General features: G+C 63.2%; 52 protein-coding genes, 2 tRNA genes, 1 pseudogene and 1 riboswitch (1 of these 56 only partly in view). Of the genes and pseudogenes, 35 read left to right on the forward strand and 20 right to left on the reverse strand.

Annotation, left to right across the window (positions count from 1 at the left end):
* The first annotated feature begins 30 nt into the window (after positions 1-30).
* From M2396_RS23235 to M2396_RS23255, 5 genes are all read left to right on the forward strand, one after another.
* Complete coding sequence (locus M2396_RS23235) at positions 31-1,086, forward strand: DUF2066 domain-containing protein (RefSeq protein WP_259078912.1); 1,056 nt, start codon at positions 31-33, stop codon at positions 1,084-1,086.
* Positions 1,087-1,103: 17 nt separating this feature from the next.
* Positions 1,104-2,177: an AI-2E family transporter gene (locus M2396_RS23240; protein WP_259078962.1), complete on the forward strand. Its 1,074-nt coding sequence runs from the start codon at positions 1,104-1,106 to the stop codon at positions 2,175-2,177.
* Between the two features lie 156 nt (positions 2,178-2,333).
* Complete coding sequence (gene hda, locus M2396_RS23245) at positions 2,334-3,038, forward strand: DnaA regulatory inactivator Hda (protein WP_101321740.1); 705 nt, start codon at positions 2,334-2,336, stop codon at positions 3,036-3,038.
* Positions 3,039-3,165: 127 nt separating this feature from the next.
* The gene (locus tag M2396_RS23250; protein ID WP_101321739.1) at positions 3,166-3,801 is read left to right on the forward strand and encodes a C40 family peptidase; all 636 of its coding nucleotides are present in this window, start codon (positions 3,166-3,168) and stop codon (positions 3,799-3,801) included.
* Between the two features lie 133 nt (positions 3,802-3,934).
* A complete protein-coding gene (locus tag M2396_RS23255) occupies positions 3,935-4,471 on the forward strand; it encodes a C40 family peptidase (protein ID WP_101321738.1) in 537 nt (178 codons plus the stop codon).
* Between the two features lie 265 nt (positions 4,472-4,736).
* Here the strand turns inward: M2396_RS23255 and M2396_RS23260 are convergent, their stop codons facing one another.
* Together M2396_RS23260 and M2396_RS23265 are read right to left on the reverse strand one after the other, a co-directional pair.
* The gene (locus M2396_RS23260; protein ID WP_150572519.1) at positions 4,737-6,056 is read right to left on the reverse strand and encodes a sorbosone dehydrogenase family protein; all 1,320 of its coding nucleotides are present in this window, start codon (positions 6,054-6,056) and stop codon (positions 4,737-4,739) included.
* 81 nt (positions 6,057-6,137) lie between these two features.
* A complete protein-coding gene (locus M2396_RS23265; RefSeq protein WP_150572520.1) occupies positions 6,138-6,716 on the reverse strand; it encodes a hypothetical protein in 579 nt (192 codons plus the stop codon).
* Positions 6,717-6,866: 150 nt separating this feature from the next.
* Positions 6,867-7,020, forward strand: a riboswitch (cobalamin riboswitch).
* A gap of 118 nt (positions 7,021-7,138) precedes the next feature.
* Here M2396_RS23265 and cobO point away from each other — a divergent pair.
* The 15 genes from cobO to M2396_RS23340 all read left to right on the forward strand — a co-directional run bounded on the left by cobO (position 7,139) and on the right by M2396_RS23340 (position 19,678).
* Positions 7,139-7,750, forward strand: a complete 612-nt coding sequence (gene cobO, locus M2396_RS23270) for a cob(I)yrinic acid a,c-diamide adenosyltransferase (RefSeq protein ID WP_150572521.1) — start codon at positions 7,139-7,141, stop codon at positions 7,748-7,750.
* Positions 7,747-9,042 carry a cobyrinate a,c-diamide synthase gene (locus M2396_RS23275; RefSeq protein WP_188035399.1) on the forward strand — a complete coding sequence of 432 codons (1,296 nt, stop codon included), beginning with the start codon at positions 7,747-7,749 and terminating at the stop codon, positions 9,040-9,042. The genes cobO and M2396_RS23275 overlap by 4 nt, the downstream gene beginning before the upstream one ends.
* The gene (bluB, locus tag M2396_RS23280; RefSeq protein ID WP_259078914.1) at positions 9,039-9,689 is read left to right on the forward strand and encodes a 5,6-dimethylbenzimidazole synthase; all 651 of its coding nucleotides are present in this window, start codon (positions 9,039-9,041) and stop codon (positions 9,687-9,689) included. The genes M2396_RS23275 and bluB overlap by 4 nt, the downstream gene beginning before the upstream one ends.
* Positions 9,686-10,594, forward strand: a complete 909-nt coding sequence (gene cbiB / locus M2396_RS23285) for an adenosylcobinamide-phosphate synthase CbiB (protein ID WP_101321732.1) — start codon at positions 9,686-9,688, stop codon at positions 10,592-10,594. Before bluB ends, cbiB begins: the two co-directional genes overlap by 4 nt.
* Positions 10,587-11,579, forward strand: a complete 993-nt coding sequence (gene cobD / locus M2396_RS23290; protein WP_259078915.1) for a threonine-phosphate decarboxylase CobD — start codon at positions 10,587-10,589, stop codon at positions 11,577-11,579. Before cbiB ends, cobD begins: the two co-directional genes overlap by 8 nt.
* Positions 11,576-13,039: a cobyric acid synthase gene (locus tag M2396_RS23295; RefSeq protein ID WP_259078916.1), complete on the forward strand. Its 1,464-nt coding sequence runs from the start codon at positions 11,576-11,578 to the stop codon at positions 13,037-13,039. The genes cobD and M2396_RS23295 overlap by 4 nt, the downstream gene beginning before the upstream one ends.
* Positions 13,032-13,553, forward strand: a complete 522-nt coding sequence (gene cobU, locus M2396_RS23300) for a bifunctional adenosylcobinamide kinase/adenosylcobinamide-phosphate guanylyltransferase (RefSeq protein WP_150572524.1) — start codon at positions 13,032-13,034, stop codon at positions 13,551-13,553. The genes M2396_RS23295 and cobU overlap by 8 nt, the downstream gene beginning before the upstream one ends.
* Positions 13,550-14,605 (forward strand): nicotinate-nucleotide--dimethylbenzimidazole phosphoribosyltransferase, encoded by a 1,056-nt coding sequence (gene cobT / locus M2396_RS23305; RefSeq protein ID WP_259078917.1) that lies wholly within the window; start codon positions 13,550-13,552, stop codon positions 14,603-14,605. The genes cobU and cobT overlap by 4 nt, the downstream gene beginning before the upstream one ends.
* The gene (gene cobC / locus M2396_RS23310) at positions 14,602-15,168 is read left to right on the forward strand and encodes an alpha-ribazole phosphatase family protein (RefSeq protein ID WP_259078918.1); all 567 of its coding nucleotides are present in this window, start codon (positions 14,602-14,604) and stop codon (positions 15,166-15,168) included. The genes cobT and cobC overlap by 4 nt, the downstream gene beginning before the upstream one ends.
* Position 15,169: 1 nt before the next feature.
* Entirely contained in the window at positions 15,170-15,910 is a 741-nt protein-coding gene (locus tag M2396_RS23315) for an adenosylcobinamide-GDP ribazoletransferase (RefSeq protein ID WP_150572526.1), read from the forward strand.
* Between the two features lie 126 nt (positions 15,911-16,036).
* Complete coding sequence (locus M2396_RS23320) at positions 16,037-17,236, forward strand: glycoside hydrolase family 5 protein (RefSeq protein ID WP_409035117.1); 1,200 nt, start codon at positions 16,037-16,039, stop codon at positions 17,234-17,236.
* Between the two features lie 53 nt (positions 17,237-17,289).
* Positions 17,290-17,694, forward strand: coding sequence for a MarR family winged helix-turn-helix transcriptional regulator (locus tag M2396_RS23325; protein ID WP_101321724.1), 405 nt, complete (start codon positions 17,290-17,292; stop codon positions 17,692-17,694).
* Positions 17,695-17,759: 65 nt separating this feature from the next.
* The gene (locus M2396_RS23330; protein WP_150572528.1) at positions 17,760-18,962 is read left to right on the forward strand and encodes an MFS transporter; all 1,203 of its coding nucleotides are present in this window, start codon (positions 17,760-17,762) and stop codon (positions 18,960-18,962) included.
* Positions 18,959-19,081, forward strand: coding sequence for a hypothetical protein (locus M2396_RS23335; protein ID WP_256585591.1), 123 nt, complete (start codon positions 18,959-18,961; stop codon positions 19,079-19,081). Before M2396_RS23330 ends, M2396_RS23335 begins: the two co-directional genes overlap by 4 nt.
* Before the next feature lie 45 nt (positions 19,082-19,126).
* Positions 19,127-19,678, forward strand: coding sequence for a glutathione peroxidase (locus M2396_RS23340; RefSeq protein WP_259078966.1), 552 nt, complete (start codon positions 19,127-19,129; stop codon positions 19,676-19,678).
* Between the two features lie 2 nt (positions 19,679-19,680).
* Here the strand turns inward: M2396_RS23340 and M2396_RS23345 are convergent, their stop codons facing one another.
* A complete protein-coding gene (locus M2396_RS23345; RefSeq protein WP_150570929.1) occupies positions 19,681-19,941 on the reverse strand; it encodes a DUF2798 domain-containing protein in 261 nt (86 codons plus the stop codon).
* 122 nt (positions 19,942-20,063) lie between these two features.
* Here M2396_RS23345 and M2396_RS23350 point away from each other — a divergent pair, with 122 nt between their 5' ends.
* Positions 20,064-20,993: a LysR family transcriptional regulator gene (locus tag M2396_RS23350; protein ID WP_101321721.1), complete on the forward strand. Its 930-nt coding sequence runs from the start codon at positions 20,064-20,066 to the stop codon at positions 20,991-20,993.
* Between the two features lie 35 nt (positions 20,994-21,028).
* Here M2396_RS23350 and M2396_RS23355 read toward each other — a convergent pair whose 3' ends face one another.
* From M2396_RS23355 to M2396_RS23365, 3 genes are all read right to left on the reverse strand, one after another.
* Positions 21,029-22,306, reverse strand: a complete 1,278-nt coding sequence (locus M2396_RS23355; protein WP_101321720.1) for an OmpP1/FadL family transporter — start codon at positions 22,304-22,306, stop codon at positions 21,029-21,031.
* A 146-nt stretch (positions 22,307-22,452) separates the two neighbouring features.
* A complete protein-coding gene (locus tag M2396_RS23360; protein WP_150572529.1) occupies positions 22,453-22,935 on the reverse strand; it encodes a hypothetical protein in 483 nt (160 codons plus the stop codon).
* Positions 22,936-23,183: 248 nt separating this feature from the next.
* Positions 23,184-23,408, reverse strand: coding sequence for a hypothetical protein (locus M2396_RS23365; RefSeq protein WP_101321718.1), 225 nt, complete (start codon positions 23,406-23,408; stop codon positions 23,184-23,186).
* A gap of 956 nt (positions 23,409-24,364) precedes the next feature.
* Here M2396_RS23365 and M2396_RS23370 point away from each other — a divergent pair.
* Positions 24,365-24,694, forward strand: a pseudogene (locus M2396_RS23370) (sel1 repeat family protein); the annotation flags it as partial.
* A gap of 181 nt (positions 24,695-24,875) precedes the next feature.
* A complete protein-coding gene (gene rmuC, locus M2396_RS23375) occupies positions 24,876-26,234 on the forward strand; it encodes a DNA recombination protein RmuC (RefSeq protein ID WP_178080838.1) in 1,359 nt (452 codons plus the stop codon).
* Here rmuC and M2396_RS23380 read toward each other — a convergent pair.
* Positions 26,206-29,682 carry a hybrid sensor histidine kinase/response regulator gene (locus M2396_RS23380; RefSeq protein WP_150570926.1) on the reverse strand — a complete coding sequence of 1,159 codons (3,477 nt, stop codon included), beginning with the start codon at positions 29,680-29,682 and terminating at the stop codon, positions 26,206-26,208. The genes rmuC and M2396_RS23380 overlap by 29 nt on opposite strands.
* A gap of 208 nt (positions 29,683-29,890) precedes the next feature.
* Between M2396_RS23380 and M2396_RS23385 the strand changes: the two genes are divergently transcribed.
* Positions 29,891-31,765 (forward strand): MFS transporter, encoded by a 1,875-nt coding sequence (locus tag M2396_RS23385; protein WP_259078920.1) that lies wholly within the window; start codon positions 29,891-29,893, stop codon positions 31,763-31,765.
* A gap of 495 nt (positions 31,766-32,260) precedes the next feature.
* On the opposite strand, the gene sugE is transcribed toward M2396_RS23385, so the two are convergent.
* The 3 genes from sugE to rdgC all read right to left on the reverse strand — a co-directional run bounded on the left by sugE (position 32,261) and on the right by rdgC (position 34,649).
* Entirely contained in the window at positions 32,261-32,578 is a 318-nt protein-coding gene (gene sugE, locus M2396_RS23390; protein WP_101321713.1) for a quaternary ammonium compound efflux SMR transporter SugE, read from the reverse strand.
* Between the two features lie 114 nt (positions 32,579-32,692).
* Complete coding sequence (locus M2396_RS23395) at positions 32,693-33,658, reverse strand: bile acid:sodium symporter family protein (protein WP_259078921.1); 966 nt, start codon at positions 33,656-33,658, stop codon at positions 32,693-32,695.
* A 73-nt stretch (positions 33,659-33,731) separates the two neighbouring features.
* Positions 33,732-34,649 carry a recombination-associated protein RdgC gene (gene rdgC, locus M2396_RS23400; protein WP_101321711.1) on the reverse strand — a complete coding sequence of 306 codons (918 nt, stop codon included), beginning with the start codon at positions 34,647-34,649 and terminating at the stop codon, positions 33,732-33,734.
* 206 nt (positions 34,650-34,855) lie between these two features.
* Here rdgC and M2396_RS23405 point away from each other — a divergent pair.
* The 3 genes from M2396_RS23405 (at position 34,856) to M2396_RS23415 (ending at position 36,884) form a co-directional block, all read left to right on the forward strand.
* Positions 34,856-34,931, forward strand: a tRNA-Val gene (locus tag M2396_RS23405).
* A 13-nt stretch (positions 34,932-34,944) separates the two neighbouring features.
* Positions 34,945-35,021 (forward strand) — tRNA-Asp (locus M2396_RS23410).
* A 156-nt stretch (positions 35,022-35,177) separates the two neighbouring features.
* On the forward strand, positions 35,178-36,884 hold the full coding sequence (locus M2396_RS23415; protein WP_259078922.1) for a molecular chaperone HscC: 1,707 nt from the start codon (positions 35,178-35,180) through the stop codon (positions 36,882-36,884).
* Between the two features lie 48 nt (positions 36,885-36,932).
* On the opposite strand, the gene M2396_RS23420 is transcribed toward M2396_RS23415, so the two are convergent.
* From M2396_RS23420 to map, 3 genes are all read right to left on the reverse strand, one after another.
* Positions 36,933-39,581 (reverse strand): molecular chaperone DnaJ, encoded by a 2,649-nt coding sequence (locus M2396_RS23420; RefSeq protein WP_259078923.1) that lies wholly within the window; start codon positions 39,579-39,581, stop codon positions 36,933-36,935.
* Positions 39,578-40,270, reverse strand: coding sequence for a DUF1266 domain-containing protein (locus tag M2396_RS23425; RefSeq protein ID WP_150572537.1), 693 nt, complete (start codon positions 40,268-40,270; stop codon positions 39,578-39,580). Before M2396_RS23425 ends, M2396_RS23420 begins: the two co-directional genes overlap by 4 nt.
* 107 nt (positions 40,271-40,377) lie before the next feature.
* Complete coding sequence (gene map, locus M2396_RS23430; protein WP_259078924.1) at positions 40,378-41,169, reverse strand: type I methionyl aminopeptidase; 792 nt, start codon at positions 41,167-41,169, stop codon at positions 40,378-40,380.
* A gap of 428 nt (positions 41,170-41,597) precedes the next feature.
* Here map and nirB point away from each other — a divergent pair, with 428 nt between their 5' ends.
* The 7 genes from nirB (at position 41,598) to M2396_RS23465 (ending at position 47,987) form a co-directional block, all read left to right on the forward strand.
* A complete protein-coding gene (nirB, locus tag M2396_RS23435; RefSeq protein ID WP_259078925.1) occupies positions 41,598-44,150 on the forward strand; it encodes a nitrite reductase large subunit NirB in 2,553 nt (850 codons plus the stop codon).
* Complete coding sequence (gene nirD, locus M2396_RS23440) at positions 44,150-44,512, forward strand: nitrite reductase small subunit NirD (RefSeq protein ID WP_101321706.1); 363 nt, start codon at positions 44,150-44,152, stop codon at positions 44,510-44,512. The genes nirB and nirD overlap by 1 nt, the downstream gene beginning before the upstream one ends.
* A 43-nt stretch (positions 44,513-44,555) precedes the next feature.
* A complete protein-coding gene (gene pcaQ / locus M2396_RS23445; protein WP_101321705.1) occupies positions 44,556-45,488 on the forward strand; it encodes a pca operon transcription factor PcaQ in 933 nt (310 codons plus the stop codon).
* Positions 45,489-45,717: 229 nt separating this feature from the next.
* Entirely contained in the window at positions 45,718-46,458 is a 741-nt protein-coding gene (locus tag M2396_RS23450; RefSeq protein ID WP_101321704.1) for an FKBP-type peptidyl-prolyl cis-trans isomerase, read from the forward strand.
* 272 nt (positions 46,459-46,730) lie between these two features.
* Complete coding sequence (locus tag M2396_RS23455) at positions 46,731-47,171, forward strand: YkvA family protein (protein WP_259078926.1); 441 nt, start codon at positions 46,731-46,733, stop codon at positions 47,169-47,171.
* Positions 47,172-47,271: 100 nt separating this feature from the next.
* Positions 47,272-47,622: a helix-turn-helix transcriptional regulator gene (locus M2396_RS23460; protein ID WP_259078927.1), complete on the forward strand. Its 351-nt coding sequence runs from the start codon at positions 47,272-47,274 to the stop codon at positions 47,620-47,622.
* On the forward strand, positions 47,619-47,987 hold the full coding sequence (locus tag M2396_RS23465) for a hypothetical protein (protein WP_150572542.1): 369 nt from the start codon (positions 47,619-47,621) through the stop codon (positions 47,985-47,987). The genes M2396_RS23460 and M2396_RS23465 overlap by 4 nt, the downstream gene beginning before the upstream one ends.
* Before the next feature lie 98 nt (positions 47,988-48,085).
* Here M2396_RS23465 and M2396_RS23470 read toward each other — a convergent pair whose 3' ends face one another.
* Positions 48,086-50,167 carry a carboxy terminal-processing peptidase gene (locus M2396_RS23470; protein ID WP_259078928.1) on the reverse strand — a complete coding sequence of 694 codons (2,082 nt, stop codon included), beginning with the start codon at positions 50,165-50,167 and terminating at the stop codon, positions 48,086-48,088.
* A 141-nt stretch (positions 50,168-50,308) separates the two neighbouring features.
* On the opposite strand from M2396_RS23470, the gene M2396_RS23475 reads away from it, so the two are divergent.
* The gene (locus M2396_RS23475; RefSeq protein WP_150572543.1) at positions 50,309-51,271 is read left to right on the forward strand and encodes an NAD(P)H-quinone oxidoreductase; all 963 of its coding nucleotides are present in this window, start codon (positions 50,309-50,311) and stop codon (positions 51,269-51,271) included.
* Between the two features lie 33 nt (positions 51,272-51,304).
* On the opposite strand, the gene M2396_RS23480 is transcribed toward M2396_RS23475, so the two are convergent.
* The 6 genes from M2396_RS23480 to M2396_RS23505 form a co-directional block, all read right to left on the reverse strand.
* The gene (locus tag M2396_RS23480; protein WP_181088737.1) at positions 51,305-51,958 is read right to left on the reverse strand and encodes an HAD family phosphatase; all 654 of its coding nucleotides are present in this window, start codon (positions 51,956-51,958) and stop codon (positions 51,305-51,307) included.
* A 22-nt stretch (positions 51,959-51,980) separates the two neighbouring features.
* On the reverse strand, positions 51,981-52,970 hold the full coding sequence (locus tag M2396_RS23485; protein ID WP_259078930.1) for an ABC transporter ATP-binding protein: 990 nt from the start codon (positions 52,968-52,970) through the stop codon (positions 51,981-51,983).
* Between the two features lies 1 nt (position 52,971).
* Positions 52,972-53,766, reverse strand: coding sequence for an ABC transporter permease (locus M2396_RS23490; protein WP_150570918.1), 795 nt, complete (start codon positions 53,764-53,766; stop codon positions 52,972-52,974).
* Complete coding sequence (locus M2396_RS23495; protein ID WP_191622849.1) at positions 53,756-54,592, reverse strand: ABC transporter permease subunit; 837 nt, start codon at positions 54,590-54,592, stop codon at positions 53,756-53,758. Before M2396_RS23495 ends, M2396_RS23490 begins: the two co-directional genes overlap by 11 nt.
* Positions 54,592-55,398 carry an alkaline phosphatase family protein gene (locus tag M2396_RS23500; RefSeq protein WP_101321694.1) on the reverse strand — a complete coding sequence of 269 codons (807 nt, stop codon included), beginning with the start codon at positions 55,396-55,398 and terminating at the stop codon, positions 54,592-54,594. The genes M2396_RS23495 and M2396_RS23500 overlap by 1 nt, the downstream gene beginning before the upstream one ends.
* Positions 55,399-55,492: 94 nt before the next feature.
* On the reverse strand, positions 55,493-56,004 hold the final stretch of the coding sequence (locus M2396_RS23505; RefSeq protein WP_259078933.1) for an ABC transporter substrate-binding protein. 550 nt of this gene lie beyond the right edge of the window; the window shows 512 of its 1,062 coding nt (coding positions 551-1,062); the start codon falls outside the window, past its right edge; it ends in the stop codon at positions 55,493-55,495.

Here is a 56,004-nt window from a genome sequence, read left to right on the forward strand (position 1 = left end):
CGCCCTCGTTCATCTGGACAGGAATCCTCCATGCGTTTTCTCAATTACCTGGCTGCCGGTTGCCTCGCCTTGCTGGCCAGTGCGGCCCAGGCCGAAAGTGTTGCCGGGCTTTATCAAGTACGTGAAACGGTCGACGGCCAGGGCAGCGAGGCCCGCTCCCAGGCCACAGCACGTGCGCTCGACACGTTGATCCTGCGTCTGACCGGCGATCCGAAGGCGCCGCAGTCGCCAGCCCTGGCCGCGCTGCGCAAGGACCCGCAACAGATCATCAATCAGGTCGGCAACGAGGCCGGCCCGCCCGAGAGCGTGCTGGTCGAGTTTGACGCAGGCAGTACCGAGCGTGCCTTGCGTCAGGCTGGCCTGGCCTTGTGGGGCAGCAATCGGCCGTCGATCCTCAGCTGGTGGTTGAACGACAGCGTCGACGGCAGCAGCCTGCTCGGCGATGGCCAGAGCGCCGCTGAGCCGCTACGCCGCGCTGCGCAACATCGCGGCCTGCCGCTGCGCTTGCCGTTGGCCGACCTGCAGGAGCAACTGGTCGCCAATGCCAAGCAGCTGGAAGGCAAGGATCCGAGCGCGCTGCGCGAAGCTTCCGAGCGTTACGCTGCCGATGCGCTGTTGGCCGTGCACGCTCGTGAAGCCGACGGCAAGTGGCAGGGCAAATGGCAGCTGTGGCTGGGTGACCAACGTGAGCAAGGCGATGCCGAAGGCGCTGATCAGGCGGCCTTGGCCGACGCGGTGATGCTGGCGGTGAGTACTCGTCTGGCGCCGCGCTATGTCACTCGACCGGGTGCCAGCAGCGAGCTGCTGGTGCAGGTACAAGGCATGAACCTTAAGCGTTATGCAGAGCTCAGCCGCGTGCTCGAACCCTACGGTCCGCGCCTGCAACTGGCCGATGGCGACAAGCTGACCTATCAGGTCAGCGGCAACCGCGAGCAACTGCGCGCCCAGCTGGGCCTGGCCAAACTCCGTGAACTGCCAGCCGAACCGGCCGCCGCCGCACCTGCAGCCCCTGTTACAAATGAACCAGCCGGGGCTGCGCAAGCTCCGGCAGCGAAACCTTTCGATGGCTTGCGCTTTGCCTGGTAAGAGAAAACATGAACATGATGACTGATCAGCGTCGCTGGGTATGGCTGGGCGTGGTCCTGGTAGTGGCGGTACTGCTGTATAGCCTGCACAACATCTTGTCGCCGTTTCTGGTCGGCATCCTTCTGGCGTATCTGGCTGACCCGTTGGTCGACCGCCTGGAGCGGGCGGGTCTGTCTCGCACCTGGGGCGTAGTGGTGGTGTTCGCCTTGTTCACGCTGATCTTCATGGCCTTGCTGCTAGTGCTGATCCCGATGCTGGCCAAGCAGCTGGTACGCCTGTACGAGCTGACGCCGCAGATGCTCGACTGGCTGCAGCATGTGGCACTGCCGTGGGTGCAAAGCCGCCTGGGCCTGGCCGATGGTTTCTGGAAGTTCGACAAGATCAAGGCCGCCATCAGCGAGCATATGGGCCAGACCACCGACATTGTCAGTGCGGTACTGAGTCAGGCCACGGCGTCGAGCCTGGCCCTTCTTGCATGGCTGGCGAACCTGGTGCTGATCCCGGTAGTGGGCTTTTACCTGCTGCGTGACTGGGACCTGATGATGGCCAAAGTGCGCAGCCTGCTGCCGCGTCAGCGCGAGGCACAGATCGTCGAGCTGGCAGGTGAATGCCACGAAGTGCTAGGTGCATTTGTTCGTGGGCAGTTGCTGGTGATGCTGGCGCTGGGGGTGATCTATGCCAGTGGCCTGATGCTGGTCGGCCTGGAGCTTGGCTTGTTGATCGGCCTGCTGGCCGGCCTTGCTGCGATCGTGCCTTATATGGGCTTTATCATCGGCATTGGCGCGGCGTTGATTGCCGGGCTGTTCCAGTTCGGCGGTGATCTCTATCCGATGCTGGGTATCGTTGCTGTGTTCATGGTCGGCCAAGCGCTTGAGGGCATGGTCCTGACTCCGCTGCTGGTAGGCGACCGGATTGGCCTGCACCCGGTGGCGGTGATCTTTGCCATCCTCGCCGGCGGTGAGCTGTTTGGCTTCACCGGTGTCCTGCTGGCCTTGCCGGTAGCCGCGGTGATCATGGTGCTGCTGCGCCATGCCCACGAGATGTACAAGGAGTCGGACCTGTACGGCGGCGAAGAAGACCCTCAGCTTTAACGCGGAGGAGGGGGCTGCGAGTACAGCCCCGCTTCGGTGCAAGCCCTTGATTTTACTTGCCCTCTCGCCGGCCCTGATTGTGCCGCCCGCGCTGCAGGTATAGACTTTGCAGACTTTCCTCCAAGGCCCCGTGGTCCTCGTGACCGTCAGCCCAGCATGAAACCGATCCAGTTGCCCCTGGGTGTGCGTCTGCGAGATGACGCCACCTTCATCAACTACTATCCGGGCGCCAATGCCGCAGCACTGGGCTATGTCGAGCGCTTGTGCGAAGCCGACGCCGGCTGGACCGAGAGCCTCATCTACCTATGGGGCAAGCAGGGTGTGGGTCGCACCCACCTGTTGCAGGCTGCCACCCAGCGTTTCCAGCAGCGCGGAGAGCTGGCGGTCTACCTGCCCCTGGCGCAGTTGCTCGATCGCGGTATCGAGCTGCTCGATCACCTCGAACAGTACGAGCTGGTGTGCATCGACGATCTGCATGTGATCGCTGGTAAAGCCGACTGGGAAGAGGCCATGTTCCATCTGTTCAACCGCCTGCGCGACAGCGGCCGACGCTTGCTGCTGGCCGCATCCAGTTCGCCGCGCGAATTGCCGATCAAGCTTGCCGACCTCAAGTCGCGCCTGACCCTGGCGCTGATCTTCCAGATGCGCGGGCTGTCCGATGAAGACAAGCTGCGCGCCCTGCAACTGCGTGCCTCGCGCCGCGGTTTGCACCTGACCGACGAGGTCGGCCATTTCATCCTCACCCGCGGCGCGCGCAGCATGAGTGCGTTGTTCGATCTGCTCGAGCGGCTTGATCAGGCCTCGCTGCAGGCTCAGCGCAAGCTGACCATCCCTTTTCTGAAAGAAACGCTGGGCTGGTAAAGCCCTGAAACCAGCGGTCTACAGCGTAAAAACGGAAAAGTCACATTTTTTTCGATAAAATTTGCAAATGACCCTGATAGAAGGCATAGTCGCAGCCTCCTTTAGAACTAAAGACACGGTCGTGCACATGCTCAAGCACTTCGCACCCCTCGTGCCACTCGCACTTGTGACCCTGCTTTTTGGCTGCGCGGCGCATAGCCCGGTTTCCCAGCCCCAGGATCACCCACAGGTTGCCGCACATTCTGCGGACCTGATCAAACCTTCCGCTTCTTCGGTCTTCGGCGAAGAGCCAATGGCTACCGACGAAGACCTCGAGGCGTTCTCCAGCAGCAAACCTTACCAGTTGCCAGTCCTTGCCGACAGCATCCTGGAGCGCGGCATGGCCTTGATCGGCACCCGCTATCGCTTTGGCGGCACTTCGGAGAAGTCCGGTTTCGATTGCAGCGGTTTCATCGGTTATCTGTTCCGCGAAGAGGCTGGCATGAACCTGCCACGCTCGACCCGCGAGATGATCAACGTCGATGCACCGAAAGTAGCCCGCAACAAGCTCAAGCCAGGCGACCTGCTGTTCTTCAGCACTAACGGCCGCGGTCGCGTAAGCCATGCCGGCATCTACCTGGGTGACAATCAGTTCATCCACTCGAGCAGCCGTCGCAGCGGTGGTGTGCGTATCGATAATCTCCAGGATCGTTACTGGAGCAAGACCTTTATCGAGGCCAAGCGCGCCCTGGCCATGGCGCCAACGATGATCTCGCGTAACTGATAGCCAGTTGCTATATTCGCACGGCGGCGATGCTTAAAAAGCTCGCCGCCGTGCGCATTTACAGAAAGCGTCTAATCTAATTTCTCAACTCTTTTCGACTGCGGTCGATCGGCCTCTACAGGAAGTTTCAGCCATGGTGACAGTGGCGCGCTTCGCATTTCTTTCGCTGGTGGCGATGCTCGCTGCCTGCTCCAGCCGTGCTCCGGCACCGGCACCTGTGGTTCAGCCACAAATCATCTTCAATCAACAACCCAGCTCTTCGCCGGTTGCGGCGGATGTGTTGTTCCGGGCTATCGGGTTGGTTGGCACGCCTTATCGCTGGGGCGGCAATACGCCGGATTCGGGGTTTGATTGCAGTGGGCTGATTGGCTATGTGTACCGGGATGCTGCTGGTATCAGCTTGCCGCGGTCGACTCGCGAGATGATTGTGATGCGGGCGCCTAGCATTGATGTCAATTCGCTGCAGTCGGGGGATTTGGTGTTCTTTGCTACCGGGGGCGGCTCGCAGGTTAGCCATGCCGGGATCTATGTCGGGGAAGGGCGCTTTGTGCATGCGCCGCGGACTGGCGGGACTGTGCGGTTGGATTATCTGAGTAATAGCTATTGGGCCAAGGCGTATTTGCAGGCCAAGCGAGTATTGCCGGCTGGGCATTTGGCGCAGAATCCCTGAATTAGCGATCTACGCGTCCCTGTGGGAGCGGCCGTTAGCTGCGAAGGGCTGCGTAGCGGCCCCTGCGCTTCACAGCGCTCGCCGGCCATCCATGGCCGGCACCTCCCTTCGCAAGACCTGCGCTCGGCCTCCTGAGTCGCCGGTGGATCAAGATCAAAAGCAGATCAAGAGCACGCCTCGCTTCGCTGGCGCAAATCAAGAGCACGCCTCGCTTCGCTGGCGCATATCAAGAGCGAAAGTCAAAAGCCGGGGCTGCTCAGCGCTCTCATTGCTTTGCTGCGCTCACACGCCAAATCACATTGCCCACATCATCCGCTACCAGCACGCCCTCGCGCTGATCGCTGACCACGCCAACCGGTCGGCCCATTGCCTCACCTTGTTCACTCAAGAAACCGCTCAATAGGTCCAGCGCCTGGCCTGCTGGCTTGCCGTCCGCATCGAACGGCACAAAGATCACTTTGTAACCACTGTGTGGCTTGCGGTTCCACGAACCGTGTTGACCAATCAGCGCGCCACGGCCAAACGGTGCGGGCAACAAACCTGGCTCGATAAACGCCAGGCCAAGCGAAGCGGTATGTGGCCCCACGGCGTAATCCGGTACCAGCGCCTGGGCGACTTTGGCCGGGTCTTGTGGTTGCACCCGCACGTCCACGTGCTGCCCGTAGTAGCTGTACGGCCAGCCGTAGAAACCGCCATCCTTGACCGAGGTGATGTAGTCCGGGACCAGGTCGCTACCGATCTCGTCGCGCTCATTGACCGCCGTCCATAGCGCCCCCGATTGCGGCTGCCAGGCCAATCCATTCGGGTTGCGCAGCCCGGAGGCGAAGATGCGGTGGCTGCCGGTTGCGCGGTCCACTTCCCAGATCGCCGCGCGGCCTTGCTCTTGCTGCATGCCGTTCTCTGCCACGTTGCTGTTGGAGCCTACCGTGACGTACAGCTTGCGCCCGTCGGGGCTGGCGATCACGTTCTTGGTCCAGTGGTGATTGAGGGTGCCACCCGGCAGGTCGGTGACCTTCTGCCCGCGGCCGTCGATCTGCAACGCATCGGTCACGTAATCGAAGCGCAGCAGCTTGTCGGTGTCGGCGATGTACAGGTCCTTGCCTACCAGCACCATGCCGAAGGGCGAGTTGAGCCCTTCGATAAAGCGGCTGCGGGTTTCGGCGACGCCGTCATGGTCGCGGTCGCGCAGCAGGGTGATGCGGTTGGCGGTGGGGACGCCGGCACCGGCCTTGGACATGGCTCGTTTCATGAACCAGCCGCGCAGGCCTTTGCCGTCGTCCGGCTTGGCCGGTGCGTTGGTTTCGGCGACCAGCACGTCGCCATTGGGCAGCACATACAGCCAGCGCGGATGGTCGAGATGGTCGGCAAATAGCGCAACCTGAGTGCCGGCCGCTGCAACCGGTTTGCCACCCTGCGGCCAGCCGACCGCCGGCGCGACGTTGACGGTTGGCAACAGGGTTTTGTTTGGCGCCGGTAACTGCGGTGTGGGGCCGATGCCATCGTCGACTCTGAGGCTGGCGGTCTCGCCGCAGCCGCCGAGGCCTGCGAGCAAGGCGAGCACAACGGCACTGCGCATTCTGTCCATGGGCGGGCTCTCGACAAGGGCTATGGCATACAGAACCATAGGCGCCGGGCGAGGTTCAACCCGGCGCGGCGCAGGGCTGCTTCACGCTTGCTTGAACAGCAATGCAACACCAGGGAAATACTGGCCGAGCTCGTTGTGCAGCTTGCGATAGGCGTACGGGAAGTACCAGGCCACGGCGCAGGTGGTGTGCTTTTGCAGGTCATCGACCAGGTCCTGGAGTTCTTCCGGGCTGGCGTGCTGGCCGGCTTTCCACGGGCTGACGAACAGCGCCCCGGCTTTGAGCTGGCTGGCATAGGCAATCGGCTTGGCGGCGCTGGTGGTTTCTTGCAGGGCGGCGGTCAGGTCGAGCCGGGCGATGCGCGGCCAGCGCTGGCTGGCGTGCAGATGGATCGACTCCTCGGCGGTGCTGATGGCCAGGTCGCAACGGCCTTCGCGCTCGCCTTCTTCGCGTTGCTTGCTGCTGGCAAACTGGGTCAGGGCGACCAGCTCGGCTTGCCAGGCAGCCGCAGCCAGCAGGCCGACGTTGGCCGCTGCGCCATGCCAGTAAGGCGCGTCGCTGGCATGGTTGAGTTCGGCGAAGCGATCGATGCAGTCGACCCAGCGCTCCAGGGCAGGACGCAAAAACTCCAGGCGCGGATTGTTGATGATCAGACCTTGCATGCTGCGCACTCCTTATTGTGATTATCGCGGTCAGCTACAGTGATGGCGATATGATATCAATGCTAGCAGTCTGCGCTGTACTGTCGAATCGGCCATTGATCCAGGCCAAACCGGCCTTGTTTCATTGACGCTCCCGGTGCAACCCTCTAACCTTCGCGGCGTGTTTCAGGTGCCCTGCGGACTGCGGTCTGGCGGGGTGAAACTGGGAAGCCGGTACCAGTCCGGCGCTGCCCCCGCAACGGTAGGTGAGCCGCGTACGTAGCGCTCACGAGCCCGGAGACCGGCCTGTTACTGCCAACGGCATCACGGAGGGTGATGCACAGTTCACTGTGGTTTGCGCCACGGCGCCTGCGCGTTCTCCGTTTGCCTGCCTTTCGATCTGTCGCCGCCCGGTGCGCGCGCAGGCACTTGCGGAGAACCTTATGAGCGACAACCCCGAACGCGACGAACGCCACCTGGCGCGCATGCAGCGCAAAAAGGCGATCATCGACGAGCGCATCGCCAACTCTCCCAATCAATGCGGCCTGCTGCTGGTGCTGACCGGTAATGGCAAGGGCAAAAGCAGCTCGGCTTTCGGCATGCTCGCCCGCGCGCTGGGCCATGACATGCAGTGCGGTGTGGTGCAGTTCATCAAGGGTCGCAACAGCACCGGCGAGGAGCTGTTCTTCCGCCGTTTCCCCGAGCAGGTGCGCTACCACGTGATGGGCGAGGGCTTTACCTGGGAAACCCAGGACCGCCAGCGCGACATCGCCGCGGCAGAAGCCGCCTGGGCGGTATCGCGGCAAATGCTGCAGGACCCGTCGATTCATTTCGTTGTGCTGGATGAGCTGAACATCGCCCTCAAGCATGGTTATCTCGACCTAGACCAGGTGCTCACTGACATTCAGGCTCGTCCGCCAATGCAGCACGTGATCGTCACCGGCCGCGGCGCCAAACCGGAAATGGTCGAACTGGCCGACACCGTCACCGAAATGGGCATGCTCAAGCACGCCTTCCAGGCCGGTATCCGCGCGCAGAAGGGCGTGGAACTATGAGTGACCCGCGCCAGTGCCCGGCGGTGCTGATCGCAGCGCCCGCTTCCGGGCAGGGCAAGACCACCGTGACCGCAGCCCTGGCGCGCCTGCACCGCAACCTCGGGCGCAAGGTGCGGGTGTTCAAGTGCGGTCCGGACTTTCTCGACCCAATGATTCTGGAGCGGGCCAGCGGCGCGCCGGTGTACCAGCTCGATCTGTGGATGATCGGCGCGCAAGAGAGCCGGCGACTGCTCTGGGAAGCTGCCGCCGAGGCCGACCTGATCCTCATCGAAGGGGTCATGGGCTTGTTCGATGGCACTCCGTCCAGCGCTGATCTGGCGCGCCATTTCGGCGTGCCGGTGCTGGCGGTGATCGACGGTACCGCCATGGCCCAGACCTTTGGTGCGCTGGCCCTGGGCCTGGCACGCTACCAGGCCGATCTGCCGTTCGCCGGGGTGCTGGCCAACCGGGTTGGCAGCCTGCGCCACGCGCAACTACTTGAAGGCAGCCTGACCGAAGGCCTGCGCTGGTACGGCGGGCTGTCGCGCGAGCGCGGCATCGAGCTGCCGAGTCGCCACCTGGGCCTGGTGCAAGCCAGCGAACTGAACGACCTTGACCAGCGCCTCGACGCCGCCGCCGAGGCCCTGGCTGGCAGCTGCGATGCCGCGTTGCCGCCAGCGGTGAGCTTCGATGGCCCCGCTTTGCCAGCACCGTTGCCCTCGCTGGCCGGGGTGCGCATTGGCGTAGCGCAGGACGAAGCGTTTGCCTTCATCTATGGCGCCAACCTTGACCTGCTGCGGGCAATGGGCGCGCAGCTGGAATTTTTCTCGCCGCTGCACGACAGCGAGCTGCCGCAGGTCGACAGCCTCTATCTGCCAGGCGGCTACCCCGAATTGCACCATCATGCGCTGGCGGCCAATACGCCGATGCTGGACGCGATTCGCGCTCATCACGGTGCAGGCAAGCCGCTTTTGGCCGAGTGCGGCGGCATGCTCTACCTGCTTGAAAACCTGACCGATGTTACCGGTGAGCGCGCCGCGCTGGTTGGTTTGTTGACTGGCGAGGCGGTGATGCAGAAGCGCCTGGCAGCACTGGCCCTGCAAGCGGTGGAACTGCCCGAAGGCACTCTGCGCGGGCACACCTATCACCACTCGTTGACCACCAGCGAGCTGGAGCCAATCGCCCGTGGCCTCAGCCCCAACGGCGGCCGCGGCAACGAGGCGGTGTACCGCCTGGGCCGGCTGACGGCCTCATACGTGCACTTCTATTTCCCCTCTGACCCCCACGCGGCGGCGGCGCTGTTGCGACCATGAGCGAGCATGCCTTCTCCGATGCCGAACGCGCTGCGGTGTACCGAGCGATCGGCGAGCGCCGCGACATGCGCCACTTTGCCGGTGGCGAAGTAGCGCCGCAGGTGCTTACACGCCTGCTGACGGCCGCGCATCAGGCCCCCAGTGTTGGCCTGATGCAACCGTGGCGGTTTATCCGCATCAGCCAGCGCGACTTGCGCGGACGCATCCAGACACTGGTCGAGCAGGAGCGGGTGCGCACCGCCGAAGCCCTTGGCGAGCGCTCCGACGAATTCATGCAGCTCAAGGTCGAAGGCATCAACGACTGCGCCGAGCTCTGGGTGGCAGCGCTGATGGACAAGCGCGAAGCGCACATTTTCGGCCGCCGCACCTTGCCGGAAATGGACCTGGCCTCGCTCGCCTGCGCAATCCAGAACCTCTGGCTGGCCGCGCGCGCCGAAGGCCTGGGCATGGGCTGGGTATCGTTGTTCGACCCGCAGGCACTGGCCGAGCTGCTGGCCATGCCAGCCGATGCCAAGCCGGTGGCGGTGCTCTGCCTGGGCCCGGTCGAGGCGTTTTACCCAGCACCGATGCTGGCCCTGGAAAACTGGGCCGAACAACAGCCACTGAGCGCCATGCTCTACGACAACCAATGGGGAGAACGCGCATGAGCGTGGCCTTGCTGACCGTCGCCGGTGTTGCCCTCGACGCGCTGCTGGGTGAGCCGAAACGGCGCCACCCGCTGGTTGCTTTCGGCAATTTTGCCGCACGCCTGGAGCAGCGCCTGAATGCGGGTGGTCGCGGCTGGCGCAGCCATGGCGTCAGCGCCTGGTTTCTGGCCGTGGTGCCGTTGACGTTGCTGGCACTGTTGCTGTCCTGGCTGCCGCTGATCGGCTGGCTGGTCGATGTGCTGGCGCTGTACTGTGCGTTGGGACTGCGTAGCCTCGGTGAGCACGTAATGCCGGTGGCTGACGCACTGCGCCGCGGTGATCTGGCCGAAGCCCGGCGTCGGGTCGGCTACCTGGTCAGCCGCGAGACCGCTGAACTGGACGAAACGGCCGTCGCCCGCGCTGCCAGCGAATCAGTCCTGGAGAACGGCAGCGATGCAGTGTTTGCTGCTTTGTTCTGGTTCATCATCGCCGGTGCGCCCGGGGTGGTGCTGTACCGGCTGAGCAATACGCTCGATGCCATGTGGGGCTATCGCAACGAACGCTTCGAGCGCTTCGGCTGGGCGGCGGCGCGCATCGACGACGTCCTCAACTACATTCCTGCAAGGCTGGTCGCCCTGACTTACGCGCTGCTCGGCAAGACCCGCCTGGCGCTGACCTGCTGGCGGCGTCAGGCGCCACTGTGGGACAGCCCCAACGCAGGCCCGGTGATGGCCAGCGGTGCCGGTGCGCTCGGCGTCGAGCTGGGTGGGCCTGCGGTTTATCACGGCGAGCTGCACGAGCGGCCGCAGTTGGGCGAGGGGCCACCGGCCGATGCCGACGCCATCGAGCGCGGCTGGAGCCTGGTGCAACGCGGCGTCTGGTTGTGGCTGCTGCTGATCTGTCTGGGAGCGTATCTGAATGCTTGAACATGGCGGCCGCCTGCAACGCGCAGTGCGTGAGTACGGGATTGCCCGCGAGCAGTGGCTGGACCTGTCCAGCGGTATTGCCCCATGGCCCTTTGCAATCCCGGCGATTGCGCAGGCTGCCTGGGCGCGCTTGCCGGAGAGCGAAGATGGTCTGGAGCAAGCTGCGCGTCACTACTACGGCGCCGCGCAGCTGCTGCCTGTGGCAGGCTCGCAGGCCGCCATTCAAGCCTTGCCAAACCTGCGCGCGGCGGGCCGGGTAGGGGTGCTGACGCCGTGCTATGCCGAACACCCCTACGCCTGGCAGCGTGCCGGGCATCAACTGATCGAGCTGGCCGAGGATGATGTCGAGCAGGTGCTGGATAGCCTCGACGTGCTTGTTGTGGTCAACCCTAACAACCCCAGCGGCCGGCTGTTCACGCGCGAGCAGTTGCTTGCCTGGCATGCACGGCTGGCTCGGCGTGGTGCTTGGCTGGTGATCGATGAGGCGTTCATCGATACCAGCCCAGCCCAAAGCGTGGTCGACTGCGCCGAGCGAGCGGGGCTGATCGTGCTGCGTTCGTTCGGCAAATTCTTTGGCCTGGCCGGTGTGCGGCTGGGGTTTGCCATGGCCGAACCAAGCCTGTTGGCCCGCCTGGCCGAACTGCTCGGGCCGTGGACCGTGCCGGGGCCGACCCGCGTGCTGGGTCAGGCCTGCCTCAACGACAGCGCTGCGCAATTGGCCCAGACCGTCCGCTGCGCGCAGGCCAGCCAGCGCCTGGCGGCTTTGCTGGACGACGCAGGCCTGGCGCCGACCGGCGGCTGCGAGCTGTTCCAGTACCTGCGTTTTGAACAAGCCCGTCATCTGCATGCATTTCTCGCCCGCCGCGGCATCCTCGTGCGCCTGTTCGAGCACCCCGCAGCGCTGCGCTTCGGCCTGCCCGCCTGCGCGGCAGAAGAGCAGCGCCTGGCCCAGGCGCTGGCTGACTATGAAAAGGAATCGGCATGACCACGCTCATGGTGCAAGGCACCACCTCCGACGCCGGCAAGAGCACCCTGGTGACTGCCTTGTGCCGTTGGCTGCTGCGCCAGGGCGTTGCCGTGGTGCCGTTCAAACCGCAGAACATGGCGCTCAACAGTGCCGTCACCGCCGACGGCGGCGAAATCGGTCGCGCCCAGGCTGTGCAGGCGCAAGCATGCCGGCTGGCACCGCATACCGACATGAACCCGGTGCTGCTCAAGCCCAACAGTGACACCGGTGCCCAGGTGATCATCCATGGCCGCGCCGTGACCAGCATGAATGCGGTCGCCTATCACGACTATAAGGCCATCGCCATGCAGGCCGTGCTGGCCTCGCACCAACGCCTGCAAGCGGCATATCCGGTGGTGATGGTCGAAGGCGCCGGCTCGCCGGCCGAGATCAACCTGCGTGCTGGCGACATTGCCAACATGGGCTTTGCCGAGGCGGTCGACTGCCCGGTGATTCTGGTGGCTGATATCAATCGTGGTGGCGTGTTTGCCCATCTGGTCGGCACCCTCGAGCTGCTCTCGGCCAGCGAGCAGGCGCGGGTCAAGGGTTTTGTCATCAATCGTTTTCGTGGCGACATCGCTTTGCTCCAGCCGGGCCTCGACTGGCTCGAGCAGCGCACCGGCAAACCGGTGCTGGGCGTGCTGCCATACGTTACCGATCTGCACCTGGAGGCCGAGGACGCCATCGATGTGCGCCAGCCGGCCAAGGCCGAGCGGGTGCTCAAGGTGATCGTGCCGGTGCTGCCGCGGATCAGCAACCACACCGATTTCGACCCGCTGCGCCTGCATCCGCAGGTCGATCTGCAGTTCATCGGGCCCGGCCAGCCGATCCCGCCGGCCGACCTGATCATCCTGCCCGGCTCCAAGAGCGTGCGCGCCGACCTCGCGCAATTGCGCGAGCGTGGCTGGGCCATGGCCATCGAGCGTCACCTGCGCTACGGCGGCAAGCTGATCGGCATTTGTGGCGGTTTGCAGATGCTCGGCCATGAAGTGCGCGATCCGCTCGGGCTGGAGGGCCCCGCAGGCACCAGCCCGGGTCTGGGCCTGCTCGACTACGTCACCGAACTTGCAGCCGACAAACAACTGCGCAATGTTGCCGGCAGCCTGCTGCTGGAGCAGTCACCGGTGGCCGGCTACGAGATCCACGCTGGCGTCACCCAGGGCGCGGCGCTGGAGCGGCCTGCGGTGGTCTTGGCCGACGGCCGCTGCGACGGCGCGATCAGCGCTGACGGGCAGATCCTCGCGACCTATCTGCACGGCCTGTTCGAAGGCAGCCAGTCCTGCGCGGCGCTGCTGCGCTGGGCGGGCCTGGAAGCCGTGCAGAGCATCGACTATGAAGCACTGCGCGAGCGCGATATCGAGCGCCTGGCTGACCTGATCGAAAAGCACCTGGACACTGACCAATTGCGCCAACTGTGTGGAGTCGCCGGCCATGCATAGTCTGATTCTGGGTGGTGCCCGCTCGGGCAAGAGCCGCCTGGCCGAGCAACTGGCAGACAGCTGCGGACTGCCGGTGACTTACATCGCCACCAGCCAGCCTCTCGATGGCGAAATGAACGAGCGCGTGCAGTTGCATCGCCAGCGCCGTCCGGCACATTGGGGCCTGATCGAAGAGCCCGTGCAGCTCGCCGCTGTGCTGCGCGCCGAAGCCGCTGAAGGCCGCTGCCTGCTGGTCGACTGCCTGACCCTGTGGCTTACCAACCTGCTCATGCTCGACGACCCCGAGCGCCTCGCCGCCGAGCGCGATGCGCTGCTCGAGTGCCTGCCGGGGTTGCCGGGCACGCTGATTCTGGTCAGCAACGAAAGCGGCCTGGGCGTGGTGCCCATGGGCGAACTGACCCGCCGCTACGTCGACCTGGCCGGCCTGTTGCACCAGGCGGTGGCCGAGCGCTGCCAGCGCGTGGTGCTGACGGTCGCCGGCCTCCCTCTCATGCTTAAAGGACCTGCTCTATGAACCCTTTCTGGTGGCGTGATGCCTGCCAAGCTGTTGATCACGCTGCCATCGAACGGGCCCGTGCGCGTCAGCAGCAATTGACCAAACCGGCCGGCTCACTCGGTCAGCTGGAAACCCTTACGCTGACTCTGGCCGGCCTGCAGGGCCGCGAGCGGCCGAGCCTGGAGCAGGTCGCCATCAGCATTTTTGCCGGTGACCATGGCGTGGTCGCGGAGGGCATCTCGGCCTACCCGCAGGCCGTGACCGGGCAGATGCTGCGTAACTTTGTCGGCGGCGGTGCGGCGATCAGCGTGCTGGCGCGGCAATTGGGTGCGAGCCTTGAGGTGGTCGACCTCGGTACCATCGAGCCAAGCCTGCAGCTGCCAGGTGTACGCCACCTGCAACTGGGGACCGGTACCGCCAACTTCGCTCAGCAGCCAGCGATGACCGACGCGCAATTGCAGGCTGCCCTGCAGGCCGGCCGCGACAGCGCCCAGCGTGCTGCCGAGCAGGGTACTCAACTGTTTATTGGCGGTGAAATGGGCATCGGCAACACCACTGCTGCGGCGGCCCTGGCCAGTGTGCTGCTGGCTTGCCCAGCGCGTGAACTGAGTGGCCCGGGCACTGGCCTGGACAGTGCCGGTGTGCAACACAAGGCCGCCGTAATCGAGCGCGCGCTGAAGCTGCATGGCCTGCAGGCAGATGACCCGCTGCGGGCGCTGGCCTGTGTCGGCGGCTTTGAAATTGCCGCGCTGGTGGGGGCTTATCTGGGCTGTGCCCAGCAGGGTGTTGCAGTTCTGGTCGACGGCTTTATCTGCAGCGTCGCGGCGCTGGTCGCCGTGCGCCTCAATCCGCAGTGCCGGCCTTGGCTGTTGTTTGCCCATCAAGGCGCCGAGCCGGGCCATCAGGTGCTGCTCGAGGCGCTGCAGGCCGAGCCGTTGCTCGCCCTCGGCCTGCGTCTGGGCGAGGGCAGTGGCGCAGCTCTGGCGGTGCCGCTGCTGCGGCTGGCCTGCGCGCTGCACGGGCAAATGGCGACCTTTGCCGAAGCGGCAGTCGCGGATCGCCCGGCATGATCATCGACCTGCTGCGCCATGGCGAAACCGAACTGGGCGGCGGCCTGCGTGGCAGCCTGGATGACGCCCTGACGGCCAAGGGGTGGGCGCAGATGCGTACGGCAGTGGAGCAGACCGCTCCGTGGCAGGCGCTGATCACCTCGCCATTGCAGCGCTGTGCACTGTTTGCCGACGAGCTGGGGCAGCAACTGGCGCTGCCGGTGCAGCGCGAAGCGGATATCCGTGAACTGCACTTCGGTGATTGGGAAGGGCGCACAGCGCTGCAGATCATGCAGGACCAGGCCGATCAGCTCGGCCAGTTCTGGGCCGATCCTTACGCCTACACGCCGCCCGGCGGCGAGCCGGTGGCCGCCTTCGCTGAACGGGTGCTGACGGCCATCGACCGCCTTGCGCTCGAATATGCCGGGCGGCATGTATTGCTGGTGACCCACGGCGGTGTGATGCGCCTGCTGCTGGCGCGGGCGCGAGGCTTGCCGCGTGAGCAGTTGCTGCAGGTCGAGGTCGGCCACGGTGCGCGGGCGCGCCTGCAGTGGCAGGCCGGCATCCTTCACGAGGTGCTCTGAGATGCTGCCCTGGTGGATCGCCCTGCAGTTTCTCAGCAGCCTGCCCGTGACCTTGGCAGGCATGCCCGAGCCGCGTCAGATGGGCCGCTCGTTGCTGTTCTATCCACTGGTGGGCTTGCTGTTTGGCGTGCTCCTGTGGCTGGCCAGCTACCTCTTGCAAGGCACCGCTGCGCCGTTGCAGGCGGCCCTGCTGCTGACACTGTGGGTACTGCTCAGCGGGGCGCTGCACCTGGATGGACTGGCCGACAGCGCCGATGCCTGGCTGGGCGGCTTCGGTGATCGTGAACGCACGCTGCTGATCATGAAAGACCCGCGCAGCGGGCCAATTGCAGTGGTCACCCTGATGCTGGTGCTGCTGCTCAAATTCTGCGCGCTGTGGGTGTTGCTCGAGCGCGATGCGGGGGCTTGGCTGCTGCTGGCGCCTGTAGTTGGACGGGCGGCGATGCTTGGGTTGTTCCTGAGTACTCCGTATGTGCGCGCAGGTGGCCTGGGGCAAGCCCTGGCAGAGCACTTGCCGCGTCGCGCCGGCAACGGAGTCCTGCTCGCCACCGTGCTGGGTTGCGTCTTGCTCGGCGGCTGGACTGCGCTGTGCACAGGGCTGCTGGCGTTGCTGGTGTTTATCGGCCTGCGCCGGGCGATGTGCCGTCGGCTGGGTGGTACTACCGGCGATACCGCCGGTGCCGTACTGGAATTGCTGGAGCTGACAGTGGTGCTGAGCCTGGCCTTGATGCCACTCGCCTGAGTCATATGCGGTCGGTACATGTTTGGAAATATCGTGCAATTTGCGGCAATCGTTCGTTAGATGCCGCTGAGCAGGGGCGGGCGTATCCTCGGCCGCCCGTTAACCTCTACCTTGGAGGCACTGCTCATGCGTCAGTGGATTCTCGCCAGCCTGTTGCTCCTGACCAGCGCGCAAGTTACTGCGGCCGATCTCATGAGTTTCTGGGATACACCGCGCCATGGCGGCAACAGTTTCAATCGGCTGCCACCGACCCAAGCCTACTTCGAAGCCTTGCATGGCTACGGCGCCACCTGGGTGCGGTTGTCCTACGACAAATGGCGCCCGGAGCAACGCGACTTCCTGCTCGGCGATGCCGACGCCTACCAAGGCCTGACGGCTGCTGACGTGAGTCAGTTACGTCAGGTGCTCGACCACGCCCATGCCGCCGGGCTCAAGGTGGTCATCGCGCCGCTCTCATTGCCGGGCATGCGCTGGTCGCAGAACAATCAAGGCCGGTTCGATGACCGCCTGTGGCAAGACAAACGCTACTGGGACCAGGCCGCTGCGTTCTGGCGTGACCTGGCGGATGTGCTCAAGGACCATCCGGCAGTCGCTGGTTACAACTTGATCAACGAACCCGCACCAGAAAAGCAGGGCGGGCTGGCCGAGCATGCCGACCGCCAGCAGATGCGCCAGTGGTACGCCGCGCAAAAGGGCGGCGCACGCGACCTGCCAGCGCTGTACAAGCAGATCATTGCAGCCGTCCGAGAAGTTGATAGCGTCACCCCGATCATGCTCGATGCCGGCTGGTTTGCTGCGGCTGATGCGTTCAGTTACTGGCCAGAGCCGTTGGCTGATCAGCGCTTGCTCTACAGCGTGCATATGTACGAACCGTACGCAGCCACCAGCGCGCCCAACATGACCCGCAAGGTGACATTGGCCTATCCGGGTACGGTGCCGTTCGCCGGGCGCGAAGAGCATTGGGACGGCCAGCGAGTGGCGGCATACCTGCAGCAGTCGCTGGATTGGGCCGATGCCGTGCAGCTGCCGCGTTCGAGGTTGGTGGTCGGCGAGTTCGGTTGCATGCGCCGTCTGGCCGGCTGCCAGCAATATCTTGAAGACGTGCTCGCAGTTACCGACAGCAACGCGCTGCACTGGGCCTTCTACAGCTTCCGTGAAGACAGCTGGGATGGCATGGACTATGAGCTAGGCACCGGCAAGGTGCCATGGCGTTACTGGCAAGCCATCGATGAGGGCGCGGCAGATCCAATAGCGCGCAAGGCTACCCCCGCATTCGAGCCGATTCGACGACGCTTGCAGCCGCAGGCAGGTGCCCCCGGTGCTTAGGGCGCAGATGAAACCTGTTGCAACAAATGGAGTGCGGGTATATACACGTAATCATGTTGACCAGTGAATGCATCTGCACCCACCTACGTCGTGCCGCCCGCGGGGTTAGCCGACACTATGACGAGGCCTTGGCTGACTTCGGCATCAACGTTGCCCAGTTTTCCCTGTTGCGTCAGCTGCAGCGGCTGGACCGCCCGAGCATAACCACTTTGGCGCAAGTCATGGGCCTGGACCGGAGTACCCTGGGACGCAACCTCAAGGTGCTTGAGGCCGAAGGCCTAGTGACGTTGGCCGAAGGTGCCGACCAGCGCAATCGGGTGGTGCTGTTGAGCGAGGCGGGCGCGACCTGCCTGCATGACGCCGGCCCGGCCTGGGAGCAGGCACAACTGACATTGGTGGACAAGCTCGGCGCCGGACAACGTGACGAACTGGTGCGCTTGCTGGGCGTTTTGGCCTGACGTGGTTCGACTATAAACGGGTATATACCTGTAATTAACCTTGCGGCTTGCTGGAGAAAACAATAATGACATCGGTGTGGCGAACCAGCGGCTGGGTGCTTCTCGGCGCAGCATTGATCCTGGCCTTGTCGCTTGGCGTGCGCCATGGCTTTGGCCTGTTTCTAAATCCCATGAGCACGGAATTTGGCTGGGGGCGTGGGGTATTTGCCTTTGCCATTGCCCTGCAGAACCTGATCTGGGGCCTCGCCCAGCCTTTCGCCGGCGCCCTGGCGGACCGCCTCGGCGCGGCGAAGGTGGTGATCATTGGCGGCATCCTTTATACCGCTGGCCTGCTGACCATGAGCATGGCTGACTCGCTCTGGTCGCTGTCGCTGAGCGCCGGCCTGCTGATCGGTATCGGCCTTTCCGGCACCTCGTTCTCGGTCATCCTCGGCGTGGTCGGCCGCGCGGTGCCAGCGGAAAAGCGCAGCATGGCCATGGGTATCGCCAGCGCCGCCGGCTCGTTCGGCCAGTTCGCCATGCTGCCCGGCACCCAGGGTCTGATTCAGTGGCTGGGCTGGTCGGCGGCGCTGCTGGTGCTGGGCCTGATGGTGGCGCTGATCGTGCCGTTCGTGGCCATGCTCAAGGATCGCCCCATGCCCAGCCAGGGCGTCGATCAGACGCTCGGCCAGGCGCTGCGCGAGGCCTGTTCGCATTCGGGCTTCTGGCTGCTGGCGCTGGGCTTTTTCGTCTGCGGTTTCCAGGTAGTGTTCATCGGTGTGCACCTGCCGGCGTATCTGGTTGACCAACATCTGCCCGCCGCAACCGGGACAACGGTGCTGGCGCTGGTCGGCTTGTTCAATATTGTCGGCACCTACACCGCCGGCTGGCTCGGTGGACGGATGTCCAAGCCACGCCTGTTGACCGCGCTGTACCTGCTGCGCGCGGTGGTCATTGTTCTGTTCCTGTGGGCGCCGGTGACCCAGTTCAGTGCCTACCTGTTTGGTATCGCCATGGGCCTGCTGTGGCTGTCGACGGTGCCGCTGACCAACGGCACGGTGGCAACCCTGTTCGGCGTGCGCAATCTGTCGATGCTGGGCGGGATCGTCTTCCTGTTCCACCAGATCGGGGCGTTCCTCGGCGGTTGGTTGGGCGGGGTGGTTTACGACCAGACGGGCAACTATGACCTGGTCTGGCAGATTGCGATTGTGCTCAGCCTGGTCGCGGCTGGGCTCAACTGGCCAGTGCGCGAACGACCTGTCGCGCGCCTGCAGGCGCAGCCGGCATGAGGCGCTATGTGCTGCAGGGCTTGCTGGCCGGGGCAGGCTTGCTGCTGCTGGCGGTGGCCTGGTGGGGATGGCAGCAGGGCGGTCTGGCATTGATGCAGCTGGGCATGGGCGTCTGTTAAGGGCTACCCTGCAGGTTCAAGGACTTGCAGGAGTGACTGAGAATGATGCATGCACGCTGGCTATCGATACCGTTGCTGTGCCTGGCTCCGCTGGCCGCGAGCTGGGCGGCGGACTGCCCTGAACTCCTCCAGGGCAGCCTGCCCAAGCTGGGCGGCAAAGAGCAGATCGACCTGTGCCAGCGCTTCGCCGGCAAACCGCTGGTGGTGGTCAATACTGGCAGCTACTGCGGTTTCGCTCCGCAGTTCGAAGGGTTGGAAGCCGTCTACAAGGCCAATAAAGAACAAGGCCTGGAAATCCTCGGCGTGCCCTCCAACGACTTCAAGCAGGAAGACAAAGACAGCGAGAAAACCGCCAAGGTCTGCTACGCCAACTACGGCGTCACCTTCACCATGACCCAGGCGCAGCACGTGCGCGGCAACGATGCCACGCCCCTGTTCGCCGAGCTGGCCAAGCAAAGCAGCGCGCCAAAGTGGAACTTCTATAAGTACGTGGTTGATCGCCAGGGCAAGGTGATTGGTAACTTCTCCAGCCTGACCAAACCGGACGATCCGGAATTCAAGGCCGCGATCGCCAAGGCCATCGCGTCCAAGCCGTGATGTCAGTGCGGGTGCACGGTAAGTGCAACCAGACGCACTACCACTGGCCGTACCATCAACACACATAAGAAGGCTACCGGCATGGCCAGCTGGTAGGCTTTGAACACGTTGCGCAGGTAATCGTCATTGATGCCGGAGTTGGCAGCGGTGATGACGAAGCACATCAGGCACGCCATGATCGCCGACATATACAGAGCGAATACATAAGGCGTGGCGGCGGGGCGCAACTTACGGTTAGAGCGGGTTTGAGGCAGTTCTTGCATGAGAGAGCTCTCGCTGGTTAGCCGATTCAGGCTTGCAGGTTAGCAAGTGCTCGGTTGGCCTTGTAGACCGGATTCGTTGAGTTCTTTATAAAGAGAATCTTACGAATATCGGGATCTGTCCTGTGGATCTGCTCAATACCATTCGCAGCTTCATCAAGGTGGTCGAGACCGGCAGCATTGCCGCTGGCGCCCGCACGCTGGGCCTGTCGCCTGCCGCGGTCAGCCAGAATCTGGCCCGGCTTGAAGCGCACCTGCAGGTGCGCCTGTTGGCTCGAACCACGCGCAGCATGAGCCTGACGCCGGCGGGCAGCCTTTATTACGAGCGAGTCAGGCAAATTGAGCATGATCTGGCGTTGGCCGAACTGGCGGTGACCACGCCTGACAGCGAGCCCCAGGGGCGGCTGTGCGTTGCCTCGACGTCAGCATTTGGCCGGCATGTGCTGGCGCCGCTGATCCCGGCGTTCAGCGCGCGATACCCGCAGCTTTCAATAGAGTTGGTAACGAATGATCGACGCGTCGATCACGCCAAGGAAGGGGTCGATGTAAGCCTGCGTATCAACGCCCAGCTGGAAGACAATCTGGTCGCCCGCCATCTGGCGCAGATTCCTTTCGTCTGCTGCGCATCGCCCGGTTATCTGGCCAAGATGGGCATGCCGCCTGCGCCCGAGTCGCTACGCACGCACCGTTGCCTGGTGTTCCGGTATCCGGTGGATGGCCGTTACCTGCGCTGGGGGTTCGTCCGTGACGGCTTGCGCTTTGACGCCGAGTTTGGCCAGGTGCTGGTCAGCGATGACGTCGATGCATTGGCGCAAATGGCCTTGAACGACGGGGGTATCACTCGCCTGGCCGAGTTTATCGTCAGGCCGCATTTGCAGTCGGGAGCGCTGGTGGCGTTGTTTGAAAACCGCGATGCAGGTCAGGCCTACGCGCAGACCGAGCCGATGGATGTGTTTGTATGCGTGGCGGACCGCTCTGCCATGACCGCCAAGGTGCGTGCGTTCATGGATTATCTGCAGGAGTGTCTAGGTGATGTCTGGCCTGTGCCAGGGTGAATTGGGGGCCGCAGAGCGGCCCCCGTACCTCAACCTCAGAAGCGATAGGTCAGCGATGCACCTACGCCATGAGCGCTGTTTTCGTACTTGGCCTGGTACGAGCCTTTCAACAGGCCTTCCTGCGCCGTGCCCGGCTGGTTGTTGACCTTGGTGTCTTCTTCCCACAGGTAGGAGTAAGCCACGTCGATGGTCATGTCTTCGTTCGGGCTCCAGCCTGCGCCAAGGCTGAAGATCTTGCGGTCACCAGTCGGGATTCGTGGCGAGCGGTTTTCGTTGTTGGTCGGCGACTGATCGACCGAGAAGCCAGTACGCAGCGTCCATTGTTTGTTGACCTTGTACGATGCGCCGATGGCATGCGCCCAGGTGTCATGCCAGTTCTGCTCTTCGCTGATGGTCTGGAACGCCGAACCGCGCAGCGCTGCCGGAACGTCGTTCTCGACAGTGATGTCCTTCAGGCGGCTCCAGCGGGTCCAGGTGCTGCCGGCGTACAGCGTCCACTGGTCGTCGAGTTCGTGAGTGACCGAGAAGTCCACCGATTCCGGCGTCTTGATATTCAACTTGGCGTCGAATTTGTCACCGTTGTACGGGCCGATCAGTGCTGTGCTGACGCGGGTTTTGCCTTCCAGCTTGTAGTCGACCATCGAGTGATAGGTCAGGCCGAGGCGGGTGCGATCAGTTGCCTGGACCATGACGCCGACGTTGTAACCGATGGCAACGTCGTCGCCTTTGATTTTCACTTCGCCATCGCCCTGACCGATGAATCGCTGGTTGAGGTTGGAACCCAGCTCACCCTCGATACGGTTGATGGTCGGGCCGAAACCAATCGATACCTTGTCGTTGAAGGCATAGCTGACAGTCGGCTGGAAGGTGACCACTTCTACGTGGCTTTTCTTGCCCCAGTAGCGCGCAGCGTCGTCGCTACCGTAGTCGGTAACCAGACCAAACGGCACATAGACACCAAAACCGACGCTCCAGTGATCATCGATCGGCTTGACGTAGTAACCCATGGGTACGCCGACGACCGGCACCATATCGCCATCGGTTTCACCGCCATAGCTGCCCTGACCGCTGATCTTGGACTTGGCAATCACGGCTGCACCACCGACGGTGACTTGTTCGCGCTTGAGCCGCGACATGCCGGCAGGGTTGCCGAACACGGTGCTGGCGTCTTCGGCAGAAGAAGAACGACCCGCGAAACCTGTCCCCATACCGCTGATGCTCTGCTCGTTGAGCGCAAAGCCGCTGGCCAGCAATTGGCTGGAAGCGAGGGCAACAGCAACGCCGAGGGAGGTTTTGAGCATTGATTTTTTCATTATTGTGAAACTCCTTGGGATCTCCGGGGCGAAAAGCTACCAACAAATCGCGCGTCGCGCTATAGGCTCAAACGCAGGAGATAGAGCGGTTTTGTAGGACAATCCGACCAGAGTCGTGTTTTTTCTCGATTTCTGTAGGAGCAGTCCTACGACTCCGGCGCCATCACTGGCTCGATGCAGGTATGCCAAGCATGGGTGAAGTCACGCAGCCGTCCCTGCGGATGGAAAATCTGCCGCCATATTCGCGCTTGCCCGAGCAGGTCGTCTGCAGCCGGTAAGGGCAACGCACGCTGTTCGATCAGCATCCAGGCGATGGCGGTGGAGTAGCGCAGGTTGACGGCCAGCTCCAGGTGCGGCCCGCGCAGGAAGGCATGCTGGCTGGCCAGGCCGCGGATCAGGCTGGCTAGTTCCGGGTCGTGGGCAAGAAACTCGTCCCAGAGCGCCTGGTGGCGGCTTTCGCCGATTCGGTAGAGGCCGTGCCCGCGGCGGTCGTGCAGGGCAGAGCCCAAAGCCGACTGGCTGGCTGCAACGCCCAGCAGCAAAGCTTCGGCGCTGGCGCAATGCCGGCCGAGGTAAACCAGGGTGGGTTTGATTACATAACGACACAATTCACTGGCAGCGATACCCATGATGCCCTCATTCAATTAAGGGCCGACGGGCGCTGGAGCTTGGCAGCTGGGGAAGGGTCAGGCCCGTCGGAAGCGGATCGCACCGCTCGAGTTGAAGTGTAGTGTGATAATCACGGTGTAAAGGCCTGTTTTTAAATCGATTACTGCCAGAGGTTGGGGGCCATATGCTTTGCAGCAATTAAGCCAAGAGCCAACCGGCAGTAGTTTCGATGGCAAATTCAGCGCGGGAATGGGCTGATATTCAGCCCTTACGCGACCAGCGACTGACGCGTGCGGTCGATCACTGCTTGCAGTGGGCCGGCGCGGTTGTACTGCTCTGGATACAGACGTTCGCTGTGGCAAGCAATGCCATGCTCGTCAACCAGGGTGAAGCTGAAGCTGCCCTTACGCGGGGCAACGATGAGGCACTTCAATGGAGCGAAGGCCTGGGAAAGCGTGCCAACGGCACTGTGAAACTGATGATGATTTGTCATTATGTGGAGGTTCCTGCTTTGGACACGGGATTCGATCCGTGCATCTTATAAACGTTCCAGTGACGCCTTTATTAAAGTGGCGCTGAACCTGACTGGAACAGGGCAGCCAGAGGTGGCGCATCAAATTAGGTAGGCGCCTGGCTGACTGGTAGGTACGTCAAAAGGCGGGCAGGCACACCGAGGCAAAGGTTCATGGCCTCTGGGTGAAGATCCCGATCAATCTGCAAGGGTGATTCGCGCTTGAGCAGCTTTGGCTGCCGAGTGAATCATCGAAAGGGCCGGTCCTGTTTCAGCAGTTCGTGCTCTTGGGGGGAGCCGGGCACTGCAGGGACCTTACTGGCCAGAATTGACTTTCAGCTGGGTACTAACGAGGGCCACCCTACAGGATTAATCCAAGGCTGGCAAATTTATTTAGAGAATGACCCGCGAAGCCGAACATTATGGCGCTTATGCACACACCTGTGAAGGGGCAATTGTGTAGCCTTCATTAGTCGGGATGGGCCACTTTGGTTCATTTGGTTGCAGCATTGCGGTGCACTTGTACACATTCAGCGCAGCCATTGTCAGGCTGCGCCATTCGTTCGGATAGCTCGGGCAATGCCTGGGCCGCGTCCTTAAGTCAATGAAAAAAAACACTTATTTGAGCTGGTGAAAAAATCGTCAACTTGACTGCAGCCCCCATTTCACAAGGGTTTGAAGACATCATGAAGTGGTTGTCCACCGAGTTATCCACAGGTTCTGTGGATTGTCCCGCGCGTTCGCTCTAGCACGGGCGTGCCAGCACTTTCGATTGCTGTCGGACAATCCTGTCGAAATAGTCGGGGCGGTGTGGCCCGTTTGAAAAGGTCAATAAAGGAACGGCAGATTTTGTGAAAATTTCATCAACCGAGGCGCAGCCCTTTCGTTGAAAAATCCGGTAGAGTGGCGCGCCTCACGAATTGCCATCGCTGTCGGTTATGAATTTTCGCGGTAAAAACCTCGCTCCATCGTCTGTATCTACGCCTGCACCCAAGCGTTTTTCCTTGAAGGTCGCCTTGTGGCTGCTCGATAGTCCGCGCCTGGGCGAGAAGCACAGCGTCAAACACCTGGCTGGACGCCTGCTCAAGCAGCCTGCGCGGCAAGGGGTGGTGGTCGCCCAGAGCCGTCTGGGGCAGATGCTCTGTCGCGATTGCGGCAATGCCCGCGACCGGCGTATCGGCCACGAGCTGCTGCGCCAGGCCGCACGTGCCGGCGATCCGCAGGCTCAGGCCGAGTACGCCCGGTTGAATCCGGCCAGCGAGCACAATCCTTCCTGAAGCCGCTGCGCCGGCCTGTTAAGCTGCCTGCCTCTGGATAGACGCAATTGAGGTAGCTATGGCGGTCGATCTGCTCAGCATCGTGCTGGGCCTTGTAGCAGCGGCAATTCCTTGCCTAGGCTGGGTCTGGCACCTACAGCAGCGCCATGCTGCCCAGCAGCGCCAATGGGCCTTGCTCGAAGAGCGCCTGAGCACGGCATTGCTCGCGCAGCAAGGGCTGCAGGCCCAGCTTGACGCCAGCCGTGACGAAATCAGCGACCTGGCCGAGGCCAATAGCGCCAAGCAGGCCAGCCTGGCCGCCCAGGGCCGCGAAGTCGAACTGCTGCAGGTCGAGCGTGACAATGCCCGCGACGCCGCCCATGCCTGGCAACTCGAACGCAGCAACCGCGAGTCCGAGTTGCGCCGTCTGGAAGCCCATGCCGCCGGCTTGCAAGCCGAGCTGCGCGAGCAGCAGGAGAGCCATCAGCAGCGCCTGGAAGACCTGCAAGAGGCCCGCGACACGCTGCGCGCGCAGTTCGCCGAAATGGCTACAAAGATCTTCGACGAGCGCGAGCAGCGCTTCACCCAGACCAGCCAGCAGCAACTCGGACAGTTACTTGATCCGCTCAAGGAACGTATCCATGCCTTCGAGAAGCGCGTCGACGAAACCTACCAGCAGGAGGCCCGTGAGCGCTTCTCGCTGAGCAAGGAGCTGGAGCGTCTGCAGCAGCTCAACCTGCGCCTGTCGGATGAAGCCACCAACCTCACCCAGGCGCTCAAAGGGCAAAAGACCCAAGGCAACTGGGGCGAGCTGATTCTTGAGCGGGTCCTCGAACACGCAGGGCTGGAGAAGGGCCGCGAGTACCAAACCCAGGTCAGCCTGAAAAGCGCCGACGGCGAGCGCTTTCAGCCAGACGTGCTGATCATGCTGCCCGGCGACAAGCAGGTGGTGGTCGACGCCAAAGTCAGCCTGACGGCCTATCAGCAGTGGGTCAGCGGCAATGACGAAGCGGCGCTCAAGCAGCATGTGCAATCGCTGCGCAGCCACGTCAAAGGCTTGTCCGGCAAGGACTACAGCCGCCTCGAGGGGCTGCATAGCCTCGATTTCGTGCTGCTGTTCGTGCCGATCGAAGCGGCTTTCTCCGCGGCATTGCAGGCCGAGCCGAACCTGTTCCAGGAGGCCTTCGATCGGCAGATCGTGATTGTCAGCCCTACCACCTTGCTGGCCACCCTGCGCGTGATCGACAGCCTCTGGAAGCAGGAGCGCCAGGGCCAGAACGCGCGGGAAATCGCCGAGCGGGCCGGCTGGCTGTACGACAAGTTCGTCTTGTTCATCCAGGATCTGGACGAGCTCGGCAGTCGCTTGCAGCAGGTCGACAAGGCTTACTCCGCTGCGCGCAACAAGCTCTGTGAAGGGCGTGGCAACCTGATCAGCCGCAGTGAGCAGCTCAAGTTGCTCGGCGCGCGGGCCAGCAAGAGCCTGCCGGCGGACTTGCTGGAGCGCGCCTTGAGTGACGAAGCGCTTACTGAACCAGGCTCAGATGGCGGTTGAGCAGAGCGCGCAAGGCGGCTGGCTTGACCGGCTTGGCCAGGTAATCGAGGCCGGCGGCGTGGACCATGGCAATGGTTTCGCTGCGGCCATCGGCGCTGATCACCACACCCGGCACCGGCTCACCGAGGCGCGTGCGTAGCCAGGCCATCAGCTCGGTGCCGGTGTCGCCTTCATCCAGGTGAAAGTCGACCAGCGCCAGGTGCGGGCGCATGCCATTGGCCAGCAGCGCTTCGCATTCCTGACGATTGCGCGCAGTCCAGACCTGACAGCCCCAGCGGCTGAGCAGGCTGTTCATGCCGAGCAGGATGCTGTCTTCGTTGTCGACACACAGCACCTGCAGGCCCGCCAGCGGTTGCCCCGGCTGCTGTTCAACGGCTGCAGCCGGCGCGACGCTGCCGCTGGCAATCGGCACACTGACGCGGAACACGCTGCCCTTGCCCGGCCACGAGCGCACCTCCAGGGCATGGCCGAGTACCCGGCACAGACCATCGGCGATCGCCAGGCCCAGGCCCAGGCCTTTTTCGGCGCGGGTCTGGTGGCTGTCCAGGCGCTTGAACTCCTGGAAGATCACCTGCAGTTTGTCGTCGGTGATGCCCGGGCCGCGGTCCCACACTTCCAGCCATAGCCGGCCGCCCTGGCGGCGCACGCCAAACAGGATCGGGCTTTTGCCGTAACGCAGGGCATTGGTCAGGAAGTTCTGCAGCACCCGGCGCAGCAGCTTGATGTCGCTGTTCACCCGCAGGCGGCTGCCACGGACACGGAACTCCAGGCCCTTTTCTGCCGCCAGCACTTTGAACTCGGCGCCCAGCGCGTCGAACAGATCGCTCAGGGCAAAGGCTTTCACGTCGGGAGTGATCTTGCCGTTTTCCAGGCGCGAGATGTCCAGCAGGTCGCTGATCAGCTCTTCAGCCGAACGCAGTGAGCTGTCCATGTGCTGCACCAGTTGCTGGGACTCGCTGCTCATGCCCTCGGCTTGCTGCGACAGCGCTGCCGAGAACAAGCGTGCAGCGTTGAGCGGCTGCATCAGGTCATGGCTGACCGCGGCGAGGAATCGGGTTTTCGACTGGCTGACGGCCTCGGCCCGGCTCTTCGCCTCGGTCAGCGCCTGGTTGAGCTGGGACAACTCATGGGTGCGTTCGGCGACCCGTTGTTCGAGGCCTTCGTTGGCCTCTTTGAGGGCCTGCTCGGCCTCGCGGAACGGGGTGATGTCGGTAAAGCTCATGACAAAACCACCACCCGGCATCGGGTTGCCGATCAGCTCGATCACCCGACCATTGGGGAACAGCCGCTCGGAGGTGTGCGCCCGGCCCTGGCGCATCCAGTGCAGCCGGCGCGCCACATGCACCTGCGCCTCGCCCGGGCCGCACAGGCCGCGGTCGGCGTTGTAGCGGATAATATCGGCGATTGGCCGGCCAACGCTGATCAGCCCCTCAGGGTAGTTGAACAACTCCAGATAACGCCGGTTCCAGGCCACCAGGTGCAGGTTCTGGTCAACCACGCTGATGCCCTGGTTGATGTTCTCGATGGCACCCTGAAGCAACGCACGGTTGAACTGCAGCACCTCGCTGGCCTCGTCGGCGATGCGCACCACGTCCTCTAGCTGCATGTCGCGGCCTTCGATGGCAGCCTTGACCACGGCGCGGGTCGAGGAGGTGCCGAGTACGCCGGCGAGTAGCCGTTCGGTGTGTTCGATCCAGTCGCCATCGGCGTTCTGGTTGGGGTTGAAGCCCTTGCCCTGGCGGTAGGCGAAGCGAATGAAGCTCTGCCGGGCGCGTTCTTCGCCGACAAAGCGGGCGGCGAGGTTGAGCAGGTCGTCGATCTGCACCGCCAGCAGCGAACGGCTGTTGGGCCGCTCACTGGTTTGCTGGCCGATGAACCGGCCCGCCTGCCAGTGCTCGGACACGCGCGTGCGCGACAGGATCGAGACCCAGGCAAACAGGATGAAGTTGCCCGCCAGCGACAGCACCACACCTTGGGTCAGTGGCGTGATCGGCAGGTTCAGTGGGTTGCTGTCGAGCCAGGTCAGGCCTGGGAACAGTTGCAGCGACCAGCCCAGGCTGTGCGCGGTAATCGGCAGCACCAGGGTGTAGAACCAGAGGAAGATCCCCGCCGCCAGCCCGGCGAATACGCCACGGCGGTTGGCCTGCTTCCAGTACAGCGCGCCGAGCATCGCCGGGGTCAGCTGGGTGACCGCAGCGAAGGCGATCTGGCCAATGGTCGCCAGGCTCGCGGTGGAGCCCAGCAGGCGGTAACTGACATACGCCAGCAACAGGATTACCACGATGGTCACCCGGCGCACCGAGAGCATCCAGTGGCGGAACGCTTCGAACGGGCGCTCGGCGTTTTTGCGCCGCAGCAGCCACGGCAGCAGCATGTCGTTGGAGACCATGGTCGACAGCGCCACCGCCTCGACGATGACCATGCCGGTGGCCGCTGAGGCGCCGCCGATAAAGGCCAGCAAGGCCAGGCTTGGATGCGCTTCGGCCAGTGGTAGGCTGATCACGAACGAGTCGGAGATCACCGTGCCCGGCAGCAGCATCTGCCCAGCCAGGGCAATCGGCACCACGAACAGCGCTGCCAGTACCAGGTACATCGGGAACACCCAGCGCGCCGTGCGCAGGTCCTGCGCTTCGATGTTCTCGACCACGGTGACGTGGAATTGCCGCGGCAGACAGATGATCGCCATCATTGCCACCCCGGTCTGGACCACCATCGACGGCCAGTTGATGGTCTCCTGCCAGTAACTCTCCAACTGCACCGACTGGCGCGCCTGGGTGAACAGGTCGTCGAAGCCGTCATACAGGTTGAACACCACGAACACGCCCACGGCAAGAAACGCCAGCAGCTTGACCAGCGCCTCGAAGGCAATCGCCAGGACCATGCCGCGGTGGTGCTCGGTGACGTCCAGGCTGCGCGTGCCGAACACGATCGAGAACAGCGCCAGCACCAATGACACCACCAGTGCGGTGTCTTGCACACGGGTGCCGGTGGCATCGGCATTGGCGCCGATCAACAGGTTGACGCCGAGCACGATGCCCTTCAGTTGCAAGGCAATGTAGGGCAGTACGCCGACCAGGCAGATCAGCGCCACCACCACCGCCAGGCTCTGCGACTTGCCATAGCGTGCGGCGATGAAGTCGGCAATCGAGGTGATGTTCTGCTGCTTGCTGATCAGCACCATCTTCTGCACGACCTGCGGCGCGAACACCAACAGCAGCACCGGCCCCAGATAGATCGGCAAGAACGCCCAGAGCTGTTCGGCGGCCTGGCCGACCGCGCCAAAGAATGTCCAGCTGGTGCAGTACACGGCCAGCGACAGGCTATATACCCAGGCGCGCAGGCGCGGCGGCAGAGGCGTGCTGCGGCGGTCGCCGTAAAAGGCGATGGCGAACATGATGGCCATATAGACCAGGGCGACCACGGCGATCAGCCCGCTGGACAACGACATGAAAACTCCGCAGCAATAGGGTAGAGCGTGGGCCCGGTGAACAAGTTTGGCATGTGCCTTGCGCGTCGTCAGCGTCGACCATGGTCGCAGTGGCGAGTCGTCGCAGTGCGGCCTGAGAGCAGGCGACTTGCATCTGGATGTGGCGCAATGACGCTCAGGTGCATTCTAATCAACAAACAGCCACCGGCATCACTCAGGGAATCGATTGATGAGTCACCCCTCGCAATTTACCTTGCTCGGCAAGCGGCGCTTCTTGCCGTTTTTCATCACCCAGTCACTGGGCGCGTTCAATGACAACCTGTTCAAGCAGTCGTTGATCCTGGCGATCCTGTACAAGCTCAGCCTGGAGGGCGACCGCTCGATCTGGGTCAACCTGTGCGCGCTGCTGTTCATTCTGCCGTTCTTCCTGTTCTCGGCACTGGCCGGGCAGTTTGGCGAGAAGTTCGCCAAGGATGCGCTGATACGGGCGATCAAGCTGGCCGAGATCGTCATCATGGCGATCGGCGCGGTGGGTTTTGTCAGCAATCACCTGGTGCTGATGCTGCTGGCGCTGTTCGCCATGGGCACCCACTCGGCGCTGTTTGGGCCGGTCAAATATTCGATCCTGCCGCAGGCGCTGCGCGAGGACGAGTTGGTCGGTGGTAATGGCCTGGTCGAGATGGGCACGTTCCTGGCTATTCTGGCGGGCACCATTGGCGCTGGCGTGATGATGTCGTCCAGCAGCTATGCAACGGTGGTCGCCGGCGGCATCGTCGGCACCGCCGTGCTCGGCTATCTGGCCAGCCGCTGGATCCCGCGCGCTGCTGCGGTGGCGCCGCAGATGAAGCTCGACTGGAACATCTTCAAGCAGTCCTGGGCAACCTTGCGCTTGGGGCTTGGGCAGACGCCGGCGGTGTCGCGCTCGATTGTCGGCAACTCGTGGTTCTGGTTTGTCGGGGCTATCTATCTGACCCAGATCCCGGCCTACGCCAAGGACTGGCTGCACGGCGACGAGACGGTGGTGACGCTGGTACTGACGTTGTTCTCAGTAGGCATCGCGGTGGGTTCGCTACTGTGCGAGCGGCTCAGTGGGCGCAAGGTGGAAATCGGCCTAGTGCCGTTCGGCTCGTTCGGCCTGACCTTGTTCGGCCTGCTCTGGTGGTGGCATTCGGGCGATGTGCCGAGCACCGACGTGGCGCACGACTGGCTGGCGTTGTTGGGCATGCACCAGGCTTGGTGGATCATGCTGTCGATCGTTGGCCTTGGGGTGTTTGGCGGGTTCTATATCGTGCCGCTGTATGCGCTGATCCAGGCGCGGACTGCCGAGGGTGAGCGGGCGCGGGTGATTGCTGCCAACAACATTCTCAATGCGTTGTTCATGGTGGTGTCGGCGTTGGTCACCATTGTGCTGTTGAGCGTGGTCGAGCTGACCATTCCACAGCTGTTTCTGGTGGTGTCGCTGCTTAATATTGCCGTTAACGCTTATATCTTCAGCATCGTGCCTGAATTCACCATGCGCTTCTTGATCTGGCTGCTGAGTCACTCGATGTATCGGGTCGAGCATCGGGACCTGCAGCGTATTCCTGATGAGGGGGCGGCGCTGCTGGTGTGCAACCATGTGTCGTTCGTCGATGCGCTGTTGATCGCTGGGGCGATTCGCCGGCCGATTCGGTTTGTCATGTACTACAAGATCTATAACTTGCCGGTGCTCAACTTCATCTTCCGCACCGCTGGGGCGATCCCGATTGCTGGGCGAAATGAGGATGAAGCCACCTATGAGCGGGCCTTCGCGCGCATCGCTGCGGCCCTGACGGCGGGTGAGGTGGTGTGTATCTTCCCTGAGGGCAAACTGACGGCCGATGGTGAGATCGATGAGTTCAAGAGTGGGGTCACGCGGATTCTGCAGGTAACCCCGGTACCGGTGATTCCGCTGGCCTTGCAAGGGTTGTGGGGAAGTTTCTTCAGCCGCGATCCGGCCAAGGGCCTGTTCAAGCGGCTGTGGTCGCGGGTGACCATTGTGGCTGGGGAGGCTGTTGTTGGGGATTTGGCGGGGCCTGAGGTATTGCGGGAGCGGGTTTTGGGGTTGCGTGGGGGGCGGCGTTGAGGGTTTTCTGGACTGGGGGCTTATCCGTTTTTTGTGGTGGCTGTTAGGGCTCCTTTCGCCCTTACGGCGAGTCACTTTTTTGCCAAACGCGCCAAAAAAGTAACCACAAAAAACGCCTGGCTCCACATCCGGCCCCTGCGCTGGGCTGGCGCAGATCGAGAGCTGGGGCCGCTCTGCGGCCCTTTCGCGACACAAGGCCGCTCCTACATTTGACCGCGCATTATACAATTACGCGTTGCCTGTAGGAGCGGCCTTGTGTCGCGAAGCGACCCCGGCAAGCGCTGCGGGCCAGGAGGGCCCGTTCAGCGCGGTCCTCCCGGGAGCAATACCGGAGAGAGGGAACCCCGCAGCGCAGGGGCCGTATGTGGGAGCGACGGCTTTTGGTTCGTTTTGCCGCGGACGCAGTACGACCAAAAGGGACTCGCCGTAAGGGCGAAAGGGGCCCGAACAGCCGTCAGATCAAATGGATAGTGCCCAAAACCGCCAGTCACTCCATCAGCTAGCACTAACCTTCAACCCCACCAACCCAGTAATGATCAAAGCCACACTAAGCAGCCGAATCAAAGCCATCGACTCCCCAAACAGGATAATCCCGGCAATTACCGTACCGACCGCCCCCACCCCGGTCCAGATGGCGTAAGCAGTCCCTAGCGGCAACTCCTTCATGGCCAACCCCAGCAAGCCAAGGCTGATCACCATCGCACCCACCGTAAGCACAGTAGGCAACGGCCGGGTAAACCCGTCGGTATATTTCAAACCTACCGCCCAGCCCACTTCGAACAGGCCGGCGAAAAACAGAATGATCCAGGACATCTGTGAGTCTCCATCTTATTAAGGATGGGGCCGTCCCCAGGCTGGTCACGCAGTGCGTGGTGAGGTCGTCCTCACGTGTGCACTATATTGCACACGTGCGTTTACCAAGGCAAGTCAATGAGCCTCGGGCCTGGTTTCAACCCGGGTATGCCCCGGCTCCCGCATGCGCCGGAACCAGGTCGAAAGCAACGCACCAGAAATGTTGTGCCACACACTGAACAACGCGCTCGGCACCGCCGCCAACGGCGAAAAATGCGCCGCCGCCAACGCCGCGCCCAGCCCCGAGTTCTGCATGCCAACTTCCAGCGCCAGCGACTTGCGCTGAGCCAGCGGCAACTTGCACAGCTTGCCGGTGAGGTAGCCAAGCAAATAGCCAAAGCTGTTATGCAGTATCACCACTGCCATGATCAGCAACCCCGATTCGGCGATCTTCGCCTGGCTGGCCGCAACTACCGCGCAGACGATCATCACGATGCTCACCACCGATACCAGCGGCAGCACCTGCACCGCAGCCTGCACCCGTGCGCCCAGCAAGCGCTGGGCGAGCACGCCGAGAATGATCGGCAGCATCACCAGCTGCAGAATCGACCAGAACATGTCCATGAACGAGACCGGTAGCCAGGCCGAAGCCAGGAACCAGATCAGCGCAGGTGTCAGCAACGGCGCCAGCAGGGTAGTCACCGCCGCGATCGCCACCGCCAGCGCCAGGTCACCCTTGGACAGCCAGACCATCACGTTCGAGGCCGTGCCACTCGGGCAGCAACCTACCAGAATCACACCGACGGCAATCTCTGCCGGAAGCTGGAACAGCTGACACAGCAGCCAGGCCATGCCCGGCATGATCACAAAGTGCGCGACAACCCCAAGCGCAACCCGCCAGGGCTGGCGGGCGAGGGCGGCGAAGTCGTCGAGCTTGAGGGTCAGGCCCATGCCGAACATCACCAGCCCGAGCAGCGGCACGATGGCTACCTTCAGGCCGATGAACCATTGCGGCTGCAGGAACGCCAGGCAGGCAAACAGTAATACCCAGAGGGCGAAGGTGTTGCCGACGAAACGGCTGAGGGCGGCGAGGGCACGCATGGGACAATCCTTGTTCTTCCATTAAGTAGCCAATCGATGCAGGTGGGGCTGCGCGGGCAACCCCACGCCGCAATCAGACGCCCTGCGGAATGTCTTCACCACCCAGCGCTTCAAACAGCGCCGGCAGGAACTCCTTGAAGGTCATCATCATCAGCAGGAAGCTCGCATCGAACTGCTGCTGCGCTTCTTCACCGCCGTCCTGCTCGGCCTGCTCCTGCAGCAGTTCTTCGAACTTCAGGCGCTTGATCACGGTCTTGTCGTCGAGTACGAACGACAGCTTGTCCTGCCAGGCCAAGGCCAGCTGGGTGACGACCTTGCCATTGCCCAGGTGCAGCTGGATCTCGTCGCTTTTCAGGTCCTGGCGCTTGCAGCGGACGATGCCGCCGTCTTCGTGGGTGTCACGCAGCTCGCACTCGTCCAGGACATGGAAGTCCTCAGCCGCCTGCGAAGTGACCCACTCGGTCATGGTCGCGCTAGGCGCGGCCTTCACGGTGACCGGGCGTACCGGCAGCGAGCCCATCACTTCACGCAGGGTCGACAGCAGGTCTTCGGCGCGCTTGGCGCTGGCCGAGTTGACCAGGATCAGGCCCTGACGCGGGGCGATGGCGGCAAAGATCATCGAGCGACGAATGAAGGCGCGTGGCAGGAAGGCCTGGATGATCTCGTCCTTGATCTGGTCGCGTTCTTTCTTATAGACCTTGCGCATCTGCTCGGTCTCGATCTCTTCGATCTTTTCTTTGACCGCGTCGTTGACCACGCTGCTGGGCAGGATGCGCTCTTCCTTGCGCGCGGCAATCAGCAGGTACTCGCCGCTGACGTGCACCAGCGGGGCGTCTTCACCCTTGCCGAACGGCGCGACGAAACCATAGGTGGTCAGCTCCTGGCTGGCGCACGGACGGGCCGGCTTGCTGGCCAGGGCAGTTTCCAGTGCCTCAGGCTCGAATGGGACTTCCTGGGTCAGGCGGTAGGTCAGCAGGTTCTTGAACCACATGGGGGTAGATCTCTCCTTAATGCATAAGGCGGGCATTATTCTCCGACTGGGGCCATGCGGCCAACCCTGTCAGAGGGCCATCAGGCGGTTAATGGTCAATAAAAGCCTGATAGCGCTAGGTCCTTGAAAGGCCTGCAAAATTATTTGAAAAAAGTGCTTGCCAGGGTGGTATGTCCTCCGTAGAATGCGCGCCACACCGAGACGAAGGGTGATTAGCTCAGCCGGGAGAGCATCTGCCTTACAAGCAGAGGGTCGGCGGTTCGATCCCGTCATCACCCACCACTCGATGTATAGCGCAGCGGTAGTTCAGTCGGTTAGAATACCGGCCTGTCACGCCGGGGGTCGCGGGTTCGAGTCCCGTCCGCTGCGCCATATTGAGCTTCAAGGCCAACTGAACACCTTGAAGCGACAGAGAAAGCGACCTTAGGGTCGCTTTTTTTGTTTCTGGCATTGCGTCAGAATGCCTTGTCCGCCGGTCGCGGCCAACAGGCTGTGCTCCGGCTCTTCATTGCACGCAAGAGACCGACCATGCAGGATGCCCGTACCTCTCCAACGCCCGCCGCTGCGGCGCCCTTGCTCGGTATCGACCTGGGCACCACCAACAGCCTGATCGCCGTATGGCAGGATGGCCAAGCCCAACTGATCGCCAATGCCCTCGGCGAGGTACTGACGCCATCGGTGGTCAGCGTCGATGACGATGGCAGTATTCTGGTCGGCAAAGCCGCCAAAGCCCGCCTGACCACCCATCCGCTGCGCAGCGCAGCTGCCTTCAAACGGTTCATGGGCAGCGACAAGCGCTTCGAGCTGGGCGAGCATCGCTTCACCCCTGAAGAACTGTCGGCGCTGGTGCTGGGAGCCTTGAAGCAGGATGCCGAAGCGTATCTGGGCTGCCCGGTCAGCGAAGCGGTTATCTCGGTTCCAGCCTATTTCAGTGACGAGCAGCGCAAGCGCACGGTGTTTGCCGCAGAGTTGGCCGGGCTCAAGGTGCAGCGGCTGATCAACGAACCAACCGCAGCAGCCATGGCCTACGGCCTGCACGAACAAAAGTTCGAGCGCACACTGGTTTTCGACCTGGGCGGCGGCACCTTCGATGTGACCGTGCTGGAATACGCGCTGCCGCTGATCGAAGTGCATGCCTCCACCGGTGACAACTATCTGGGCGGTGAAGACTTTACCGATGCATTGTTGCTGGCGTGCCTGCGCGACTGGGGGCTCAAACTCGAGCAGCTCGAGCCACAGGCGCTGGCCGGCCTGCACGACGCCATCGACCAGTTCAAACATGCGCTGGGTGAGGGGCAATCGACCTTGACCTGGCAAGGCGACGGCCAGGCCCGTGAGTGGCAGCTCGACGACCTCAAGCTGCAGGGCATCTGGGCGCCGTTGCTGGCTCGGGTGCGCGCACCGATCGAACAGGCCCTGCGCGATGCGCGCTTGAGCCCCAAGGAGCTCGACAGCCTGGTGCTGGTCGGCGGCGCCACGCGCATGCCGCAGGTGCAGCAGTTGGTGGCCAAGCTGTTTGGCCGGCTGCCGTACCGGCACCTGGACCCAGACACCATCGTCGCCCTTGGCGCCGCCAGCCAGGCGGCTTGCAAGGCACGCGATGCGGCCGTCGACGAATTGATCCTGACCGACGTGTGCCCGTATACCCTGGGCATTGCCTCGCAGCGTGGCGAGCAGAGCGCCGGCGCGTTTTCGCCGATCATCGAACGTAATACGGTGATCCCCACCTCACGGGTCGAGCGCTTCTACAGCACTCACCCGGAGCAAAAAACCGTGCGTATCGCGGTATACCAAGGCGAGCGTCCCTGGGTGCGTGACAATATTCTGGTCGACAGTTTCGAGGTCCCGCTGCAGTCGACCGGGCAGATTCAGTCACTGGACGTGCGTTTCAGCTACGACATCAACGGCTTGCTTGAAGTCGATGTGACATTCATCGAAACCGGCCTCAAACACAGCCACAGCATTGACCGCAGCCCGACCGGGCTGGATCAGGATGCACGCCAGGCCAGCCATGAGCGCTTGTCGCGGCTGAAGATTCACCCACGCGATGCCTTGCCCAACCGGACCTTGCTGGCGCGGCTGGAGCGGGCCTGGATGCAGAGCCTGGGCGATGAGCGCGAGCTGATCGGCAGCTGGCTGGATACGTTCAACGGAGTGTTGGCCGGGCAGCAGGCCGGCGAGATCAGCCGCCAGCGCCAGCAATTGAGCCAGGCGCTGGACGAGCTGCGTTACTGACCTTGGCTCGGGCCGCACTGCGGCCCGTTGCCTTGCTCAGGGTGATGGCTAGCCGTTCATCCGGCGCAAGGCCGCCTGCAAACCACCCTCCAGATCGGCCGCCTTGCCCGGCACTGGCCCATAGCGGTTGGGCAGTTTGTCGCCCGGTAGGCTCACCAGTATCAGCGGCACCACCGGCAGCACCCGGCTGAGCACCACAAGCAGGATCAGCACCGGCACGCCCTGGCCAAGGTCGCGCAGGCGCCGCAGCATGGCGCTGACCATCAGCAGCACCATCGGCGCTGCCATCGCCGGCAGCAAGGTCATCAGGCTGCCGCAGGCGATCACCGCTAACAGATGCAGGCCGAAGCCCTTGCGGTCGAGGCGGCTGTTGAGCTTCCACACCGCCCACATTGGCTGCGCCACCTGCTTGCTGTTGTTGCGCAGCATGCGCTCGGTCCAGCCCAGCAACGCCATGATCGCGCAGCGCAGGCCGGGGTCGAGGTCGACGTTGTCCTTGGCTTTCTGCAATCTACGCAACAACCGCGTTTTCGGCGGTGCGCAGTCATTGAGCAGGCTGTCGAGGGCATCCAGAGCGTCGTTGAACGGGGCGCTGGCCATCCCTTGTTTACGCAGTAGCTGCCCGCTTGGATGTGTGCACTTGCCGGCCACCAGGCTGCGGCGTAACGGCTCGTACCAGTAGTCCTCGATGTACAGCGCCTCGAGGCGATCGCGCAGGCGGGTGCGCTGGGCTTCGTCGAGGCTGCGATCGTGATAGAGCACGGCGCAGAACAGCATTTTGCCCAGTGGGTAATCGTCGAGCACCGCCGGTTCGTTTTCCAGGCAGGTCAGCAACTGCGCAGCGGTGGGCAGGCGGCTGCTGTCGAGGGCCGTGCGCAGGCTCAGCACGCGGCTGGCGAGCAGGCCTTGCAGCGGCTCGTTGTAGTCCAGCGCGGCCAGCACATCGCTGCTGCCATGCGGCCCGGCGATGGCCTGCAGCAGTGCGCTGTGCAGCGAGGCAAACGGGTGCTCGGCAGGGTAGTGCAGTTGCCCGGGCAGTTGCGGGTCGATCAACGCCAGCCAGCGGCTTGGCTGGTCGAACAGCGCCAGCATGAACAGCTGCTGACGGTGCCAGGCCCACAGTGATTCGCCCGCCGCCGGCGCTGGTAGTGGCGCGCCATGGGCGGCCAGGGCTTCCTGCGTCTGCAGGGCGAACGGCCGGGTGAACATGCGGCGCATGTCTAACTGGCTGTTGAGTTCATGCAGGGCGTGCTCGGGATACACCCGCATACGCCGCAGCCACTCGCGGCAGACCGGGCGGATGGCGTCTTCACTGAGCGCTTCAGGCAACTGTGCGCGTGGATCATTGGCTGCGCAGAGATCTACCAATGCCTGCACCACCGGCGACTGTTCGAGCCAGTGCAGCTGCTGCGCCGCTTGCGCTTGCAAGCCTTCGAGGATCAGGTTATCGAGAGTGTCTTCCCGCGCTGGCTCAGCGACTACCAGACGCAGCAGCTCGGCTTCACCGCGTTGCAGGGCCCAGGCCAGCCAGTACAAGCGCTGCAAGTCTGCGTCCGGCTGCTCCTGCAGCAACCAGGCCAGCAGCGGCAATTCGTCGTCACCGTCCAGGCGCCAATCGATGAATGTCGCGGCAATGTCGCCCAGTTCAAGCCGCGCCGCTTCGAGCCAGCGCGACAAGGTCTGCGGGCTCTGCGACGGGCTACCCCAGGCCTGCGCCGGGTCGGCGAGGTCGGCCGGCCAGCTGTCGCACGGGGTCTGCAGGTCGAACGCCTGGATCAGCAGTGGCAAGCGCTGCGGCTGGTGCCGTGCGCACAGGTTGAGCAGCCAGCGCTCGGCCTGCGGGTGGCGATGTTCGCGCCACAGCCGCAGCCAGCATTCCAGTGCCTGCTGTTCAGCGCCAAGCGCCTCGGCCTGGCGCGCCAGCAGGTACAGCAGGTCGACATCGTCGGGCGCCTGTTGCAGTTGCTGCTGCACCTGCGCGTGCAGGGTCTGGCTGCCGATCCCGGCCTGGCAGAACTGCACCAGCAGGCGTTGCAGCAGAGCTTCGTCGTTGGGGAAGGCGAGGCAGGTGTGTGCCTGTACGAACTGCTCGTACTCGAACAGCGGGCGCTGATTGAAGCAGTATTCCAGGCTGCGGAAGTACCACAGCGTCTCCAATTGCGCAGCGGGTGGCCAGTCGCGCATCAAGCTGGTATCGAACGGATCGGGTTCGCTCAGGCGCTGGAGGAATGCTTCGACCTCCTGCGGGTCTTGCAGGCGCAGCAACTGTTCAGCCCAACCCAGGCGCTGTGCCAGCAGGCCGGCACAGCGGTGCGAAATCGGCCCGCAGCTGCGCAGTTCATGCAGCAGCTGCCAGCTCAGTTGTTCCAGTTCGTCCAACGGCAGTTCGTCGAGCTCGGCGATGTAGCCCTGCCAGGCGGCGGGATCGAAACGCAGGGTGGGGTCTTCCAGCAACCGGTGAAAACCGCGCAATGCGCCTGACATCTCGTCAGCTCTGGCTTCGGCTTCGACCACTGGCGCGGCGTCGGCCTCGCTTTCACGGGCCAGGCGCAGCGCTTGTTCGTAGGCCTCGCGCAGCGCCTGGAAACCTTGCGGGTCAGTTTCCGGATGATGTGCCGGCAGCAGACTGCGGTAGGCCTGGCGGATCAGATTGAGGTCCTGGGTCGGTTCCAGGCCAAGGCGTATCCAGCAACTCATGACCAGCAGTCCTCTTCCAGCGATGCCGGGCGTTCCGGTTCAGGTAATGGCAGATCCCAGCTGAGGCTGGCCAGCAGCTCGCTGGCACCCAGGCGCAGGTTGAGCAGGATGCAGCGGTTCCAGTGCTCATTGCCCTGGCGTTCGAGTTCGGCGGCGAGTGCCTGCTCGCTGCTGTCAGAGACGTTCCACAGCGCCTTGCCGAACAGGTAGCCGGCCAGGTAACCGTCCCAGCTGTTGTAGTAATGGCGGGCACGCAAGGCCAGGCGGTAATGCAGGTAGAGGCTTTCTTCGGCAGTGATATAGGACTTTTTCAGCCCGGCGCGCAGCAGAAAGCTCATCCGTCCCAGGTCCCAGGCGCGGGTGCCGCCGGGGCCGCAGTCCGGGTAGGTGCGGGCGGCGTACTGGTACTTGATCCGGTCCCGTTCGGGCAGGCGCTCGAGCAGCGCTTGCCATTGGCTGGGCAAGCAGCGCTGGAACTGCCAGTAGGCTTCGGACAGCTCGGTGGCGTGGCCGTTGTCAGCCATGCCGAGCATGTCCAGCAACTGCGCACGGTTGCTGATGCCCCACCAGCGTTCGAGGTCGCTCTGGTCGTCGCCCTCGTGATAGTCCGGCGCGGTGTAGCTGGCACCGTTGAGGGCAGCCATCGGTGCGGACAAGGCATGCAGCCAATGCTGCGCGGTTTCTTCCATGACACGGACTCCTGGGCCGGCGCAGAACAGGGATGACGGCCGGCCTTGCGGGTGGCGATTGTAAATAGCGGCAGCACGGCGGCAAATGGCCTGCTCGGGATGGCGCTTCAGCTGACCGTTTTTCCGGCCAGACGTTCTTCCTCGCGCAGGGTCAGCACTTCATAACCGTCAGCAGTGACCGCAACGGTGTGTTCCCACTGCGCCGACAGCGCGCCGTCGCGGGTGATCACCGTCCAGCCATCTTTCAGCTCGCGGGTGCCGCGCGCGCCCTGGTTGATCATCGGCTCGATGGTGAAGACCATGCCCGGCTTGAGCTTCATGCCCATGCCGCGTTGGCCGAAGTGGAGGATTTCCGGTTTTTCGTGCATCTGCTGGCCGATGCCATGGCCACAGTATTCACGTACTACGCTGTAGCCAGCCGCTTCGGCGGTGCTCTGAATGGCGTGGCCGATGTCGCCCAGAGTGGCCCCCGGGCGAACTTGCTCGATGCCGCGCCAGAGCGCGTCATAAGTGGTTTCTACCAACCGCTCGGCTTCAGCGCTGATCGCGCCGATGCGGTACATCTTCGACGAGTCGGCGATATAACCGCCTTGTTCCAGGGTGATGTCGACGTTGACGACCGAGCCTTCAGCGAGCACTTCGTCAGCCTTGGGCATGCCGTGACAGACGACGTGATCGACCGAAGTGTTCAGCGAATAGGGAAAACCGTATTGGCCCTTGCTGGCCGGCCGGGCGCGCAGGGTCTGGACGATGAACGCCTCGGCGTGGTCGTTGATCTGCATCGTGGTCACGCCGGGGCGGATGAAGCCGTCGAGTTCGGCAAACACTTGCGCCAGCAACTGGCCGGCGCGGCGCATCAGGTCGAGTTGTTCGGCTGTCTTGAGGATGGCTTGGGACATTGGCGCTTCAAAGACCTCACTTGAATCAGGCTGCAGCATATCCCCATGGCACCCAGCCTTGCCACCGCAGCGCCGTGCCCCAGGATGGGGACACGTGCACCAAGACGAGTCGAAAATCCCCCCATAGGCGGCGCATCGACTTTCTCGCTACTACCGTCTGCACCCGCGCCGATCCGCTGTAGCGGCCTTGCCGGGGCGCCGGACCGGTCGGAAAGGGCCGCAAAGCGGACCCATGGTTCACCTCAATACCCCAGAACTGGCACAGTCCCTGCTTTGACCCAGCTACAACACGCCCCACTGATCAACGGCGATCAATCAGGGGCCTCACCCAGATGAGAACAGGCAAAGGCGCCTGGAGCTTCGGCTCCAGGCGTTTTTTTTTGTCTTTGCGGCGGCCAACCCCGCCAACCCGTGATCGAGGATCGGCTATGCAGGCAACAGCGAACGGCGGACAACTTCAGCGACTGGTCATCGTCGGCAACGGCATGGTCGGCCATCACTGCGTCGAGCAACTGGTCGAGCGCGGCGCATTGGCGCGCTTCGAGGTGCGCGTATTCGGCGAGGAGCGTCAGCGCGCCTACGATCGCGTACATCTCTCAGAGTACTTCGCCGGCAGCGACAGCGAAGCGCTGGCCATGTGCGAGGCGGATTTCTACGATCGCCACGGCGTGCACCTGCACCTCGGCGAGGGCGTGCTCGAGATCGATCGCGAGCGCTGTGAAGTGGTCACCGCAGAGGGCCGTTATGGCTACGACCAGTTGGTCCTGGCCACCGGCTCTTATCCGTTCGTGCCGCCAGTCGAAGGCTCCAGCGGCACGTCGCGGCTGGTCTATCGCACTCTGGATGACCTTGACGCCATTCGCGCCGCCGCCAGCGGCAGCCGCCGGGGTGTGGTGGTCGGTGGCGGCTTGCTGGGCCTCGAGGCGGCCAACGCCTTGAAGTCGCTGGGCCTGGAAGCACACGTGGTGGAGTTCGCGCCGCGCTTGATGCCGGTGCAGCTCGACAGCGAAGGCGGCGCGGCATTGAAGGCGCAGATCGAGGCGCTGGGCGTGGGGGTGCATGTGTCACGCGCCACCCAGTCGATCAGCACCGGCAGTGAGTACCGCTATCGAATGAATTTCGACGGTGGCGAGTATCTTGAAACCGACCTGATCGTGTTCTCTGCCGGTATCCGCGCACAAGACGCCCTCGGCCGCGCCTGCGGCCTGGAGATTGGTGCGCGTGGCGGGGTGGCGATCGACCACGATTGCCGCAGCAGCGACCCGCAGATCTTCGCCATCGGCGAGTGCGCCTCGTGGAATGGCAGCGTGTTCGGCCTGGTCGCGCCCGGTTACAGCATGGCGCGCAACCTTGCTGCGCTGTTGCTTGGTGAAACGTCCACCCCGTTCACCGGCGCCGACATGTCAACCAAACTCAAGCTGCTTGGAGTCGATGTCGGCTCGATCGGCGACGCCCACGGCGCGACTCCTGGCGCGCGCAGTTACCGCTTCATCGACGAGGCCAACGCGGCCTATCGCCGGCTGGTGGTCGATGCCAGCGGCACGCACGTGCTCGGCGCGGTGCTGGTCGGTGACAACAGCTACTACGACACCCTGCTGCAGTACTGCCAGAACGGCATTGCCCTGCCAGCTGATCCGGCCACGCTGATCCTGCCGCAGGGCGGCGGCGCGCCGGCGCTGGGTGCCGATGCCTTGCCCGATACGGCGACCATCTGCTCCTGCCACAACGTCAGCAAGGGCGCGGTCTGTGCGGCCATCGACAGCGGCTGCAGCGACCTCGCCGCGGTCAAGAGTTGCACCAAGGCGGCCAGCGGTTGCGGCGGTTGCGCGGCGCTGCTCAAGCAGGTCTTCGAGCACGAGTTGACTGCCCGTGGGGTCACCGTCGACAAGAGCCTGTGCGAGCACTTCGGCTATACCCGCCAGGAGCTTTATGGGCTGGTCCGGGTCGAGGGCATCCGCACTTTCAATGAGCTGCTCGAGCGTCACGGTAAAGGCCATGTCGGCTGTGACATCTGCAAACCGGCGGTGGGTTCGATCCTGGCCTCGTGCTGGAACCAGCCGATCATGGACGCCGCGCTGGTGCCGCTGCAGGACACCAACGACACCTTCATGGCCAACATGCAGAAAAACGGCACCTACTCGGTGGTGCCGCGCATTCCCGGTGGCGAGATAACCCCGGACAAGCTGATCGTGATCGGCCAGGTGGCGAAAAAATACGACCTCTATACCAAGATCACCGGCGGTCAGCGCATCGACCTGTTCGGCGCGCAGTTGCACGAACTGCCGCTGATCTGGGGCGAGCTGATCGCTGCAGGCTTCGAGACCGGCCACGCTTATGGCAAGTCGACGCGTACGGTCAAATCCTGCGTCGGCAGCACCTGGTGCCGCTACGGCGTGCAGGACAGCGTGGCCATGGCCCTGCGCCTGGAAGACCGCTACAAGGGCCTGCGCTCGCCGCACAAACTCAAGTTTGCCGTATCCGGCTGCACCCGCGAGTGCGCCGAGGCGCAGAGCAAGGACATCGGCGTGATCGCCACCGACAAGGGCTGGAACCTCTACGTCTGCGGCAACGGCGGCATGCGCCCGCGGCATGCCGAGTTGTTTGCCACCGACCTCGATGACGACAGCCTGATCCGCATGATCGACCGCGTGCTGATGTTCTACATCCGCACTGCCGACAAGCTGCAGCGCACCTCGGTCTGGCGCGAGGGCCTGGAAGGTGGCCTGGATTACCTCAAGGCGGTGATCCTTGATGACAGCCTGCTGCTTGGCGCCGAGCTCGAAGCGCAGATGCAGCACGTGGTCGATCAGTATGAATGCGAGTGGGCCAACGCCCTCAACGATCCAGAAAAACTCAAACGGTTCCGCACCTTCGTCAATGACCAGCGCGCTGACCCGGACGTGCACTTTGTGCGTGAACGCGAACAACGCCGGCCGGTGGCCGCGCTGCACCTGATCCCAACTGTCGAGGAGGCTGTCTGATGAACTCATGCAATGTCGCAGTAGCGCAACAACCCAACTGGCAAACAGTTTGCCAGCGCGGCGATCTGGTCGCCGATTCCGGTGTAGTGGTGTGGCTGGACGGCGAGCAGGTGGCGCTGTTCTACCTGCCTGGCCAGGCTCAGCCGCTTTATGCCGTGGCCAATCGCGACCCGCGCTCGGGCGCCAATATCATCGGCCGCGGCCTGATCGGTAGCATCGGTGGCGAGCTGACGGTGGCGGCGCCGTTGTACAAGCAGCACTTCAGCCTGCGCAGCGGGCGCTGCCTGGAAGACCCGCAGCAGGCGCTGCGGACCTGGCCGGTGCGCCTGGCAGGGGAGGCTGTCGAGGTGGCGATGCGCTAAGATGGCTGACCGACGCTGATCGCGGGCAGAGCTGCTCTTACGCATGAATCTCGACACTCGAATCAAGTACCGCCACTTGCTGTGCTTTCTGGAAATCGCCCGCCAGGGCAGCCTGGCGCGTGCGGCCGACGTTCTGGCGATCAGCCAGCCAGCGATTTCCAAGACCCTCAAGGAGCTTGAGCAGTTGCTCGAGACGCGGCTGTTCGAGCGCACTCGGTTGGGCGTCGAGCTGACCACCGCTGGCACGCGCTTCATGCGCTACGCTGGCCCCAGCGTGCAGGCCCTGCGCGATGGCGTGAGCAGTGTGCGCGGCGAGGCGCGGGCGCCGTCGCAGGTGCGCATTGGCGTGCTCTCGACCGTCGAAGGCCTGCTCATGCCGGAGGCGCTGTGCCGCCTGCATCAGCGCCATCAGGCGTTGCTGATCAGCGTGAGCACCGGGGTCAGTGCGCAGTTGCTCGGCCAATTGCGCCTGGGTGAGCTGGAGTTGGTAGTCGGGCGCATGACCGACAGCCCGCAGATTCAGGGCTTGTCATTCGAGCACCTGTACAGCGAATCGATGAGTCTGGTGGTGCGTCCGGGCCATCCGCTGCTGGCGCTACAGCCGCTCGAACGCAGCCGGGTTGGCGACTATCCGCTGGTGTTGCCTCCGCTTGGCACCACCATCCGCCAACACGCCGACAGCCTGTTTGTGCAGTGCGGCATCCACATGCCGGCGCAACGTCTGGAGACCTTGTCGCTGGCGCTGAGCCGGCGCTACCTGCTGGGCAGCGATGCAGTCTGGGTCGCCCCGCGTGACGCGGTGCTGATCGACCTGGGCCGCGGCGAGCTGGTCGAGCTGGACCTTGGCATCTACGAACCGGGTGGCTCGGTGGGCATCTGCCGCAATGCCGCGCTGCCGCAGAGCCTTCCGGCGCAGTGGGTGTGCGAGGTGCTGCGCGAGTTGGCCGGGGAGTACCGCGAAGGGCTTTATCCCTGACGGATCTGTCATGTTTCGCAGGGCAGACATAAATAGCCACAATACCCGCCGCAGGTAGCATCTGGGCTCAATACTGGCCAGTGGCTGCAGCGTTGCCATGAACAACCTTTCACCTACTGAACTTACTGCCCGCAAGCGGCTCCTATGCCGGTAGCCATTGGTAACGACCGCCTGCTAAGCTCGCGGCTTTACCCTGATTGCCCTTATGGCGCATGAACAAGGAACTAGCATGAAACAACATCGTTTGGCGGCTGCGGTTGCCCTGGTAAGTTTGGTTCTGGCGGGCTGCGACGCTCAGACCAGCGACGTCGAGCTAAAAACCCCGGCACAGAAAGCCTCCTACGGTATCGGCCTGAACATGGGCAAGAGCCTGGCTCAGGAAGGCATGGAAGACCTTGATTCGAAAGCAGTCGCCATGGGTATCGATGACGCTGTCAGCAAGAAAGAGCAGCGCATCAAGGATGACGAACTGGTCGAGGCCTTCACCGCGCTGCAAAAGCGTGCCGAAGAGCGTCTGACCAAAGCCAGCGAAGAAGCCGCATCGGCTGGCAAGAAGTTCCTCGAAGAAAACGCCAAGAAGCAGGGCGTTGTGACCACCGCTTCCGGCCTGCAGTACGAAGTCGTGAAGAAAGCCGATGGCCCACAGCCAAAAGCCTCTGACGTTGTGACCGTTCACTACGAAGGCAAGCTGATCGATGGCAAGGTGTTCGACAGCTCGGTCGAGCGCGGCAGCCCGATCGATCTGCCGGTCAGCGGTGTGATCCCAGGTTGGGTCGAAGGCCTGCAATTGATGCACGTCGGTGAGAAGTACAAGCTGTACATCCCGGCTGAGCTGGCTTACGGCGCACAGAGCCCGAGCCCGCTGATCCCGGCCAACTCGGTACTGGTGTTCGACCTGGAACTGCTGGCGATCAAAGATCCGAGCAAGCTCGAAGGCGCCGAGCCGCCAGCCGAAGCTCCGGCTCAGTAAGCCTTAGCGTGTCTACAACGCCCCGTCTCGACGGGGCGTTGTCGTTTTTGCGGGCACCCAGACGAACCTCGGCCGGCATTGCTTGTCCGAGATTGGGTGGCCGGTACATGTCTGCCCAATGACGCAAAACGTTTGCGCAGCTGTCACGATTGGGTAAAAAACGCCCGATCTAAGCGCGACCCTTGCCCTGTCGGCACGGGGCGGCGGAAACTGTGCCCTGTTCACAAGGTTATCCACAATAAATGTGGATAACCTCATCGCCCGGAGGCCCCATGAGTGCACCCTGGAATTTCAGCCGATTTCTGCCCCTCGCCGAGCGTCTGCTCAGCCGTGGCCGGTTGCCGGCGCTGTTGTTTGCGGTCGCGCGCAAAGGTCCCAAGCTTGGCCAACTGCGTGAAGACCTGCGCTTGATGCAGAGCCTGTGCCTGGCCTGGTGGCGCGGCGAGTACCGCGCCATCAGCCCGAAGGCGCTGGTGACCATCGTGGCCGGCCTGCTGTACTTCGTCAGCCCGCTGGATGCGATCCCCGACTGGCTGCTGGGCGTCGGCTTTCTCGATGACATCGCCGTGCTCGGCTGGGTATTGAAGACCGTGGCTGACGAATTGGGCCGTTTCAAGGCCTGGCGCGACGCTCAGACGCCAGAGCGTTTGCGCGTGGTAGAGCGCCTGCCAGACACCCCCGAGGCCCTGCGCCTGGAGCGCGGTATGCCTTGAATTCAGCCTGATCCGCGCAGACCCTCGCGCTTGGTCATATAATTGGCATAAAGGTTATGCCTAAGGGCTACATGCAGTAGTCCTACGTGAGGGGTTTGCAATGGAAATTCAGGTCATCAGCCGGGACGATAAGCCCGAATACGCCGTCATTCCCTGGGAGCAGTATCAGGCCCTGCTGGTCGCTGCCGGCCAGGCGCCTGCGTCCAGCCCTGCCAAGGCAGAGCAGACGCTAGCAGAGCCTGTTGCGGCGCCTGCCAGCCTGCCGGCAATCAGCGAGCTGGCCCGCCTGCGGGAAGCCAAGGGCCTGGCCCCTGAAGCGCTGGCGCGCAGCGTTGGCATCAGCCCGGCCTACCTGGCCATGATCGAAGCGGGCGAGCGTGAAGCGGGTGCGCCGATCCTGCGCAGCCTGGCCTGGCACCTGGGTATTGCTGGCTGGAGCGAGCCATCATGAGCGGCGTCAGGATCAGTCGCCAGCATTGGGATGGGCTGCTCGGCGAGCTGGACATGGCCCGCCGCCAGCGCCACCTGCTGACCTACCGTGCCCTGCTCGAGCGTCTGCAGCTGCCAACCCCGGCCATGCAGACGCTGACCGCCGCGCTGGAGCATCTGGCCGCTATCGACGCACGCGCAGAACAGCCGCTGCGCAGCTCGCTGGTGATCAGCCAGGGCGCTAGCCGCCTGCCGCGTACCGGCTTTTTCGAATGTGCCGAGCGCCTGGGCAGGTTTACCGGGCCGGTCGATGGCATGGAAGCAGCCTCCTGGCACGCCTCGGAAGTGGCCAGGGTATTCGAGCACCCCTATTCAGAAGAAGCCTGAGCGCCGCAGGGCGTTTGCCTGAGCAAACTGCAGACAAAGAAAAGGGGTGGACACCTAGGCGTCCACCCCCTTTTTTTGCGACTGGCGTCAGCCGGCGATCACTTCTTGGCTACAGACGAGCTCAGGCTCAGGTAGTCAAGCAGGATACGCCCGGTTTCGGCCAGGTAGGCGTCGTCTTCCGGTTTGGTGTCTTCATCTTCCACCGGTAGCGCGTCTTCGTCTTCTTTCTTCAGTTCCTTGAGCGGCTCTTCACCCTTGGCCTTGCGGCGGATGTTTTCCAGGGCCAGTTGCTTGCCCTCGATCTCATCGTGGCGGGCGCGACGGGTCTGCTCGTTGAGGCTGACGCTCTTCTCGCTCATCAGCTTCTGGCTCAGGGCCAGGCGGTCACGGATGTAGGTGAACTCGGCATCCTTGGCGCTACGGGCGTCGTGGCGGGCCTTCAGCTCGGTGAGGAACGGCTTGAACGGGTCCACGGCAGGCTTGATCGCCGGCTTGATGGTGTCCCATGGCATGGCCTCGGGCAGGGCGCTCTCGCCGATTTCCTTGGTGTCGATGATCGACGGGTAGTCGATATCCGGCAGCACGCCCTGATGCTGGGTGCTCTGCCCGGAAACCCGGTAGAACTTGGCCAGGGTCAGTTTCAGCTCACCATGGTTGAGCGGCTGGATGGTCTGCACGGTGCCTTTGCCGAAGGTCTGGCCACCGATGATCAAGGCGCGATGGTAGTCCTGCATGGCGCCGGCGAAAATCTCCGAAGCCGAGGCCGAGAGACGGTTGACCAGTAGCGTCAGCGGGCCTTTGTAGAAGGCGCCGCGGTTTTCATCCTCAAGCACATCGACGCGGCCGTCGCTGTTGCGTACCAGCACGGTCGGGCCTTTGTCGATGAACAGGCTGGTCAGCTCGGTGGCTTCCTGCAACGAGCCGCCGCCGTTGTTGCGCAGGTCGATGACCACGCCGTCGACTTTCTCGTTCTGCAGTTCGGTGAGCAGTTTCTTGACGTCGCGCGTGGTGCTCTTGTACTCAGGATCGCCGGCACGGTAGGCCTTGAAATCGAGGTAGAAGGCCGGGATCTCGATGATCCCCAGCTTGTAGTCACGGCCATCCTGCTTGAGCTTGAGCACCGACTTTTTTGCCGCCTGCTCTTCAAGCTTGACTGCTTCGCGGGTGATCGAAACGATTTTGCTGGTCTGGTCGCTCGGCGCATTGCTGGCCGGGATGACTTCAAGACGCACCACCGAACCTTTAGGGCCGCGGATCAGCTTGACCACTTCGTCCAGACGCCAGCCGACCACGTCGACCATTTCCTTGTTGCCCTGGGCCACACCGATGATCTTGTCGGCCGGGGCGACCTGTTTGGTCTTGGCGGCAGGGCCGGCCGGTACCAAACGGACGATCTTGACCTGATCGTTGTCATTCTGCAGCACCGCACCGATGCCTTCGAGCGACAGGCTCATGTTGATGTCGAAGTTTTCGGCGTTGTCCGGCGACAGGTAATTGGTGTGCGGGTCGTAGGACTGGGCGAAGGTGTTGATGTAGGCCTGGAAGATGTCTTCGGCACGGGTCTGGTCAAGCCGCGCAAGTTGGTTCTTGTAGCGCTTGATCAGGGTTTCCTGGATCTGCTTGAAGTCCTTGCCGGCGATCTTCTGGCGCAGCACTTCATCCTTGACCCGTTTGCGCCAGAGGTCGTCCAGCTCGGCGTCGTTTTTCAGCCATGGGGCGTCTTTGCGATCGACCAGCAGCGACTCGTCAACGGTGAAGTCGATCTTGTCGACACCCTTGTTGAGTTCGGCCAGGGCAAAGTCCAGGCGGGCTTTGACGCGGTTCAGGTAACGCTTGTAGATGGTGAAGCCCGGATCGAGATTGCCGCTCTTGAGGAAATCGTCGAACTGGGTCTTCCACTTGTCGAACTCGGCGATGTCCGAGGCCGTGAAGTAACTGCGCGATGGATCGAGCAGCTTGATGTAGCTGTCGTAGATGATCACCGAACGGGCGTCATCCAGTGGCGGCTTGCTGTAGTGGTGGCGCTTGAGCAGCTCGACCACATTGAGACTGGCAACCACCTCATCCCGGTCTGGCTGCAGGCTTTCCCACTTGTTGGCGGCGGCCGCATTGCCGCCAAGCGTCAGGCTGCCAACGCCAATGAGCAGGGCGAGGGCGGTGCTGGGCAGAAAATGCTTCATGCTGATTCGACGTAAAGGCAATTGATCACGCATAGTAGGCCGTCTATTCCGTTCGCCGGTTCCATGGAGCCGGGCAAATACTGCAAAAAGCCCGGGACAAGGCGATCCCGGGCTCAGTCATGACTCAACTATGGAGGCACTGTGAAGGCATTGCAAGGCGTTGACGGACATGTGGAGTGGGTCGAGGCCGAGCGCCCGACCTGTGATGCCGGCCAGGTACGCATTCGCGTAGCCGCGGCAGGCCTGAATCGGGCGGATATGCTTCAGATCGCGGGCAATTACCCACCGCCGCCGGGCGCCAGCCCTTACCTGGGGCTGGAATGTTCCGGGATCATCAGTGAAGTCGGCCCCGGCACCGACTGGCGCGTCGGCGAGCGCGTCTGTGCGCTGCTGGCGGGCGGTGGCATGGCCGAGGAAGTGGTGGTCGATGCTCGCCACGTGCTGCCGGTGCCCGAGGGCCTGAGCCTGCACGAAGCGGCGGCGATCCCCGAGGTGTATGCCACGGCCTGGCTGAATATCTTCCAGCTCGGCGGGCTCAAGCCTGGGGAAAAACTGCTGGTGCATGCCGGCGCCAGTGGCGTCGGCTCGGCGGCGATTCAACTGTGCAAAGCGCTGGGTAATCCGGTCTGGGTCAGCGTCGGCTCGCCAGAGCGGCTGGCCTACTGCGAGGCGCTGGGCGCTGCCGGTGGGGTGGTGCGCAATGCCAACCTCGATGACCTCAAGCAACTGGGCCCGTTCGACGTGATCCTTGACCCGGTTGGCGCCAGCTACGGCCCGCTCAATGTCGAGCTGCTGGCCCGCGACGGGCGCTGGGTGATGATCGGCTTGATGGGCGGGCGCAAGGTCGAACTGGACCTGGCGCAGATTCTCGGCAAGCGCCTGCAGCTGACCGGCTCGACCTTGCGCAATCGCGATGATGACTTCAAGGCCGAACTGCTCAAGGAGCTCGGCCAGCAGGTCTGGCCGTTGTTCACCGATGGCCGGCTCAAGGCGCAACTGGTGGACACCTATCCGGTCGCGTTCGCCGAGGCCGCCTACGCCGAGCTTGCGACCAATCAGGTCTCCGGCAAGCTGGTGCTGGTGATCGACCAGACGCTGGCCTGAGTCAGCCATGCCGGGGCTACGGCCCCGGCTGTTTCACTTCCAGGCGAGGATCGGCCAGCCATGCTGCTCGGCATGGGCGCGCAGGACCGGGTCAGGGTTGACTGCCTTGGGATGATCGACCTTGAGCAGCAGCGGCAGGTCATTGCGCGAGTCCGAATAGAAACTCGCGCCCTCGAGGTTTTCCTGTTCCTGATCCAGCCACTCCAGCAGCCGGGTGATCTTGCCCTCGCGGTAGGTCAGCACGCCATGAGTGTTGCCGGTGTACACGCCATTGACCGCTTCCAGTTCGATCGCCAGGTACTCGTCTACACCCAAGCGGGCTGCAATCGGCCCGACCAGGTGGGTGCCAGAAGCCGAGATGATCAGCACCCGATCACCTTGCTTGCGGTGCTCGGCAATGCAGCGGCAGGCGTCGCCGTAGATGATCGGCTCGATCACGTCTTCCACCCATGGCTCGACCAGGTGCGCCAACTCCTCCAGTGTGCGCCCGGCAACCGGCTCGAGGCTGAAGGCCATGTAGTCTTCCATGGCCATCTCACCCTTGCTGTACGCCTCCATCAGCTCGCGGTCACGGCGCAGAAACGACTCGCCATCGACCCAGCCCAGCCGCACCATGTGCTCGCTCCACAGCGACGCGCAGTCGCCATGGATCAAGGTTTCATCCAGATCGAAAATTGCCAAAGCCATCGGTACTTCTCCTGAGCTACTTCTATGCCACTTCGCGTAGCGCCGTTGGGTCGATAGCCAAGGATACCCGTTGACCGTCCGCATGCAGATCCTCTGACGAGCGATTGAGCACGTCAACCACCAGTTCGACACCGCGCACCTCGACCCGATAGCGGATGACGTTGCCGAGCAGGCTATGGCTGCGCACCAGGCCGTCCAGTTCGCCGGTGAGGCTCAGGCTGATCGACTCGGGGCGGATCGCCAGGCGGCTGCTGACCGGGCGTTGCAACAGGCGGCTGGCGCTGTCGGCATCGAGCAGGTTGTAGTTGCCGATAAAGCCTGCGGCAAACAGGTCCACCGGCGCGGTGTAGAGGGTTTCGGCGTCGCCACTCTGGACGATCCGGCCCTGGTTCATCAGGAAGATGCGGTCGGACATGGTCAGCGCCTCTTCCTGATCGTGGGTGACGAAGATCGTGGTCAGCCCCAGCTCGCGCTGAATTGCCCGAATCTGCTCGCGCAGGTGCTTGCGAATACGTGCATCCAGTGCCGACAGTGGCTCATCCAGCAGCAACAGGCGCGGCCTGGTCACCAGCGATCGGGCCAGCGCCACCCGCTGGCACTGGCCGCCCGACAACTGATGCGGATAGCGCCCGGCAAAGCTGCCCAGCTCGACCAGCTCGAGCACTTCGCGCACCCGCGTGCGGCTTTCTGCAGCAGGGGTTTTCTGCATGCGCAAACCGAAGGCGACGTTTTGCTCGACGGTCATGTTGGGGAACAGTGCATAGCTCTGAAAGACCATGCCGATGCCGCGTTTTTGCGGGCTCAGCGGTACCAGGTCGTGGCCGTCGAGGAGGATCCGGCCGCTGTCGACCGGGGTCAGCCCGGCAATGCAGCGCAGCAAGGTCGACTTGCCGCAACCGGACGGGCCGAGCAGGGTGACGAATTCGCCGCGCTGGATCTGGCAGTCGATATCGTCGAACACCGGGCTGCCGGCGTAACTCTTTTGCAGTTTCTCTACGCTGACGAAGCTCATCTCAGGGTTTGTCCTTGTTCAAGCGATTGGCCACCCAGGTCAACACCAGGACGAAGGCGAAATAGGAAATCACCAGCGCGCTGTTGAAGTGGCCGCTGCTGTTGCGCATGTTGTTCAGGTACACCTGCAGCGTTTCGTAGCGGGTGCCGACCAGCAGGTTGGCGAACACGAATTCGCCGAACAAAAACGAGAATGACAGCAACAGCGCCACCATCAGGCCCTTGCGCAGGTTTGGCAGCACCACCAGAAACGCCGCCTGCCAGGTGCTGGCACCGAGCAGTTGGGCAGCGTCCATCAGGTCGCGCAGGTTGATCGCCTGCAGGTTGTTGGTGATGGCCCGGTACATGAACGGCAGCGCTACGGTGAAGTAGCAGCCGATCAGAATCCACGGCGTGCCGACCATCGCCATCGGCCCGCTGCCATACAGCTGCAGCAAGCCCACCGACGACACCACCGGCGGTACCGCAAACGGCAGCAGGATGAGGATGTTCATCAGCGCATCCAGCCGCGGGAAGTGGTAATGCACCACAAACAGCAACGGCAGGATCAGCACCACCGACAACAGCAGCGCGCCGACGCACACCAGCAGCGACTGGCCGAAGGCGGCCAGAAAGCGCGGCTCGCTCCACAGCGCCGCGTACCATTTGAAAGTCAGGCCGCTGGGCAACAGGCTCGCCGACCAGCTGGTCGACAGTGAGTAGAGCAGGGTGCCGGCCAGCGGCAGCAGCAGGATCAGAAACAGCAGGTAGACCACGGCGCGGTGGTACCAGCCGCCAGGGCGGGATTCAGCGCGCATGGTAGCTCCTCTTCAACAGCCATTGATGAACCACCGTGACCAGCGTCATCAGCCCCACCAGCACCATCGCCAGGGCGCTGGCCAGGTTCGGGTCGAGGCTGATGTCGCCCGCCACCAGCGCCGCGATGCGGATCGGCAGCACGTTGAAATTGCCCGTAGTCAGTGCATAGACCGTGGCGTAGGCACCGAGGGCATTGGCCAGCAGAATCACGAAGGTGCCGAGCAGCGCCGGGGTCAGCACCGGCAGGCCGATGTGCCGCCAGAATTGCCAGTGGCTGGCGCCGAGCAGCGCCGCGGATTCGCGCCAGTCTTCACGCAGGGCGTCGAACGCCGGGTACAGCAGCAACACGCCGAGCGGGATCTGGAAGTAGGTGTACACCAGGATCAAGCCGGTCTTGGAATAGATGCTGAAGTCTTCGAGCAGGCCGACCTGCTTCAGCAGCAAGGTCAGTGCGCCGTTGAAGCCGAGCAGAATGATGAAAGCGAAGGCCAGCGGCACTCCGGCGAAGTTGCTGGTCATGTTGGCGAAGGCACTGACGAAGTCGCGCAGCTTCGAGTTGACCTGGCGCAGCGAATAGGCGCCAAGGGTGGCAATGATGATGCCGAACAGGCTCGACCAGAAGCTGATCTCCAGGCTGCGCTGCAGCGCCTGCAGATAAAACTTGGAGGCGAACACCTTGCTGAAGTTGTCCAGGCTCCAGCCGCCCTCGGCCTGCACGCTGTGAATCGCCACCCAGCCCAGCGGCGCGATCTGGAACACCAGAAAGAACAGCGCGAACGGCAGCAGGCAGAGCATGGCCAGGTAGCGCCCGCGGGTGCCGGCCATCACGACAGCAGCTCGCGGCAAACGCTTTTGTCATGGGCGGCGCCGAGCAGCTCGCAGATCGTTCCGCACAGCTCGGTCTGCAGCGGCTTGGCATTCTGGTCGAGGCTGAAGGCGCTGCCGAAGACGAACAGCGGCACCTCGCGCTCCTCGGCCAGCAGGCCATTGTGCGAGCGGTCGTTGTTCATGCCATGGTCGGCGGTCACCAGCACCTGGTAACCCTCTTCGAGCCAGCGCGGCAGGTAGTCGGCCAAGAGGATGTCGGCACCGCGCGCGGCATTGCGGTACTGGCTGCTGTCGAGGCCATGACGATGGCCGGCATCGTCGATGTTCATCGGGTGCACCAGCAGGAAATTCGGGGCGTGGCGGCGGCGCAGGTACTCGGCGTCGGCCAGCAGGTGCGAGTCGGGGTAGTGATCGGCGTAGTAGAACAGCCCGTGCTGGATCGGCAGCTTTGGCGCATGGGTATGGCGATCGCGCAGCGGGTCGAACGGCGAGCGATTGTACAGCTCGCTCATCCAGTGATAGGCCGCAGCCGCAGTGCCCAGGCCTGCCTCGCGGGCGTAGTGAAACACGCTGCGCTGGTTGGACAGGCGGTTGACGTTGTTGTGGACGATGCCGCTTTCCAGCGGTGGTACGCCGGTGAGAATACACTCGTAAAGCGGCCGCGACAGCGACGGCAGCTCGCACTGGACCCGGTACAGCGCAGCGCGGTCAGCCTCGACGTAAGCGTGCAGGTGGCCCATCGCATGGTGGGCGACCTCGTGGTTGAGGCCGTCGAGCAGGACCAGAATGACGTTGTGTTGCATGGAGACTCCACGGCAGGTGGATCACACGGTGGGGTTGCCCTCTGCCCCGCTGTTACGGTGCAGAGAGCTGTTCAGAGCATTACCCGAGCAAGCGTCATTCCATCTCGATGATGACCTGCTCCTGCCATTTTTGCGGCAGCGCCTTGGAGGTGGTCTCCCAGGCCGTGGCGTCCTTGATTGGCTGGGCCGGCGCGTACTGCTCATTGGGCAGCAGCTTGGCCTGTACATCAGCCGGCAGCTTCAGGTGCTCGGCACGGATCGGCCGCGCGTGGCCATTGGCCAGGTTGATCTGGCCGGCGTCGCTGAAGATGTATTCGCGAGCCAGCTTGGCCGCGTTGGGGTTTTTGGCGTACTTGTTGATGATGGTGGTGTAGCCCGAGGTAATCGAGCCGTCAGCCGGAATCAACACCTCGAAGCGCTCAGGGTCGATCTGCTGGCGGTAGCTCAGGCCATTGAAGTCCCAGACCACGCCGACTTCCACTTCGCCTTTCTCCAGGGTCTGGATGGTCGGGTTGGCCAGCGACAGGCGTTTCTGCTGAGCCAGTTTGGTGAACAGCTGCAGGCCTGGCTCGATGTTGCGTTCATCACCCTTGTAGGCGATGGCCG

This window comes from Pseudomonas sp. BIGb0278 (assembly GCF_024809895.1).
Taxonomy (GTDB): Bacteria; Pseudomonadota; Gammaproteobacteria; order Pseudomonadales; family Pseudomonadaceae; genus Aquipseudomonas; species Aquipseudomonas shirazensis.

Coding starts and splice junctions, on each gene's coding strand:
- M2396_RS23235 (WP_259078912.1), top strand. CDS start 31: ATGCGTTTTCTCAATTACCTGGCTGCCGGTTGCCTCGCCTTGCTGGCC.
- M2396_RS23240 (WP_259078962.1), top strand. CDS start 1,104: ATGACTGATCAGCGTCGCTGGGTATGGCTGGGCGTGGTCCTGGTAGTG.
- hda (WP_101321740.1), top strand. CDS start 2,334: ATGAAACCGATCCAGTTGCCCCTGGGTGTGCGTCTGCGAGATGACGCC.
- M2396_RS23250 (WP_101321739.1), top strand. CDS start 3,166: ATGCTCAAGCACTTCGCACCCCTCGTGCCACTCGCACTTGTGACCCTG.
- M2396_RS23255 (WP_101321738.1), top strand. CDS start 3,935: ATGGTGACAGTGGCGCGCTTCGCATTTCTTTCGCTGGTGGCGATGCTC.
- M2396_RS23260 (WP_150572519.1), bottom strand. CDS start 6,056: ATGGACAGAATGCGCAGTGCCGTTGTGCTCGCCTTGCTCGCAGGCCTC.
- M2396_RS23265 (WP_150572520.1), bottom strand. CDS start 6,716: ATGCAAGGTCTGATCATCAACAATCCGCGCCTGGAGTTTTTGCGTCCT.
- cobO (WP_150572521.1), top strand. CDS start 7,139: ATGAGCGACAACCCCGAACGCGACGAACGCCACCTGGCGCGCATGCAG.
- M2396_RS23275 (WP_188035399.1), top strand. CDS start 7,747: ATGAGTGACCCGCGCCAGTGCCCGGCGGTGCTGATCGCAGCGCCCGCT.
- bluB (WP_259078914.1), top strand. CDS start 9,039: ATGAGCGAGCATGCCTTCTCCGATGCCGAACGCGCTGCGGTGTACCGA.
- cbiB (WP_101321732.1), top strand. CDS start 9,686: ATGAGCGTGGCCTTGCTGACCGTCGCCGGTGTTGCCCTCGACGCGCTG.
- cobD (WP_259078915.1), top strand. CDS start 10,587: ATGCTTGAACATGGCGGCCGCCTGCAACGCGCAGTGCGTGAGTACGGG.
- M2396_RS23295 (WP_259078916.1), top strand. CDS start 11,576: ATGACCACGCTCATGGTGCAAGGCACCACCTCCGACGCCGGCAAGAGC.
- cobU (WP_150572524.1), top strand. CDS start 13,032: ATGCATAGTCTGATTCTGGGTGGTGCCCGCTCGGGCAAGAGCCGCCTG.
- cobT (WP_259078917.1), top strand. CDS start 13,550: ATGAACCCTTTCTGGTGGCGTGATGCCTGCCAAGCTGTTGATCACGCT.
- cobC (WP_259078918.1), top strand. CDS start 14,602: ATGATCATCGACCTGCTGCGCCATGGCGAAACCGAACTGGGCGGCGGC.
- M2396_RS23315 (WP_150572526.1), top strand. CDS start 15,170: ATGCTGCCCTGGTGGATCGCCCTGCAGTTTCTCAGCAGCCTGCCCGTG.
- M2396_RS23320 (WP_409035117.1), top strand. CDS start 16,037: ATGCGTCAGTGGATTCTCGCCAGCCTGTTGCTCCTGACCAGCGCGCAA.
- M2396_RS23325 (WP_101321724.1), top strand. CDS start 17,290: ATGTTGACCAGTGAATGCATCTGCACCCACCTACGTCGTGCCGCCCGC.
- M2396_RS23330 (WP_150572528.1), top strand. CDS start 17,760: ATGACATCGGTGTGGCGAACCAGCGGCTGGGTGCTTCTCGGCGCAGCA.
- M2396_RS23335 (WP_256585591.1), top strand. CDS start 18,959: ATGAGGCGCTATGTGCTGCAGGGCTTGCTGGCCGGGGCAGGCTTGCTG.
- M2396_RS23340 (WP_259078966.1), top strand. CDS start 19,127: ATGCATGCACGCTGGCTATCGATACCGTTGCTGTGCCTGGCTCCGCTG.
- M2396_RS23345 (WP_150570929.1), bottom strand. CDS start 19,941: ATGCAAGAACTGCCTCAAACCCGCTCTAACCGTAAGTTGCGCCCCGCC.
- M2396_RS23355 (WP_101321720.1), bottom strand. CDS start 22,306: ATGAAAAAATCAATGCTCAAAACCTCCCTCGGCGTTGCTGTTGCCCTC.
- M2396_RS23360 (WP_150572529.1), bottom strand. CDS start 22,935: ATGGGTATCGCTGCCAGTGAATTGTGTCGTTATGTAATCAAACCCACC.
- M2396_RS23365 (WP_101321718.1), bottom strand. CDS start 23,408: ATGACAAATCATCATCAGTTTCACAGTGCCGTTGGCACGCTTTCCCAG.
- M2396_RS23380 (WP_150570926.1), bottom strand. CDS start 29,682: ATGTCGTTGTCCAGCGGGCTGATCGCCGTGGTCGCCCTGGTCTATATG.
- M2396_RS23385 (WP_259078920.1), top strand. CDS start 29,891: ATGAGTCACCCCTCGCAATTTACCTTGCTCGGCAAGCGGCGCTTCTTG.
- sugE (WP_101321713.1), bottom strand. CDS start 32,578: ATGTCCTGGATCATTCTGTTTTTCGCCGGCCTGTTCGAAGTGGGCTGG.
- M2396_RS23395 (WP_259078921.1), bottom strand. CDS start 33,658: ATGCGTGCCCTCGCCGCCCTCAGCCGTTTCGTCGGCAACACCTTCGCC.
- rdgC (WP_101321711.1), bottom strand. CDS start 34,649: ATGTGGTTCAAGAACCTGCTGACCTACCGCCTGACCCAGGAAGTCCCA.
- M2396_RS23415 (WP_259078922.1), top strand. CDS start 35,178: ATGCAGGATGCCCGTACCTCTCCAACGCCCGCCGCTGCGGCGCCCTTG.
- M2396_RS23420 (WP_259078923.1), bottom strand. CDS start 39,581: ATGAGTTGCTGGATACGCCTTGGCCTGGAACCGACCCAGGACCTCAAT.
- M2396_RS23425 (WP_150572537.1), bottom strand. CDS start 40,270: ATGGAAGAAACCGCGCAGCATTGGCTGCATGCCTTGTCCGCACCGATG.
- map (WP_259078924.1), bottom strand. CDS start 41,169: ATGTCCCAAGCCATCCTCAAGACAGCCGAACAACTCGACCTGATGCGC.
- nirB (WP_259078925.1), top strand. CDS start 41,598: ATGCAGGCAACAGCGAACGGCGGACAACTTCAGCGACTGGTCATCGTC.
- nirD (WP_101321706.1), top strand. CDS start 44,150: ATGAACTCATGCAATGTCGCAGTAGCGCAACAACCCAACTGGCAAACA.
- pcaQ (WP_101321705.1), top strand. CDS start 44,556: ATGAATCTCGACACTCGAATCAAGTACCGCCACTTGCTGTGCTTTCTG.
- M2396_RS23450 (WP_101321704.1), top strand. CDS start 45,718: ATGAAACAACATCGTTTGGCGGCTGCGGTTGCCCTGGTAAGTTTGGTT.
- M2396_RS23455 (WP_259078926.1), top strand. CDS start 46,731: ATGAGTGCACCCTGGAATTTCAGCCGATTTCTGCCCCTCGCCGAGCGT.
- M2396_RS23460 (WP_259078927.1), top strand. CDS start 47,272: ATGGAAATTCAGGTCATCAGCCGGGACGATAAGCCCGAATACGCCGTC.
- M2396_RS23465 (WP_150572542.1), top strand. CDS start 47,619: ATGAGCGGCGTCAGGATCAGTCGCCAGCATTGGGATGGGCTGCTCGGC.
- M2396_RS23470 (WP_259078928.1), bottom strand. CDS start 50,167: ATGAAGCATTTTCTGCCCAGCACCGCCCTCGCCCTGCTCATTGGCGTT.
- M2396_RS23480 (WP_181088737.1), bottom strand. CDS start 51,958: ATGGCTTTGGCAATTTTCGATCTGGATGAAACCTTGATCCATGGCGAC.
- M2396_RS23485 (WP_259078930.1), bottom strand. CDS start 52,970: ATGAGCTTCGTCAGCGTAGAGAAACTGCAAAAGAGTTACGCCGGCAGC.
- M2396_RS23490 (WP_150570918.1), bottom strand. CDS start 53,766: ATGCGCGCTGAATCCCGCCCTGGCGGCTGGTACCACCGCGCCGTGGTC.
- M2396_RS23495 (WP_191622849.1), bottom strand. CDS start 54,592: ATGGCCGGCACCCGCGGGCGCTACCTGGCCATGCTCTGCCTGCTGCCG.
- M2396_RS23500 (WP_101321694.1), bottom strand. CDS start 55,398: ATGCAACACAACGTCATTCTGGTCCTGCTCGACGGCCTCAACCACGAG.